Source organism: Bacteroides sp. AM44-19 (assembly GCF_003603395.1).
GTDB classification, from domain to species: domain Bacteria; phylum Bacteroidota; class Bacteroidia; order Bacteroidales; family Bacteroidaceae; genus Bacteroides; species Bacteroides uniformis.
This window is the reverse complement of record NZ_QTNB01000002.1, coordinates 288,358-346,028: the sequence shown is the minus strand read 5'-3', so window position 1 is coordinate 346,028 and position 57,671 is coordinate 288,358. Positions and strand designations below refer to the sequence as shown.

42 protein-coding genes (2 of these 42 only partly in view) are annotated in these 57,671 nt (G+C 46.4%); 19 read left to right on the top strand and 23 right to left on the bottom strand.

Annotation, left to right across the window (positions count from 1 at the left end; translation table 11 throughout):
- A protein-coding gene (locus tag DW947_RS05885) for an SLC13 family permease (protein ID WP_005826934.1) crosses the window boundary here: on the bottom strand, nt 1–1,052 show its 5' portion. 808 nt of this gene lie to the left of the window's left edge; 1,052 of the gene's 1,860 nt are visible here — the first part of the coding sequence; it begins with the start codon at nt 1,050–1,052; its stop codon lies beyond the left edge, outside the window.
- 163 nt (nt 1,053–1,215) lie between these two features.
- Between DW947_RS05885 and DW947_RS05880 the strand changes: the two genes are divergently transcribed.
- Complete coding sequence (locus DW947_RS05880) at nt 1,216–1,509, top strand: YtxH domain-containing protein (protein ID WP_005826938.1); 294 nt, start codon at nt 1,216–1,218, stop codon at nt 1,507–1,509.
- Nucleotides 1,510–1,678: 169 nt separating this feature from the next.
- Here the strand turns inward: DW947_RS05880 and DW947_RS05875 are convergent, their stop codons facing one another.
- Nucleotides 1,679–2,029, bottom strand: coding sequence for a winged helix-turn-helix transcriptional regulator (locus DW947_RS05875; protein ID WP_009038044.1), 351 nt, complete (start codon nt 2,027–2,029; stop codon nt 1,679–1,681).
- A gap of 213 nt (nt 2,030–2,242) precedes the next feature.
- Here DW947_RS05875 and ung point away from each other — a divergent pair, with 213 nt between their 5' ends.
- Entirely contained in the window at nt 2,243–2,905 is a 663-nt protein-coding gene (gene ung / locus DW947_RS05870; RefSeq protein ID WP_016272948.1) for a uracil-DNA glycosylase, read from the top strand.
- 4 nt (nt 2,906–2,909) lie between these two features.
- Here ung and DW947_RS05865 read toward each other — a convergent pair whose 3' ends face one another.
- Nucleotides 2,910–3,617 (bottom strand): TIGR02757 family protein, encoded by a 708-nt coding sequence (locus DW947_RS05865; protein WP_016272949.1) that lies wholly within the window; start codon nt 3,615–3,617, stop codon nt 2,910–2,912.
- A gap of 193 nt (nt 3,618–3,810) precedes the next feature.
- Here DW947_RS05865 and DW947_RS05855 point away from each other — a divergent pair, with 193 nt between their 5' ends.
- Together DW947_RS05855 and DW947_RS05850 are read left to right on the top strand one after the other, a co-directional pair.
- Nucleotides 3,811–4,668, top strand: coding sequence for a GyrI-like domain-containing protein (locus DW947_RS05855; protein ID WP_016272950.1), 858 nt, complete (start codon nt 3,811–3,813; stop codon nt 4,666–4,668).
- 342 nt (nt 4,669–5,010) lie between these two features.
- Nucleotides 5,011–5,907, top strand: a complete 897-nt coding sequence (locus tag DW947_RS05850; protein ID WP_016272951.1) for a DMT family transporter — start codon at nt 5,011–5,013, stop codon at nt 5,905–5,907.
- A gap of 6 nt (nt 5,908–5,913) precedes the next feature.
- On the opposite strand, the gene DW947_RS05845 is transcribed toward DW947_RS05850, so the two are convergent.
- Nucleotides 5,914–6,930, bottom strand: coding sequence for an N-acetylmuramoyl-L-alanine amidase (locus DW947_RS05845; protein WP_008665171.1), 1,017 nt, complete (start codon nt 6,928–6,930; stop codon nt 5,914–5,916).
- Between the two features lie 137 nt (nt 6,931–7,067).
- Between DW947_RS05845 and DW947_RS05840 the strand changes: the two genes are divergently transcribed.
- Nucleotides 7,068–8,348: an O-acetylhomoserine aminocarboxypropyltransferase/cysteine synthase family protein gene (locus tag DW947_RS05840; protein WP_005826957.1), complete on the top strand. Its 1,281-nt coding sequence runs from the start codon at nt 7,068–7,070 to the stop codon at nt 8,346–8,348.
- Between the two features lie 111 nt (nt 8,349–8,459).
- Here the strand turns inward: DW947_RS05840 and DW947_RS05835 are convergent, their stop codons facing one another.
- On the bottom strand, nt 8,460–10,964 hold the full coding sequence (locus DW947_RS05835) for a family 20 glycosylhydrolase (protein ID WP_119958470.1): 2,505 nt from the start codon (nt 10,962–10,964) through the stop codon (nt 8,460–8,462).
- Between the two features lie 175 nt (nt 10,965–11,139).
- Here DW947_RS05835 and DW947_RS05830 point away from each other — a divergent pair, with 175 nt between their 5' ends.
- The 3 genes from DW947_RS05830 to DW947_RS05810 all read left to right on the top strand — a co-directional run bounded on the left by DW947_RS05830 (nt 11,140) and on the right by DW947_RS05810 (nt 16,530).
- A complete protein-coding gene (locus tag DW947_RS05830; RefSeq protein WP_098031953.1) occupies nt 11,140–13,428 on the top strand; it encodes an NADP-dependent malic enzyme in 2,289 nt (762 codons plus the stop codon).
- 363 nt (nt 13,429–13,791) lie between these two features.
- Complete coding sequence (locus tag DW947_RS05815; RefSeq protein ID WP_005826963.1) at nt 13,792–15,129, top strand: NADP-specific glutamate dehydrogenase; 1,338 nt, start codon at nt 13,792–13,794, stop codon at nt 15,127–15,129.
- 186 nt (nt 15,130–15,315) lie between these two features.
- A complete protein-coding gene (locus tag DW947_RS05810) occupies nt 15,316–16,530 on the top strand; it encodes a GTP-binding protein (protein WP_005833014.1) in 1,215 nt (404 codons plus the stop codon).
- Nucleotides 16,531–16,625: 95 nt separating this feature from the next.
- Here the strand turns inward: DW947_RS05810 and DW947_RS05805 are convergent, their stop codons facing one another.
- From DW947_RS05805 to DW947_RS05785, 5 genes are all read right to left on the bottom strand, one after another.
- Complete coding sequence (locus DW947_RS05805; protein WP_119958468.1) at nt 16,626–18,830, bottom strand: beta-N-acetylglucosaminidase; 2,205 nt, start codon at nt 18,828–18,830, stop codon at nt 16,626–16,628.
- A 120-nt stretch (nt 18,831–18,950) separates the two neighbouring features.
- Entirely contained in the window at nt 18,951–19,529 is a 579-nt protein-coding gene (gene nadD / locus DW947_RS05800; protein ID WP_005826971.1) for a nicotinate (nicotinamide) nucleotide adenylyltransferase, read from the bottom strand.
- Between the two features lie 22 nt (nt 19,530–19,551).
- On the bottom strand, nt 19,552–19,788 hold the full coding sequence (locus DW947_RS05795; protein WP_005826972.1) for a hypothetical protein: 237 nt from the start codon (nt 19,786–19,788) through the stop codon (nt 19,552–19,554).
- Nucleotides 19,785–20,348 carry a guanylate kinase gene (gene gmk / locus DW947_RS05790; protein WP_016272958.1) on the bottom strand — a complete coding sequence of 188 codons (564 nt, stop codon included), beginning with the start codon at nt 20,346–20,348 and terminating at the stop codon, nt 19,785–19,787. Before gmk ends, DW947_RS05795 begins: the two co-directional genes overlap by 4 nt.
- Nucleotides 20,349–20,384: 36 nt before the next feature.
- Nucleotides 20,385–21,269 carry a YicC/YloC family endoribonuclease gene (locus tag DW947_RS05785; protein WP_005826974.1) on the bottom strand — a complete coding sequence of 295 codons (885 nt, stop codon included), beginning with the start codon at nt 21,267–21,269 and terminating at the stop codon, nt 20,385–20,387.
- Between the two features lie 91 nt (nt 21,270–21,360).
- Between DW947_RS05785 and tsaB the strand changes: the two genes are divergently transcribed.
- From tsaB to rseP, 7 genes are all read left to right on the top strand, one after another.
- Nucleotides 21,361–22,053 carry a tRNA (adenosine(37)-N6)-threonylcarbamoyltransferase complex dimerization subunit type 1 TsaB gene (gene tsaB, locus DW947_RS05780; RefSeq protein WP_005833019.1) on the top strand — a complete coding sequence of 231 codons (693 nt, stop codon included), beginning with the start codon at nt 21,361–21,363 and terminating at the stop codon, nt 22,051–22,053.
- Nucleotides 22,054–22,174: 121 nt separating this feature from the next.
- Nucleotides 22,175–22,795: a DUF4290 domain-containing protein gene (locus tag DW947_RS05775; protein WP_119958467.1), complete on the top strand. Its 621-nt coding sequence runs from the start codon at nt 22,175–22,177 to the stop codon at nt 22,793–22,795.
- A gap of 91 nt (nt 22,796–22,886) precedes the next feature.
- Complete coding sequence (murA, locus tag DW947_RS05770) at nt 22,887–24,194, top strand: UDP-N-acetylglucosamine 1-carboxyvinyltransferase (RefSeq protein ID WP_005833020.1); 1,308 nt, start codon at nt 22,887–22,889, stop codon at nt 24,192–24,194.
- 1 nt (nt 24,195) lies between these two features.
- The gene (gene rimM / locus DW947_RS05765; protein WP_005826980.1) at nt 24,196–24,732 is read left to right on the top strand and encodes a ribosome maturation factor RimM; all 537 of its coding nucleotides are present in this window, start codon (nt 24,196–24,198) and stop codon (nt 24,730–24,732) included.
- A complete protein-coding gene (locus DW947_RS05760; protein ID WP_005826982.1) occupies nt 24,729–25,586 on the top strand; it encodes a M23 family metallopeptidase in 858 nt (285 codons plus the stop codon). Before rimM ends, DW947_RS05760 begins: the two co-directional genes overlap by 4 nt.
- A 36-nt stretch (nt 25,587–25,622) precedes the next feature.
- Nucleotides 25,623–26,768 (top strand): 1-deoxy-D-xylulose-5-phosphate reductoisomerase, encoded by a 1,146-nt coding sequence (locus tag DW947_RS05755; protein WP_005826984.1) that lies wholly within the window; start codon nt 25,623–25,625, stop codon nt 26,766–26,768.
- Nucleotides 26,769–26,880: 112 nt separating this feature from the next.
- Nucleotides 26,881–28,212, top strand: a complete 1,332-nt coding sequence (gene rseP, locus DW947_RS05750) for an RIP metalloprotease RseP (RefSeq protein WP_117652718.1) — start codon at nt 26,881–26,883, stop codon at nt 28,210–28,212.
- A 132-nt stretch (nt 28,213–28,344) separates the two neighbouring features.
- Here rseP and DW947_RS05745 read toward each other — a convergent pair whose 3' ends face one another.
- A complete protein-coding gene (locus tag DW947_RS05745) occupies nt 28,345–29,244 on the bottom strand; it encodes a diaminopimelate dehydrogenase (RefSeq protein ID WP_117962707.1) in 900 nt (299 codons plus the stop codon).
- Nucleotides 29,245–29,440: 196 nt separating this feature from the next.
- Between DW947_RS05745 and ruvA the strand changes: the two genes are divergently transcribed.
- The gene (gene ruvA, locus DW947_RS05735; RefSeq protein ID WP_008665161.1) at nt 29,441–30,043 is read left to right on the top strand and encodes a Holliday junction branch migration protein RuvA; all 603 of its coding nucleotides are present in this window, start codon (nt 29,441–29,443) and stop codon (nt 30,041–30,043) included.
- Between the two features lie 19 nt (nt 30,044–30,062).
- Nucleotides 30,063–31,055 (top strand): DUF3843 family protein, encoded by a 993-nt coding sequence (locus DW947_RS05730; RefSeq protein WP_008665160.1) that lies wholly within the window; start codon nt 30,063–30,065, stop codon nt 31,053–31,055.
- Between the two features lie 195 nt (nt 31,056–31,250).
- Here the strand turns inward: DW947_RS05730 and DW947_RS05725 are convergent, their stop codons facing one another.
- The 8 genes from DW947_RS05725 to DW947_RS05690 all read right to left on the bottom strand — a co-directional run bounded on the left by DW947_RS05725 (nt 31,251) and on the right by DW947_RS05690 (nt 45,925).
- Nucleotides 31,251–32,414, bottom strand: coding sequence for a M24 family metallopeptidase (locus tag DW947_RS05725; protein WP_034532962.1), 1,164 nt, complete (start codon nt 32,412–32,414; stop codon nt 31,251–31,253).
- Nucleotides 32,415–32,552: 138 nt separating this feature from the next.
- Complete coding sequence (gdhA, locus tag DW947_RS05720) at nt 32,553–33,890, bottom strand: NADP-specific glutamate dehydrogenase (RefSeq protein WP_117962705.1); 1,338 nt, start codon at nt 33,888–33,890, stop codon at nt 32,553–32,555.
- A gap of 377 nt (nt 33,891–34,267) precedes the next feature.
- Entirely contained in the window at nt 34,268–36,415 is a 2,148-nt protein-coding gene (locus DW947_RS05715) for a glycoside hydrolase family 97 protein (protein ID WP_016272962.1), read from the bottom strand.
- 3 nt (nt 36,416–36,418) lie between these two features.
- Complete coding sequence (locus DW947_RS05710) at nt 36,419–37,756, bottom strand: alpha-amylase family glycosyl hydrolase (protein WP_044468601.1); 1,338 nt, start codon at nt 37,754–37,756, stop codon at nt 36,419–36,421.
- A gap of 310 nt (nt 37,757–38,066) precedes the next feature.
- Complete coding sequence (locus DW947_RS05705) at nt 38,067–39,245, bottom strand: hypothetical protein (protein WP_005833032.1); 1,179 nt, start codon at nt 39,243–39,245, stop codon at nt 38,067–38,069.
- 22 nt (nt 39,246–39,267) lie between these two features.
- A complete protein-coding gene (locus tag DW947_RS05700) occupies nt 39,268–41,061 on the bottom strand; it encodes a RagB/SusD family nutrient uptake outer membrane protein (protein WP_005833034.1) in 1,794 nt (597 codons plus the stop codon).
- A 32-nt stretch (nt 41,062–41,093) separates the two neighbouring features.
- Nucleotides 41,094–44,054, bottom strand: a complete 2,961-nt coding sequence (locus tag DW947_RS05695; protein ID WP_005827017.1) for a SusC/RagA family TonB-linked outer membrane protein — start codon at nt 44,052–44,054, stop codon at nt 41,094–41,096.
- 206 nt (nt 44,055–44,260) lie between these two features.
- The gene (locus DW947_RS05690; RefSeq protein ID WP_005827019.1) at nt 44,261–45,925 is read right to left on the bottom strand and encodes a DUF6377 domain-containing protein; all 1,665 of its coding nucleotides are present in this window, start codon (nt 45,923–45,925) and stop codon (nt 44,261–44,263) included.
- A 231-nt stretch (nt 45,926–46,156) separates the two neighbouring features.
- Here DW947_RS05690 and DW947_RS05685 point away from each other — a divergent pair, with 231 nt between their 5' ends.
- Together DW947_RS05685 and DW947_RS05680 are read left to right on the top strand one after the other, a co-directional pair.
- Nucleotides 46,157–48,622: a glycoside hydrolase family 9 protein gene (locus DW947_RS05685; protein ID WP_098031946.1), complete on the top strand. Its 2,466-nt coding sequence runs from the start codon at nt 46,157–46,159 to the stop codon at nt 48,620–48,622.
- A gap of 42 nt (nt 48,623–48,664) precedes the next feature.
- On the top strand, nt 48,665–49,468 hold the full coding sequence (locus DW947_RS05680; protein ID WP_022401156.1) for a ThuA domain-containing protein: 804 nt from the start codon (nt 48,665–48,667) through the stop codon (nt 49,466–49,468).
- Between the two features lie 639 nt (nt 49,469–50,107).
- On the opposite strand, the gene DW947_RS05665 is transcribed toward DW947_RS05680, so the two are convergent.
- The 4 genes in view from DW947_RS05665 to DW947_RS05650 are tightly spaced (at most 35 nt apart) and all read right to left on the bottom strand, a layout consistent with a single transcriptional unit that may run on beyond the window.
- Complete coding sequence (locus tag DW947_RS05665) at nt 50,108–51,463, bottom strand: IPT/TIG domain-containing protein (protein ID WP_229077978.1); 1,356 nt, start codon at nt 51,461–51,463, stop codon at nt 50,108–50,110.
- Between the two features lie 35 nt (nt 51,464–51,498).
- The gene (locus DW947_RS05660; protein WP_117588436.1) at nt 51,499–53,193 is read right to left on the bottom strand and encodes a RagB/SusD family nutrient uptake outer membrane protein; all 1,695 of its coding nucleotides are present in this window, start codon (nt 53,191–53,193) and stop codon (nt 51,499–51,501) included.
- Nucleotides 53,194–53,207: 14 nt separating this feature from the next.
- Nucleotides 53,208–55,985: a SusC/RagA family TonB-linked outer membrane protein gene (locus DW947_RS05655; RefSeq protein ID WP_117588435.1), complete on the bottom strand. Its 2,778-nt coding sequence runs from the start codon at nt 55,983–55,985 to the stop codon at nt 53,208–53,210.
- Nucleotides 55,986–56,019: 34 nt separating this feature from the next.
- Nucleotides 56,020–57,671 carry the 3' portion of a RagB/SusD family nutrient uptake outer membrane protein gene (locus DW947_RS05650; RefSeq protein WP_117588434.1) on the bottom strand. 322 nt of this gene lie beyond the right edge of the window, so only the last 1,652 of its 1,974 coding nucleotides appear in the window; its start codon lies off the right edge, out of view — the gene reads right to left on this strand; it ends in the stop codon at nt 56,020–56,022.

Here is a 57,671-nt window from a genome sequence, read left to right as displayed (position 1 = left end):
GCTTCCTTCACCGTCCGGTTCACAATATTGGAAGAGGGCATCAACACGATTTCGGCGATTCCGATGTCATAAAAGTCAAGGGACTTGTCGGCTTTGGAGGCTTCTTCAGTGGTATGCCCGTCGAGCATTTCCATTAAAAAGTCTTCAGCAAAACGATTTACGTTCGACACCTCTCCCGTAATGTAAAGCACGTCGCCCACCCAAATGGTCGTATCGGGCGATGCCAATTTCTGGGTAATGGTTTTCAGGAATCTATGTTGGGAAGAGTCTACACGCCGTACTTCAATGATATTCAGACCATACTTGCGGCGTACATCCAGGTCTATGATGGTTTTTCCTATCAGACGGGAGTCATTGACAGCCCTCAAACGGAACAGATTGCTGGAAAGTCCGTACTCCTGTACCAGTTGGTCCAATGATTTGCCCGACAATGTTCCGTCATTCTTTTTACCTTTCTTGGAGAGAAACCATTTGGTCAGAGGCATTAAAACCAAAGTTCCCACTATCACGCACACAATGCCCACCGGCAAAAAGGAGAAGAAAGACAGCGGTTCAAAGCCCGCTCCCGTCAATGTATTCTGAATGACCAAGTTAGGAGGCGTACCGATAAGTGTCATCATACCGCCCATGCTGCTGGCAAAAGCCAAAGGCATCAATAGACGGCTAGGATTCATTCCGGCACTCAGTGCCAAGCTCACCACGATAGGCAGCATCAAAGCCACCGTTCCCGTATTGCTCACAAAAGCACCAATGGCAGAGGTAACCAGCATCACCAGCAAGAAGAGTTTCAGTTCGCTCTTGCCCGCCAGCTTTAAAATGCGCGAACTTATCATTTTAGCCAGCCCGGTCTGAAAAATGGCGCCGCCCACAACGAACAAGCCCACCATCATAATCACCACCGAGTTGGAGAAGCCGGAAAGGGCCTCTTCAGGAGTAAGAATCTGAAATATCAATAAACCAATCAGCGCACAAAGCGCCACAATGTCCGAACGGACTTTGCCTGCTACAAAAAAGGCAGCGGAGAGAACAAGGATAATAAGGGTAATCAGCATAAATATGTATATTAAGAATGCACAAATTTAAGCAGAATAAATCTCTCCACCAACAAAAGTAAATTGTTATTAATTCCTTTCCCGCCGGATGAACCAATCTTTGGCTAGTATGTTGTCTCATCAGAATTGATTCTAACTTTAACTATTAAAAACTGACTTGATTATGAAATGTAAAGATTCTAATTTCTGGATCGGACTGGGAATAGGTTCGGTTGCCGGTGCATTGGCCTACCACTTCTCCCGTACGGAGAAAGCTAAAAAGCTGGAAGATGCCATATGCCGTGCCATCCACAAAGCAAATGGCGAAGCCAAGGAGTTCATCAACACTGCTGAAGAAGAAGCATTGCACGTTGGCACCAAAGTAGCAGACAAGATGGCCCATGAGGCCCATGAGGCCGCAGAGAAAGCTGACAATCTGAAAAACAAGGTTCACAATTTTGCCGATGCTAAGAAATAAAACAAGCACTTGGAAACTTCTGAAGGGGTGTGTCAAAATTCACCACAGATTACACGGATTAACACAGAATGAGCTTAATCTACTGATAATCAAAGATGCTTATCTGTGCAAATCTGTGTAATCTGTGGTGAATACCAGTTTCGACACACCCTCTTTGCATATCGACCCATCAGTTCTGCAGACTGCGCCGATTCAAAATATCATTCATATGCTCCAATGCCCATCCTACCAAAGATTCAATATGCGGCATCAGGCTACATCCGGTTTCTGTAAGGTTATACTCCACACGGGGAGGAACTTCCGCATAGACTTTCCTGACAATCAGCCCGTCCGTCTCCAATGAGCGCAATGTAACCGTCAGCATCCGCTGGGAAATATCCCCTATGGTTTTCTGTATATCGCAAAAGCGCATCGTTCCATTCGCTTTCAGTGTGACCAGCACAAGCATTGTCCATTTGTCTCCCAACCTGCTCAGTACATCCCGTACCGGACAAGCATCCATACGATGAAAATTTTCCATTCCTTTATTTTACCAATCAGTTCAACCTCAGCAATGGCGACTCTATGCTTAGTGTCCGGCATTGCACCACAAAAGTAATAAACTTACTCAAAATAACTATCGTTTCATACGATAATTAAAACATTCTTTATACTCGTAAATGCATCCGCCTCATCCGGATTATTTGTATTTTTGCAACATCGTTTCCTATTCATATGTAACTGCAAGACTCTTATGAACGTAAAAATAGAAGAAAGCTGGAGAAAACACCTGCAAGAGGAGTTTGACAAACCTTATTTTGAGAAGCTGGTAGCATTTGTAAAAAGTGAATACGGGCATGCCAACGTGCTGCCTCCCGGCCATCAGATTTTCCACGTCTTCAACTCTTGCCCGTTCGAGAAAGTGAAAGTCGTCATACTCGGACAAGACCCTTATCCTAATCCCGGTCAGTATTATGGAGTCTGCTTTTCCGTACCGAAAGGAATAGCCATTCCCGGTTCTCTGGCAAACATATTCAAGGAAATACATCAGGACTTGGGAAAGCCCATTCCGACTTCCGGAAATCTGGACCGTTGGGTAGCGCAAGGCGTGTTTCCTATGAATTCCGTCCTCACAGTACGTGCCCACGAAACCGGCTCGCACCGGAACATGGGATGGGAAACCTTCACAGACGCTGTTATCAAGAAACTGAGTGATGAACGGGAGAATCTTGTATTCATGCTTTGGGGGGCGTACGCCAAAGAGAAAGCCGCTTTAATCAATAGCAGCAGACACTTGATTCTGACTACCGTCCATCCGTCCCCACGTTCTGCCGAATACGGATTCTTCGGTTGCAGGCACTTCAGTAAAGCCAACGATTTCTTACGGAGCAGAGGGATACAAGAAATTGACTGGTAACACGCTACAATACTCCGCTGACTCCGCTTCCAAACAAAGCAAAGTCCCCCAGGCACGGGTCGTCCGGAAAGGCCTCTGCCAGAGCTTCAGTAATCCGGCGGGCATTCTTCAAAGAAAATGTTTCTGTCTCGGTGAGTCCCAAAGCATAGGCCACACGGCAGACATGCGTGTCCAAAGGCACAATCAAGTCCCTGCAATCAAATCTCTCCCAAATACCAAAATCCACTTCCGGACCTTTCCTTATCATCCAGCGCAAAAACATGTTCAGTTTCTTTTGGGGACTCTTCGCCGAGACTTCCAAAAATGCACATAACCTTTCCATCGGATTACCGGTATACGTACATAAGGCATCCTCCAGACTGTCAAAAGCAGAATAAGCTGCATGCAAACGTCTGAAATAGGAATGAAAGTCAGCATAAGAAAGCATCCGGTAAAAACTGCTTCTGTCCGCAGCAGGAAAGTCATTCTTCCATCGGCAGGACAACACGTATTGATGAGGTGATACCCCCATCAACCTATGCAACTCTTCAGCCTTTTTCAATATCTGTTTACGGTTGCCGAAACTCATGATGGCAGTCAGCAGCCCACTGATTTCAATATCCTGCTTCCGTTCATAGCGATGTGGAAACTGTACGGGGTCGTTCTGAATGAAGCCGGCGCAATGATAGGCCGCCGCCCACTCCCAAAGTTGTCTTTTAATCTCCTCGGTCATCTGCAAGCATTTGTTTTTTCATCTGAAATGCAAAGATATTGCAAATCGAATGCAAAACTTTCATGCTTGCACGAAAAAGTTGTGCCGGGATATAGCTTATCTTATTTAAAGATATTGCATTTATAGCAACATCGGACAAGTAACCTATTTCTTTTCCTCCTATTTTTGCAACATGAAAAAGCCCAATAGAGCCATGCAGCAGAAAAAGACAACCCAGGAGGAATACCAAAAGTGTGTGAACGCAGTAGTGGATTATATAAATCTGCACCTCGGAGAAGAAATTGACCTGAAATCTTTGGCCAGGATTTCCCATTTCTCTCCCTTCTACTTCCACCGCATCATGAAAGCTTTTCTGGGTGAACCCGTCGGTACGTTCATTGTCCGGACGCGTACCGAAGCCGCTGCCCGGTTGCTTCGTTACTCGGACATGCCGATAGCGGACATAGCCTACCGTATAGGCTACTCTTCGCCCTCGTCACTGTCAAAAGTATTCAAGCAGTTATACGGCATTTCACCATTAGAGTATCGTAACAATAAAAACTTTGTAATTATGAAACCAGCTATTATTCGTCCGGAACTGGAACTGAAACACGAAATCAAAGAAGTTCCTGCCCGCAATGTGATTTACATCCGCCTCTTTGGCGACTATAAACTGAACGACTATTGCAGCGCATGGACGCGCCTTTGCCAGTTCATCCAGGAAGAAAAACTGCCTATGGGAGAAGTGATGCCCTACTGCATCTATCACGATGACCCCAAAGTGACACCCCCTGAAAAGCTGCGTACCGATGTATGTATGGTCCTACCCTCATTTGCAACGGCCAAAGGAGACATAGGATTTAAACAGCTCGCTGCAGGCCGCTATGCCATATTCCTATACAAAGGTCCATACGAACATCTGCAGGCCGTATACGATACCATCTACGGGAAGTATATCCCCGAAATGGAATGTAGCTTACGGGATGAGTCCAGTGCGGAACGTTACCTGAATAACCCCGCAGATACGGCACCGGAGGAACTGTTGACAGAAATTTATATTCCGGTAGAGTAGGCAAACTGTTCTGCCGGAGCCATCAGACTTTCTCCCCGGAAGAGTTTAGGAGCCGGACAGCGAACAAGTATTCGTTCCTCCATGGAGTAAAAATCGTTCCACCATGGTGGAACGATTTTTACTCCGCGGTGGAATGATTTTTACCTCATGATGGAACGAATAAATATCAGGCAAGCCGGTCGATACTATATTAGATACCCATATCTATACTGTATTGTAAAAAAGGGACACTCCCTTGTCTGTATGCTTGTTTTTATTCATTAATTTTGCACGACGCAATGCGAATCAAGCAATTGACGCAAACAGATAATTTTAAAATCTCCATTAAAATCAAGATAAAAGATGCAAAATGTTTCCATAAAAGGGTTTATATATGCGGCTCTCTCCTCTGCCACCTTCGGGCTAGCTCCTTTCTTCACCATTTCATTACTCCTTGCGGGCTTCTCCTCTTTCGAAGTATTGGCCTACCGATGGGGAATAGCTTCACTTACCTTGGTCGTTTTCGGCATTATGCTGGGCGAGACATTCCGCATCAGCAGGAAAGACTGGGGAACGGTGTTCATCCTCAGCCTGCTCCGGGCAGCTACCTCCTTCAGTCTGGTCATCGCCTATCAGAACATAGCCAGCGGAGTGGCATCCACCATTCATTTCATGTATCCGCTGGCCGTGGCACTGGCCATGATGGGCTTTTTCGGAGAAAAGAGGTCATTCGCCATTCTGTTTGCCGTGTTGGTGTCACTAAGCGGAGCTGGACTTTTGTCATCCGGCAAAATAGACTTTGAAGGAGGAAACACGACCATCGGGCTGATTGCTGCCGGTCTGTCCGTATTCTTTTATGGAGGATATATCGTAGGAGTAAGGAAGAGCCGTGCCGTGCAGATTCCCTCCACTGCATTGACATGCTACGTAATGGGGCTGGGAGCCTTGTTCTTTATTATAGGAGGATATCTGACCGGAGGCATCCGGCTGGCCAATGATACCTACACATGGCTGAATATTCTCGGACTGGCGCTGCCGGCAACAGCTATATCCAACATCACCCTGGTAAAAGCCATTAAATACATAGGGCCTACACTGACTTCCATTTTCGGGGCCTTGGAACCTCTGACAGCCGTAGTTATCGGTTGCCTGATATTCAATGAAAGCTTCACACCGGCCAGCGCCATCGGCATGGCGCTGATAATAACGGCCGTTACAGTCGTGGTGGTACACGAAAAGAAAAAGGAGAGTGAGAGTTGATTGTCCTTATTTCGCCTTTTTATAATCCGTGATGAAACCCTCCATCATCCACTTGGCCAAGGCCTGGCGGTTCGAACTGATTACAAAACGGCGCTGGTCAAAAGTGTTCTGGATATTTCCCAATTCCACGAATACGGAAGCGGGAGAAGTATTGGCTAACACATAAAGATTGCGTGCGCTGACAGTTCCGGTAAACCCACGGTTGGGCTGGTGCTTGTCATATTTCGATTCGAAAGTTTTCTTCATGGTCTTAGCCAGACGCTTGCTGTCGGGCTTGCTTTTAGAGTGGTAAAAGAACACATCGGTCTGATGGCTCTTACTGCGACTGTCCACATGAAGAAAAATGGCACGGCAATATTTATAGTTCTTGCGGTCCTTCTTGTAAAACTCATTGATTTTGGCGCAACGTTGCCGGAGACGTGCCACTTGGTTCAAGGGTATGGGAGCTCCCATGCACGTCTCACGTTTGCTGTTGGAAAGGTACTTGTCATCACGGATTCCGTCTTTAGCATCCTGGATAATGATACGGACTTCCGCCCCCTCTTGCATCAAGTTACGGGCAAGGCGCAAAGCCACATCATACGCATACTCATCTTCATGCAGTTCTATTTTGCCGATTCTGCCGATAGCTCCGGGGTCGGGGCCTCCATGCCCGCTCACTACATAAAAACAAGCGCCCTGCAAACGGTTGGATGTCACTTTTACACTGGCAAGCGCTTTCCCGAACAAAGGTTCATTGATTGTCTTCTTCCCATTGCCAACCGGCTTTGATAATGGGGGCAGTACATACTTCACTCCCAGCCGCAATTCCTCCTTCCCTTTAAGAAGTTTCTTGTTCAGCTCCAAAAACTCCTTATAATAGGCTCTCCCCGGGCGCTTGTTACGTTCCAGGAAAACAGAGATTCCTTCTCCACGTCTCGGACTATCCCGCTCTTCCTGAGCCGAAGCATTAAAAGCAAACAAAGTACAAAAGAGGATGGTCAGTAAACAAAATATGCGTTTCATATTCCAATTATTCATCATTTATTCGGTTCGCTACAAATTTCCAGCCGCTAATTTATAGCATTTTACCATACTTAAGCACAAAATTATAATTTTTTCCCTACTTTTGCGACAACTTACGCGATAATAGATAAGAAACTTTTAAAACAGATAACATTATGGCAAAGCAATTCAAGCCGGAGACGCTGTGCGTACAAGCCGGATGGACTCCTAAAAAGGGCGAGCCCCGTGTACTCCCCATCTATCAAAGTACAACTTTCAAATATGATACCAGCGAACAGATGGCACGCTTGTTCGACCTTGAAGACAGCGGCTATTTCTATACCCGCCTGCAGAACCCTACGAACGATGCTGTAGCCGCCAAGATTGCCGCCCTCGAAGGTGGTGTGGCCGCTATGCTGACATCCAGCGGACAAGCAGCCAACTTCTATGCCATTTTCAATATCTGCCAGGCAGGAGACCATTTTGTTTGCTCCTCTACCATCTATGGCGGAACATTCAACCTCTTCGGAGTAACTTTGAAGAAATTGGGCATCGACGTCACTTTCGTCAACCCGGATGCCAGCGAGGAAGAAATTTCCGCTGCTTTCCGCCCCAATACCAAGGCCCTATTCGGCGAAACCATCTCCAACCCTACGCTCGAAGTGCTCGATATAGAGAAGTTTGCCCGCATTGCCCACAGCCACGGCGTGCCCTTGATTGTGGACAACACCTTCCCTACCCCTATCAACTGCCGCCCGTTTGAGTGGGGTGCCGACATCGTAGTACACTCTACCACCAAATACATGGACGGACATGCCACCAGCGTAGGTGGAGCCATTGTAGACAGCGGTAACTTCGATTGGGATGCACACGCCGACAAATTCCCCGGACTGTGCACACCGGACGAGTCTTACCACGGACTGACTTATACGAAAGCCTTCGGCAAAATGGCTTACATCACCAAGGCTACAGCCCAACTGATGCGCGACCTGGGCAGCATCCAGTCTCCACAAAACGCATTCCTACTGAACCTGGGTCTGGAAACACTGCACCTGCGTATGCCCCAACATTGCAAGAATGCACAAGCGGTAGCCGAGTATCTTGCCCAGAACGACAAAGTGGCTTGGGTGAATTATTGTGGTCTGCCGGGCGACAAATACTACGAGCAGGCACAGAAGTACATGCCGAACGGCTCTTGCGGCGTTGTCACCTTCGGCTTGAAGGGCGGACGGGAAGAGTCTATCAAGTTTATGGATTCACTGAAACTGGCAGCCATCGTGACTCATGTGGCCGATGCACGTACTTGCGTGCTGCACCCAGCCAGCCATACACACCGCCAGTTGACAGACGAGCAACTGATGGAGGCAGGTGTACGCCCCGACCTGATTCGCTTCTCGGTAGGTATAGAGAATGCAGAGGATATTATTGCGGATATAGAACAAGCGCTGAACGCTTGATAAGGATAGAAATTTTAAAACTTTCTTGATATTTTTTTAGGTGCGAATTACGCGGATTTCACGGATTTAGTCCATTACATCCACGTAATTCGCGCCTAAATATTACAACAATTATTTTACCTGCCACGTTATCGGCAAACTTTCCTTTCCTTGATAGAATGTCTTTACCTTCAATACCGAAGCATCGCATTTCACCGGCTCCTGCCACAAAGCAGACTGGGCAGTAGGTTCCGACCCATCAGTCGTATAACGTATCTCAGCCCCATCAATGGCCACATTAGCAAACAGATTTCCCTCTTCTATCCATAAACCCGGCTGAGGCAAGCGGAAGTTAATCCCATGCTTTGCCCAATAAGGCATTTCACTCTTGCTGATTTTCTCATAATAAAGTGCCAAAGCCTGATTGAAAGCCTGCTCCTCCCGTATACCGGATAAATTTTCCCATGCCGGATGGGCATTCCAGCCACGTTCTGCCAGCCCTAATATTTTTGGGAAAAGAAGATATTCCACGCCATCAAAACTACGGATAGTTTCGGCAAACAATTGCCCTTGTACACCCATAATATGCTTCTTGCCTATCTCTGTCAAAGCAGTCTTCCCCTTTTCCGCATTATTCAAATCAATGGGATTGCCTGCCATATCCACACGCAGCGAACGATAAATGCTGAAAGGAAGCATAGAGAAAGAGACAGACTCATCCACATAACCTCCCCAATCGAGTCCACGCTCGTCCGGATGACCATTGTAAGCCATATCCATATAGAAATTGCCCACGTTGCAAAGGATGACCGGGTAACCGTTATTGGCTGTCTGATAAACCACTTCATCAGAGCCCGGTACAGTATTCCAGCAATACACACCGGCAGCCTGGCCCCTCAACTGTTGATGAGCCTCTTCGGTATGCCCCAAAGCAACTTCCTGCCAACCACTGAATTTCAGTCCGTTCTTCTGCATCACATCCGCCATTTGCGTAATGAAATACTCTGACAAATCATGAGCTTTCGTCATGCCTTTTTCCTTCATCAGTTCCTGGCATTTCGGAGAGCCCATCCACACGCCGCGAGGCACTTCGTCACCACCCAAATGCACTGTGTACAGTGAAAGACCGGCTTCCTGATACATCGCATTAAGTTCCTGAATCACCTTCTCCATAAAACGGTAAGTAGAAGGCAAGGCGACATTCATCACATTGTCCGTATAATATTGTACAGAAACATAACGTGAAGTATCTTCCGGTTCACTCAACATATATTCTGTAGCTTTCCCCGGATCAGTTTCAAAATATTTGTTATAGCGTGCCTTCATGGAGACAATGGCAGCGCGGGCATGCCCCGGAGATTCTATTTCCGGAACAATGCGGACATGTCTTTCGGCAGCATACTTCAGCAAATCAATAAATTCCTCGCGGCTATAATATCCATTGCCTACAGTCTTTGCATCAGGGTCATAGCCACCGTCATAACATGGGTAGAGGCACTGGCTTTCGTCAGTGGTATGCCCGCGACGGCTACCCACAGCAGTCAGTTCCTCCAAACCGGGAATCTCCAAACGCCAGGCTTCATCATCACAAAAATGGAAATGCAGGACATTCAATTTATAAGATGCAAAAATATCCACCAGTTTCTTCAAGTTCTCCGGAGCGGTGAAATTACGGGCAATATCTATCATTTGTCCACGATATGCCAAGTCCGGATAATCCCGGATGGAGACTGCCTCCAGCAAATAAGGTGTCTGCTTGCCCTTCAACATTGACAAAAGTGTCTGTGTACCATTAAAAATGCCATGAGGAGTGGCAGCACTGATTTTTATCAGGTTGTCACCTATATTGATAGTATAATATTCATCATTTACGGCCTCCTTCCTATCAAGCAGTTCTTCCAGCACAATCTTCACGGAAGCATTTCCGACAACTTCCAAACCATACAAACCAGTCAGTTTCTCTTTCAGCAACTTGGCTTCACCGGCAAAGTTCTCCGGAAATGCCAAAGCTACCTTACCTTCCAATACGACATTATCGCCTTCAATGGCTACCGCTTTCTTTACAGACGGAAGAATGTCTGACTGCACCAAAGCAGGAGCACCAGCCAAGCGAAGATTGGATTCATAAATCTTAGTCGCATCCGGATAGCCGCTCATTGACTCGGGAGAAGGAAGCGGCAGCGCCTTCAAAGCCACGGGCAACGGACTGCCCTCTTTACCATCCACAGTCTCCACCCAATAAGTTCCTTCCGGTACATGGGAGTTCCGGTCCAGCTTGTAAGTGCAAAGGAAAGTAATCCGCATGGAATCACCGGGAGCCAGCGAAGCAAATTCGTCTGTCGGATACATTTTGAAAAAATTACCGTTCACTACCTCTACCTTCACTTCAGAGGCTCCTTCCTGCTTCACCCCTCGGGGAAGCTGTGAATAGTAAATCGTCCAGTTCTTTTTTAGAGGTTTTTGAGAGATATTCTTGAGAATAAAGGTATTCTCATAATATCCGGGTTCGATGTCACTTGCACCCATTTCCCAGGTCAGAGCAACCGGTGCCTTAGGTTCATTACTCGTTTTACATCCAGCAAATAGTGCCATTACACAAAATAATAATCCTGCCAGAGGAAGTTTCAAAATTCTCATGCAACTCATGTGTTAAGTTAATAAATGGGGGTAATTTCTAAAATCTGATGCCAAAAATAAGCATTTTAAGCTAATTAACTGATAAAAGTAATAGATTTTATTGACAGCGAGCTACAATTTAGAACTTTTATACCTACATTTGCAGCCAAATTATAACCAATTTAACTATTCTACCATGGCTAAAATAACCAAAGAAGCAGCCTTGCTCTACCATTCGCAAGGCAAACCGGGTAAGATTGAAGTAGTACCCACCAAGCCTTACAGTACACAAACCGATCTTTCTCTCGCCTACTCTCCGGGCGTTGCAGAACCGTGCCTCGAAATTGAGAAAAACCCGCAAGATGCATATAAATATACAGCAAAAGGCAATCTGGTAGCTGTCATCTCCAACGGAACCGCCGTGCTCGGCCTGGGCGATATCGGTGCCCTCAGCGGCAAACCCGTCATGGAGGGTAAAGGTCTGTTGTTCAAAATTTATGCCGGTATCGACGTATTCGACATCGAAGTAAATGAAAAAGACCCCGACAAGTTCATCGAAGCTGTCAAGGCTATTGCCCCAACATTCGGAGGTATCAACTTGGAAGACATCAAAGCACCCGAATGTTTCGAAATAGAACGCCGCCTGAAAGAAGAATTGGACATCCCCGTGATGCACGACGACCAGCACGGCACCGCCATCATCTCCAGCGCAGGATTGCTGAACGCCCTGGAAGTGGCAGGCAAGAAGATAGAGGAAGTGAAAATCGTCGTAAACGGTGCCGGGGCTTCCGCCACCTCATGTACCAAACTGTATGAAGCGCTCGGTGCACGCCGTGAGAATATCCTGATGCTGGACAGTAAGGGAGTCATTACCAGCGATCGCGAGAATCTGACCGAGCAAAAACGTTACTTTGCCACCGACCGTCGCGATGTACATACTCTGGCAGAAGCCATCAAAGGCGCCGATGTATTCCTCGGACTGTCAAAAGGTAATGTGTTGACCCAGGACATGGTTCGCAGCATGGCAGACCATCCCATCGTGTTTGCCCTTGCCAACCCTACTCCGGAAATCTCTTACGAAGACGCCATGGCGGCACGTCCGGACGTACTGATGTCTACCGGTCGTTCCGACTATCCTAACCAGATTAATAATGTAATCGGTTTCCCCTACATCTTCCGCGGCGCCCTCGACACGCAGGCAAAAGCCATCAACGAAGCCATGAAAATTGCTGCCGTGCACGCCATTGCCAACCTTGCCAAGCAGCCCGTGCCCGATGTGGTGAACGAGGCATACCACGTAAACAACTTCACCTTCGGTCCCGAATACTTCATCCCGAAACCGGTTGACCCGCGCCTCATCACCGAAGTGTCCTGCGCTGTGGCCAAAGCCGCCATGGAAAGCGGTGTAGCCCGCAAAGACATCGAAGACTGGGATGCCTACCGCCTGCAACTGCGCGAGCTGATGGGTTACGAAAGCAAACTGACCCGCCAACTCTACGACACCGCCCGCCGCAACCCGCAACGTGTGGTATTTGCCGAAGGTATCCACCCCAATATGCTGAAAGCTGCTGTGGAAGCCAAGGCTGAAGGTATCTGTCATCCTATTATATTGGGCAACGACGAAGCTATCGAGAAGCTGGCAAAAGAACTAGACCTTAGCCTTGAAGGTATTGAGATAGTAAATCTGCGTCATCCGGATGAAGCGCCGCGCCGTGAACGCTATGCCCGCATTCTATCCGAAAAACGTGCCCGCGAAGGCGTCACTTACGAAGAAGCCAATGACAAAATGTTCGAACGTAACTACTTTGGTATGATGATGGTGGAAACGGGTGAAGCAGACGCTTTCATCACAGGTCTTTACACCAAATACAGCAATACCATCAAGGTTGCCAAGGAAGTCATCGGTATCCGTCCGGAATACAAGCATTTCGGCACCATGCATATCCTGAACTCCAAAAAAGGTACATACTTCCTGGCCGATACGCTGATTAACCGTCATCCCAATGCCGAAACGCTAATCGATATTGCCAAGCTGTCGGAATATACCGTCCGCTTCTTCAATCATACACCGGTAATGGCCATGTTGAGTTACTCCAACTTCGGTGCGGATAAGGAAGGTAGCCCGGTAAGTGTACACGAAGCAGTGGATTATATGCAACAAAACTATCCTGACCTTGCCATTGACGGAGAAATGCAGGTGAATTTCGCCATGAACCGCGAAATGCGTGATGCCAAGTACCCGTTTACACGCCTGAAAGGAAAAGACGTAAACACACTGATTTTCCCGAACTTGAGTTCTGCAAACTCTGCTTACAAACTGTTGCAGGCCATGGATACAGATGCCGAACTGATTGGTCCTATCCAAATGGGATTGAACAAGCCTATCCACTTTACCGATTTTGAAAGCTCTGTGCGCGATATCGTTAACATCACTGCAGTAGCAGTTATCGATGCTATCGTAGACAAAAAGAAGGCAGTCAAATGAGACGACCGTTATCAAAATTCCAAATAGTTTGCATTGTGCTGCTTTGGGCAGCACTTTGCTACATTGTTTTGATATCTGTCGAACGAATTGACGGTCCAATCATCCTAACGCTTGCCATTTCGGCGGCTTTAGTATTTATTCCCGTCATAAAGTCTCTAAAAAGAGGATAAATAATATCTTTTTATTCCATTTTGCGGTATAAAACAATAAAATTGTTGTTTTATACCGCATTTTCTTTATAAAATGTTTGCTCGTTTCATTTTTATGTGTACTTTTGCAACCGCAATGAGAGGAAAAGGAAACAAACCGAAAATCGAATTGTTTTAGGTAATATATAGTAGCAACCAATAAAAGAAATAGATTATGAATGCAGCTAAGGTATTAGAAGACCTGAAAAGACGGTTCCCCAACGAACCGGAGTATCATCAAGCAGTAGAAGAAGTTCTTTCTACGATTGAAGAAGAGTATAACAAGCATCCGGAGTTTGACAAAGCCAATCTGATTGAACGTCTTTGCATCCCCGATCGCGTTTACCAATTCCGTGTTACTTGGGTAGACGATAAAGGTAACGTACAAACCAACATGGGCTATCGTGTGCAGCACAACAACGCTATCGGCCCTTATAAAGGCGGTGTTCGTTTCCACGCTTCTGTAAACCTGAGCATCCTGAAATTCCTTGCTTTCGAGCAGACATTTAAAAACTCATTGACAACTCTGCCTATGGGTGGCGGTAAAGGCGGTTCGGACTTCTCTCCGCGCGGCAAGTCAAATGCTGAGGTCATGCGTTTTGTTCAGGCTTTCATGCTGGAGTTATGGCGTCATATCGGCCCTGAAACAGACGTACCTGCTGGTGATATCGGTGTAGGTGGTCGCGAAGTAGGTTTCATGTTCGGTATGTATAAGAAGCTGGCTCATGAATTTACGGGTACTTTCACCGGTAAGGGCCGTGAGTTCGGCGGTTCGCTGATTCGTCCGGAAGCTACCGGCTACGGTAACATCTACTTCCTGATGGAAATGTTAAAGACTAAGGGTACTGACTTGAAAGGCAAAACTTGTCTGATTTCCGGTTCCGGTAATGTGGCTCAATATACGGCCGAGAAAGTATTGGAATTGGGCGGTAAGGTATTGACCATGTCTGATTCTGACGGTTATGTATACGATCCGGACGGCATTGACCGCGAAAAGTTGGATTACATCATGGAACTGAAAAACCTCTATCGTGGACGTATCCGCGAATATGCTGAACAATATCCGGGTGTCAAGTACGTAGAAGGTGCACGTCCTTGGGGTGAAAAGGCAGACATCGCCCTGCCTTCTGCAACTCAGAATGAAATAAATGGAGATGATGCCAAAAAACTAATTGCTAATGGTGTCATGGCTGTGTCCGAAGGTGCAAACATGCCTTCTACCCCTGAAGCAATCCGCGTATTCCAAGATGCAAAGATTCTGTATGCTCCGGGTAAGGCAGCCAATGCCGGCGGTGTATCAGTATCCGGTCTCGAAATGACTCAGAACTCCATCAAGTTGAGCTGGAGTGCAGAGGAAGTGGACGAGAAATTGAAGAGCATCATGAAGAACATTCACGAAGCTTGCGTGCAATATGGTACGGAAGCCGACGGTTATGTAAATTACGTGAAGGGTGCCAATGTGGCCGGATTTATGAAGGTGGCAAAGGCGATGATGGCGCAAGGGATTCTGTAAGAACTAAAGCCATAGTACAACTACAACAGAAGAAAGGTGAGGGGCTCAAAGCTTTTCACCTTTTTTCTGTTTAATAATATAGAAGAAACAAAATTTTGTTTTTTTCAATCCATTATCACATAAATCAGATAACTTTGCGGAAGTTAATAAGAGAAGACCATTATCATTGAAGCAAACCAAACGATTATGAATACAATAGAAATCCCCGTACTGCTGTTGACCGGTTATCTAGGCAGTGGCAAAACGACGTTGGTAAATCACATTCTTTCTAATAAACGTGGCATTAAGTTTGCCGTTATCGTCAATGACATAGGCGAAGTGAACATTGATGCAGACCTTATACAGAAAGGTGGCGTGGTGGGAAAGAAAGACGACAGCCTGGTAGCTCTGCAGAATGGCTGTATCTGCTGTACGCTGAAGACAGACTTGATAGAGCAGATGTTCGAAATCATGAAGATGCAACGCTTCGACTACATCGTGATTGAAGCGAGTGGCATCTGTGAACCGGAGCCTATTGCCCAAACACTCTGCTCCATTCCTCATATGGGAGGAGCGTATACTAAATACGGTATTTGCCGCTTAGACTGCATTACCACCGTGGTGGACGCCTTACGTCTGCAAAGTGAATTTTCTTGCGGAGATGATTTGACACGCAAAGGCATTGATGAGGAAGATATAGAAAACCTCATCATTCAGCAGATTGAGTTCTGCAATATTATCCTGCTGAACAAAGCAGCAGAAGTACAGCCCGAGGAATTAAAACGTATCAGGCAGATTATCCACACCTTGCAACCCGGTGCCCAAATTATAGAGTGCAACTATGCAGATGTAGACCTGGATAAGATTATCCATACCCACCTCTTTAACTTTGAACGTGCCGCAACTTCCGCCGGATGGATTCGTGGCATAGAGCAACAAGTAAGCGAAGAGGAGGAAAAAGAGGCGCATTACCATCACGAAGATGAACATCATCATGAAAGCGAACATCATCACGAGAAATGTCATCACCACCATCACGAAGGAGGTGAAGTAGAAGAATACGGTATTGGCACATTTGTCTACTACCGCCGTCCTGCATTCGACATTCATAAGTTCGACCACTATGTCGCTACCAAATGGCCCCGCAGCGTTATCCGCGCCAAGGGTGTCTGCTACTTCAGCCACAACCGCGACATGTCCTTCCTCTTTGAACAAGCAGGTATACAGAAGAAAATAACTGAAGCCGGACAATGGTATGCCACCGCTCCCGAAGAAGACATGATAGAACTGATGCGCCAAGAACCGGGATTGCTAAGAGACTGGGACGAACAATACGGCGACCGCATGCTGAAGATAGTATTCATCGGACAAAATATGGATAAAGAGCAAATCATCCGCGACTTGGACAAATGCCTTGAATAACTTCCTAAAAAAGTGCTCCCCGTCATTCCGATCTTAAGAACAACGGGGAGCATCGTCCCAGACGCGTAACTCTATTTTAAGAATCAGGAACCATATCAATTCTCCGTAAAACGGAACATTTTGAAATACACCTTCTGCTCTGTGTCGGATACATTCACCAGCCTCATCTTCGCAACGCTCAAATCCTTGAGAGATGCCTTCACCTGCGTTCTGTATCCCGGTTTCAAATCCACCGCCTGCCAGTTTGTACCATCCGAAGTTACTTCCAGTTTAAACTTAGAATTAGCCACCTCCGCATCTCCCAAATCAATAAGCACCGAACTCAACTGGCGGGCATAATCCATCGAAATGGTCAGCACACCGCCTGCCTGCCAGTTGATGACTTCATTGGACGGAATAATTGTATTCACCTTTCCCTTCTGCTGAATAGGAAGCGAAGCCAACTGATTCACGTCGCTCTTCAACGTGTAGGGAGAATAAACAGCCTTTGTATCAAGCCCGGCATGGAACACTGCATTATAGCCCGTTGTCGCCGCTTCGAACAAAGCATTGAAAGTAGGCATCAGATGCAGGCTGCCGCTCTTTATGCCCGCTTTATATTGGGCATCCGTCTCACCCATCAGCACCAGCAGGGCGCGGGCGTGTTCGTAGCTATCTATAAATGCATCCTTCTGCTGGCGCAGGCGTATCATGTTCAGCACCTCCGCACCATACTCTCCCACTTGTTTGAACTGAATGAGCCAAGGCCTTATTTCAGTTATCAACGGACGATTCTCATTTCCCGACGCAAGCAATCCATCAGCGGCAACGATTATCTTCCGGCATTCCTCAGCTACCTGCCGATAGGCATCTTCATCTATCTCGTTTTTCTCTTGATAGGCTTTCAACAAGGCAGAGAGAGCAGGCTGAATGGCAACGGACTCTTCACGACGGAAGCGATGTCCATTCTGTCCCGGGTCGGAATTATGAGCAGCGAAGATTTCCAAATATTCGGCATGAAGTGGCATAAGGTCTCTGACTGCATGTTTCCAAGAAGTTTCACTATCATAATTCTCCATATTCCAAGTATAATCAGCTACACTGTACAGAGAGATTTTGGAAGCCTCGGCATGTTCCATCGGATTGGAAACAAAAGCAGACATATCATCTTTTATATCAAGCCCGTTTCCATAAACCGGCCCTAGCAGCAAATGGTCTTGTACATAATCCGAAACGGGGAAATTCCACCAAATGTACGCCTTACGTTTCAGCAGCGGATTGACGAAGTCCAGCGTAGACTTATCTATAGTAGCAACTACCATATCACCGGTCCACATCACCTTGATACCCTCGTTCAACTTATCACCAAGCGTAGTGAGATAGCCTCCCTCCACATCGGTCCATGACTTGTTGTACTCTGTGGGACACAATATCAATGGTGCAACATCCCGCTTGACTTTTACAAAATGGTCGTCAATATAGTTCAACAGTTCAGCCTGCTTGTCCGCCTTTGTCCCCTCACCCGAAATATCATCAAAGAAAACGGCAAAACCACGCACACCCAACTGGTACATGCTTTCGAACTTCTGCAACAATAACGAGCGGTCTTCTTCATTCCAGCGAATATCCTGACCCGGATGAATGGCCCAATAGAAAATAACATTGTTCTCCTTCGCCCTATTCACCAATACTTTCAACTCTTCTCCTTCTCGAGCAGGATAAGGCTTGCGCCAGTTGGGAGTCCGGTGATAAGGATCGTCTTTCGGTCCATAGATATAGACATTCATTTTGTTCCGACCATAAAAATCAAGCTGGCGTATACGCGCCTCCTGACTCCAGGGAGCACCGTAAAAACCTTCTACCACACCCCGATAGGGAACATCAGGATAGTCCGTCACTTCAGCCAAAGGCAGCTTGTCTAAAGCAAGCAACTGCGCAAGAGTCTGTACACCATAGTACGCTCCCCGTTCGTCAGCACCGGCTATGACGATGCAGTCTTTTTCTATTTTCAGGAAATAACCTTCGGATTTGCGTGGAATCCGATGTTGGTATTTCTTAATAATCTTATCTCCTTTCACTCCTATATATACACGGAAAGAAGCGCCAAGCACCTCTTCCGGCATCAATGAACGGAGTAAAGGCAACGCAGGTCCGTCCTGCACGGAATTGTCGGAAAGGATCTGGTATTGTCGGGGAATATCAACAGAATCTTTTTGCGTAATATATTCTTGGGGAGTAGGTTGCAAATGAAACTCTTGCGCACAAAGCGTCGCTGTCGTCAGCATACCGAATGCTCCCAGTAACAGTAGTTCTTTTCTCATAAGCGGATTATTAAATTAAGGAATATCTATGTATTAAGAAAACTCTTCCATGCATTCAAGGTTGATACGTTCAAAAATAAGAAATAAATATGAAAACACGTACAAATACAGACATTTATTTCAGTTTAAAGATTCATTCTGCATCCGTTTGAGTTCATCGCACACAGCCGGATGCAGGAAGTAGCGTACGTCTTTTCCCTCCTCTATGGCCCGACGGATAAAAGTGGAGCTGATTTCGAATACCGGAGAAGAAACTGTCCGCACATTCTGCGGTAAAAAGGTGGCCTCTACCGGATAGCCGGGACGGGGATAAACCAGAAGATGATTTTCGGCAATAATGCGTTCCGACTCGTACCAACGGTGGAACAGCCTCCAGTTGTCCGAACCAATGACAAGATGGAAAGTGTGTTGGGGATAAGTCCGTTTCAGTGCGTCCAACGTATGAACAGTATAAGAAGGCCGAGGCAGATGGAATTCAAAATCGGAAGCGCGAAACTTGGGATAACCCTCAGTGGCTAGCTGCACCAGCTTCAAACGTAACTTGTCATCCATCAGTTCGTTTTCTTCCTTCAGCGGATTGTGGGGGGTGACCATAAACCACACTTCGTCCAGGTCCCCGTATTCGCAAAGATAGTTGGCGAGGGCCAAATGTCCGATGTGTATCGGGTTGAACGAGCCGCTGAAGATTCCTATATTCATTTATTCTTATTCATATACAACCTTACAAAGGACGTCTTTGCAACGCACGCCAGGCAGCCCAAGCATTGAAAATCGTCACTACAGAGATAAGAAACATTGAAATACTGGAACGAGGCTCGCCATGATGTATATACAATACACCCACAACAAGGGAGCAGACGAACAGAACGCTATTAATAATTAGCAATGCCTTGTTCAGCTTCGGGCTATTCTTCCTCCTCGGTGCCAACTGGTTGTACACTCCTCCACGTTGTTTCATTCGTTCAAGAATTGAGAGATTACTTTCAATGCTTCCGCTTTGGCTGTCTCCAGGTCATCGTTCACAATCACGGTATCGAACTTCGGTGCAAAGCCCAGTTCGTATTCGGCTTTCGCCACGCGGTTCTCTATCACTTCGGGAGCATCTGTTCCGCGCCCCACCAAGCGTTTGCGCAATTCCTCCACTGAAGGTGGCTGAATGAAAACAGACAAAGCACGCTCACCATAGAATTTCTTGATATTGCAACCACCCACTACATCCACATCGAACACTACATTCTGTCCGGCAGCCAATTGCTTTTCCACCTGCTCCTTCAGTGTTCCGTAAAAACGGTCCTGATATACCTCTTCATACTCCAGGAATTCATCATTGGCTATGCGACGACGGAACTCGTCAGGAGTCAGAAAGAAGTACTCCACTCCATCTTTCTCCGTTCCGCGGGGCGGACGGCTGGTCGCTGAGATGGAGAATGCCAAGTTCAGATTTTGAGTCAGCAGATAGTTGATAATCGTTGACTTGCCGGAGCCCGAAGGGGCTGAAAATATGATAAGTTTTGCCATCAAATTATTTACGATTTGACGATTTACTATTTGATACTACATGACGTTCAATACTTGTTCCTTGATTTGCTCCAATTCATCTTTCATCTGAACGACAATCTTCTGCATCTCCGCATGATTGGACTTACTGCCCAAGGTATTGATTTCGCGTCCCATCTCCTGGGCGATGAACCCTAACTTCTTGCCTTGTCCGGTTCCGGTTTCCAGCGTATTGATAAAATATTTCAGATGATTGCCAAGACGCTGTTTCTCTTCGTTCACATCCAGTTTTTCGATGTAGTAGATGAGTTCCTGCTCCAGACGGTTCTTGTCATAATCCACGCTCAAGGTCTTTTCCAGTGCATCGGTAATACGCTCCTTCACTTTGGCCACACGCTCTTTCTCGTAGGGAGCGATAGTCTCCAACAAATGGGAGATATTGGCGATCTTCTCACGGAACTTCTTTTCAAGAGCAGCTCCTTCCTGCTTACGGAAGTCCACCAGCGCACCGACAGCCTTTTCCACAGCCGAATAGACCACAGCCCATTCCTCCTCACTCAGTTCCTGCGTATCATTCTTCGTCATCACATCCGGCATACGGAGTAACGTGGCAAACCAGTCCGTCGCATCCGGCACAGGTATTCCTAGATTTTCTGATATAGCACAAATCTGCTTGTAATATCCCTCAACCAATGTCTGGTTGATGGGAGTGGCGCTTTCCGCACTCTCTTTCTTTTCTATCCAAAGGCTGAAATCCACCTTTCCGCGCTCCAGTTTCCGTGATATTTCATTACGGATTTCCATCTCCTTCTCACGATAAAGCGGAGCAATGCGGGCAGATAGGTCCATTGCCTTACTATTGAGCGACTTTATTTCAACGTTGATTTTCTTATCAGGCAGTTCGACGGTTGCTTTGCCGTAGCCTGTCATAGATTGTATCATAATGTTATAGTTTTGCGCAAAATTACACGATTATTTTAATTAGTGAAAATAATCACGTAAATTTGCCACAATAAAATCAAGAATAAAAGTTATGTCATGTATCTTGCATATTGAAACGTCCACTTCTGCCTGCTCCGTAGCCGTGAGCGAGGATGGACAGAACGTTTTCAAGAAAGAGGACCTGAATGGCCCTTCACACGCCGTTTCATTGGGAATCTTTGTGGACGAGGCGCTATCCTTTGCCGATAGCCATGCCATGCCGTTGGATGCAGTCGCCGTGAGCTGCGGCCCTGGTTCGTATACCGGGTTGCGTATCGGCGTGTCGATGGCAAAAGGTGTCTGCTATGGACGTAACCTGCCACTTATCGGGCTGGAAACCCTGAAAGTCCAGTGTGTACCGGTATTGCTCTACCACGATGAGTTACCCGACGACGCATTACTCTGCCCGATGATTGACGCCCGCCGTATGGAAGTCTATGCTGCCATCTACGACCGTGCCTTGAAATCGGTGCGCGACATTGCAGCCGATATTGTGGACGAAAACTCCTACCTGGAATTTTTAGAGCAACATCCCGTCTATTTCTTCGGTGACGGTGCAGCCAAATGCAAAGAGAAAATCACGCATCCCAATGCACACTTCATCGACGGCATCCGCCCGCTTGCCGGCATGATGTTCCCGTTGGCAGAAAAGGCAATAGCCGAACAAGATTTCAAGGATGTGGCCTATTTCGAACCCTTCTATTTGAAGGAATTCGTAGCCGGCACGCCAAAGAAACTTATTTAGGGTTTAGCGATTAGGGATTAGGGATGAATACCATGCGGTATCACTACGTAGCCCATTAATCACTAACCACTAATCGCTAAACCCTAATCACTAATCGTTGAACATTAATCACTAATTAAAGATGCAATATAACACTCAACAAAAACGGATGCCCCTACCCGAATATGGTCGCAGCATCCAGAATATGGTAGACTACGCGCTGACAATCGAAGACCGTGCAGAACGCCAGCGTTGCGCAAACACAATCATCAACATCATGGGAAACATGTTTCCCCATCTGCGCGATGTGCCCGACTTCAAACATAAGCTATGGGACCACCTTGCCATCATGGCCAACTTCCAATTGGATATAGATTATCCGTACGAAATTATCCGCAAGGACAATCTGAATACCAAGCCGGAGAGCATCCCCTACCCCAGTACCAAAATCCGCTACCGCCACTATGGCCGTACACTGGAAGTACTGATAAAGAAAGCCATCGAATTTCCGGAAGGAGAAGAGAAGCAGAACTTGATAGCGCTCATTTGTAACCACATGAAGAAAGACTACATGGCATGGAACAAAGATACCGTCGATGACCGTAAGATTTCAGATGACCTCACCGAACTCTCTGACGGAAAACTGCAAATGACAGACAGTATCGTCCGTCTCATGGCCGAACGTATTGACCAGAACTACCGTCCGAAAGTGAACAACCAGAATAACCGGAACAACAACCGGAACAATAAACGGAAATACTAAAATTGAATGATTAGTGGTTAGTGATTAATGCCATGCGGCATCACCATGCAGACCACTAATCACTAATCACCAACCCCTAATCACTAATTTCATGGCATCATTTGTAATCGAAGGAGGACACAGACTTTCCGGTGACATTTACCCCCAAGGAGCAAAAAACGAGGTGTTGCAAATTATCTGCGCCACATTGCTCACTGCCGAAGAGGTGACTGTGCACAATATCCCGGACATACTGGACGTCAACAACCTTATCCAATTGATGCGGGATATGGGAGTCAGCGTATCTAAAAAAGGCATTGACACTTACAGCTTTCAAGCTGCCAACATTGATTTCGCCTATCTGGAAAGTGACGCGTTCCTGAAAAAATGTTCCAGCCTGCGCGGTTCCGTCATGCTGGTGGGGCCGATGGTGGCACGTTTCGGCAAGGCCATGATTTCCAAGCCGGGCGGAGACAAGATAGGACGCCGCCGTCTGGATACACACTTTATCGGTATCCAGAATTTAGGAGCCGACTTTGTCTATAATGAGGAGCGTGGCATCTACGAAATCTCAGCCAAACAACTGCATGGCAGTTATATGCTACTCGACGAGGCATCTGTTACGGGAACTGCCAATATCGTAATGGCAGCCGTCCTTGCCAAAGGCAAGACCACCATCTACAACGCCGCCTGCGAACCCTACGTGCAGCAACTTTGCAGAATGTTGAACCGGATGGGAGCTAAGATAGAAGGCATCGCCTCCAACCTCCTGACTATCGAAGGAGTAGACGAGCTGCACGGAACCGAGCATACCATCCTCCCCGACATGATTGAAGTGGGCAGTTTCATTGGCATGGCAGCCATGACCCGTAGCGAACTGACCATCAAGAATGTCTCCTACGAGAACTTGGGAATTATCCCCGACAGTTTCCGTCGACTCGGCATCAAGATGGAGCAGTGGGAAGACGACATTTACGTGCCCGCACAAGAGACGTACCAGATAGAGTCCTTTATCGACGGCTCCATCATGACCATTGCCGACGCACCCTGGCCCGGACTGACACCAGACTTGCTCAGTGTGCTGCTGGTGGTTGCCACCCAGGCAAAAGGCAGTGTACTCATTCATCAGAAAATGTTCGAAAGCCGTTTGTTCTTTGTGGACAAGCTGATAGATATGGGAGCGCAAATTATCCTCTGCGACCCGCACCGCGCCGTTGTCATCGGTCACGACCACGGCTTTAAACTACGTGGCGGCAACATGACCTCGCCCGATATCCGTGCGGGCATCGCCCTGCTGATAGCTGCCATGAGTGCGGACGGCATCAGCCGCATCCACAACATAGAGCAGATAGACCGTGGGTATCAGAACATCGAAGGGCGACTGAATGCGCTCGGAGCAAGAATAACAAGAATAGAATAAGATGATAAAGAGAGAAGAAGTATATAAGATAGGTATATTCAACAAGCCCCACGGCATTCACGGAGAATTGTCGTTCACTTTTACGGATGACATCTTCGACCGGGTGGAAGCCGAATACCTAATCTGCCTGCTGGATGGTATACTGGTGCCTTTCTTCTTGGAAGAATACCGTTTCCGCTCCGACACCACCGCCCTTGTCAAACTGGAAGGCGTGGACACGGCAGAACGCGCCCGCATGTTCACTAATATTGAGGTCTACTTCCCCGTAAAGCATGCAGAAGAGGCAGGACCAGGTGAACTGAGTTGGGACTTCTTCGTCGGTTTTCGTATGGAGGAAGTACATCACGGCACGCTGGGAGAAGTGACGGACGTGGACACATCGACCATCAACACACTGTTTGTGGTAGATTATCAGGGAGAAGAACTGCTGGTGCCGGCACAAGAAGAGTTTATCATAGACATTGACCAGAAGCACAAGGTCATCACCGTAGACCTGCCGGAAGGTTTGATAGCTTTGGACGAAACAGAAGAGGTATGAAAAAGAAACGAAGAAAAGCATTTTGGAGTAACATCAAGTTCAAGTACAGACTGACGATTACGAACGAGAATACCCTTGAGGATATCATCACGTTGCGCGTATCCAAGCTGAACGGGCTGTCCGTATTGCTCTCCGTGCTGTTCGTATTGTTTCTCATCGCCTCCCTGATCGTAGCCTTTACCCCACTGCGCAACTACCTGCCGGGATATATGAACAGTGAAATCCGTGCCCAGGTAGTGGAGAATGCCTTGCGCGTAGATTCCCTCCAGCAACTGGTGAACAGACAGAACCTCTATATCATGAATATCCAGGACATCTTCCAGGGCAAGATAAAGGCAGATACCATACATTCCATCGACTCGTTGACCCACCTGCGCGAAGATTCGCTCATGGAACGTACACAACGGGAAGCCGAATTCCGCAAACAGTACGAGGAGACAGAAAAGTACAACCTGACGAGCATCACCGCTCGCCCCGAAATAGACGGACTGATTTTCTACCGCCCCACACGCGGCATGATTTCATCTCCCTTCAATGCCGAAACAAAACACTTCGGCACGGACATTGCCGCCAATCCGGGCGAAAGCGTATTGGCCACCTTAGACGGTACCGTCATACTGAGTACCTACACTGCCGAGACGGGTTATCTGATAGAAATACAGCACAACCAGGACTTCGTGTCAGTCTACAAGCATTGCGGCTCTCTGCTGAAACGGGAAGGAGATGCGGTGAAAGGGGGTGAAGCCATCGCACTGGTAGGAAACACCGGCGAGCTGTCCACCGGTCCCCACCTTCACTTCGAGCTGTGGCATAAGGGCAGGGCCGTAAATCCCGAGCTTTACATCGTATTTTAGTCTCCAAATAGTAAATTGTAAATAGCATAATAGTAAATGAAACAGATTGCCATACTCGGTTCTACCGGTTCCATCGGTACACAAGCGTTGCAGGTCATCGAAGAACATCCCGACCAGTACGAAGCATACGTATTGACCGCCAATAACCGCGTAGAGGAACTCATAGCCCAGGCACGCAGATTCAAGCCTGAGGCAGTGGTAATAGCCAACGAATCGAAATACACGCAACTGAAAGAAGCGCTTGCCGACCTACCTATCAAGGTATATGCCGGCGCAGATGCCCTCTGCCAGATTGTGACCGAAAATCCCATTGATATGGTATTGACCGCCATGGTGGGATATGCAGGACTGAAGCCCACCATGAATGCCATCCGAGCCCGTAAGCCGATAGCCCTTGCCAACAAAGAGACGCTGGTGGTGGCGGGAGAGCTCATCAATGACCTGGCACGCTTCAGCGGTGTCCCCATCCTACCCGTCGACTCCGAGCACTCCGCCGTTTTCCAGTGCCTGGCCGGTGAGATAGGCAACCAAATAGAAAAAGTGATACTGACTGCCTCCGGAGGTCCGTTCCGCACCTGCACTATGGAGCAACTAACAACCGTCACCAAAGCGCAAGCACTGAAACACCCCAACTGGGACATGGGCGCCAAAATCACGATAGACTCTGCTTCCATGATGAACAAAGGGTTCGAGGTAATCGAAGCCAAATGGCTGTTCGGTGTACGTCCCGACCAGATAGAAGTCGTGGTACACCCGCAATCCGTCATCCACTCCATGGTACAGTTTGAGGACGGTGCCGTGAAAGCACAACTGGGAATGCCGGACATGCGCCTGCCCATCCAATATGCCTTCTCCTATCCCGACCGGTTGAAAGCCTCTTTCCCGCGCCTGGACTTCAAGCTGTGCACGGAACTGACGTTCGAGCAACCGGACACCACCCGTTTCCGTAACCTCGCCCTGGCCTACGAAGCGCTACATCGTGCAGGCAATATGCCTTGCATTGTCAATGCCGCCAATGAAGTGGTGGTAGCTGCCTTCCTGCAGGACAAAATTTCGTTCCTTGGCATGAGTGAAGTAATAGAAAAGACCATGTCGCGCGTATCCTACTTACAGAAGCCCACCTATGAAGACTATGTGGCTACGGATGCCGAAGCCCGACGGATAGCAGAAGAGCTGATTTGATAGATACACCGGAATGAAAAGAATTATAAAAAACATCTACTCATTTGATACGTTAAATAAGAAAACGTACCTTTGCGAAAATTATAAAAATCGTAAAATAGCAAATAATTAGATGGAAACATTCTTGATTCGTGCCCTGCAACTCATTATGAGCCTCTCGTTGCTCGTTATTGTTCATGAGGGGGGGCACTTCCTTTTTGCGCGTCTGTTCAAGACGCGGGTAGAAAAGTTCTGCTTATTCTTTGACCCTTGGTTCACATTATTCAAGTTCAAGCCCAAACACAGTGACACGGAATACGGTATCGGATGGCTACCCTTAGGTGGCTATGTAAAAATAGCAGGTATGATAGACGAATCTATGGATACCGAACAGATGAAGCAACCCATGCAGCCATGGGAGTTCCGTGCCAAGCCGGCATGGCAGCGCCTGCTGATTATGGTAGGCGGTGTATTGTTCAACTTCCTGCTCGCATTGTTCATCTATTCCATGATACTTTTTACTTGGGGCGACGAATATATACCAGTACAAAAAGCCCCATTGGGTATGGATTTTAACGAAACAGCCAAAGCCATAGGCTTCCGCGACGGCGATATCCTAATATCTGCCGACGGGGTACCGTTCGAACGCTATGACGGCGACCTGCTGACCAGTATTGTCGATGCCCGCCAGGTAAGCGTATTGCGTGACGGGGAAGCTGCTTCAGTCTACATCCCCGAAGACATGATGAACCGCTTGCTGGCAGACAGTGTGCGTTTCGCCAGTTTCCGTTTCCCTTATGTAGTCGACAGCCTGATTGTAGGATACCCTGCCGCTTCCGCCGGTCTGCAAGTGGGCGACAGCATCACCCACTTGGATGGAAAGTCAATAAGCTACTACGACTTCAAAGAAGAGATGCTGAAGCGCAAGAAAGCCAATGCATCCCATGAGGTAACCTTAACATACGTCCGTAACGGTGTGACAGACACCTTGAGCATGATGACCAATGCCGACTATGAAATAGGCGTAGCAGCACGTACGGCAACCGACAAACTGCTGCCCGTTGTCCGCAAGGAATACAGTTTCCTTTCCTCTTTCCCTGCCGGCGTATCTTTGGGGGTAAAGACTCTGAAAGGCTACGTAGGCCAGATGAAATATCTTTTCTCCAAGGAAGGAGCCAAGCAACTCGGAGGTTTCGGAACCATCGGCAGTATTTTCCCCGCCACGTGGGACTGGCACCAGTTCTGGTACATGACGGCATTCCTCTCCATCATCCTTGCCTTTATGAATATTCTGCCCATCCCCGCACTGGACGGCGGACATGTGTTATTCCTCATTTACGAAATCATTGCACGCCGCAAGCCCAGCGACAAGTTTATGGAACGTGCGCAGATGGTGGGCATGTTCCTCTTGTTCGGTTTGCTGATTTGGGCAAACTTCAACGATATACTGAGGTATTTCTTTTAAAGAACAAGACATAAAAAAACGCATCATCCATTCGCAGTAGAACGGATGATGCATTTACATCAAACAGATGATGTGTTCGGGGCAAGCAGACGATGCGTTTGAGCCAAACACATCATCTGTTTTTTCTGTGTCTTATACCAAATGGCCGATCCACTCTTCGCGGTCGCCCGGAAGCAGGTCTATTACCGGAACTTCAACCATTGTATAGCAACCAGGCTGCTGACGCATAGCGGCACGCGCCACACATACCAGCACTTGTGCCGTGAGGGCAGGATTGTTGATACGCATGTTGAACTCAAATAGCTGGTTCTGCGTCTTGCCAGACACACCTTTACGGGTCAGGTTTACCCCATGACCCATATCGAGCAGTGCATCCACACTCGGAACCAATTTTACATGTGTTTCGTCATTCACAAAGTACGGGTCGGCTTTGATGGCTGCAGTCACCTTGTCAAATTCGTAGCCATCCTTCAACTCGATGTACACCATACGACGGTGAATACCGGTTCCCGTGGGAATAGTCATGGAAAGGGCGGCTTTCACACCTTCGATGGCCTTTACAGCCACCGTATGTCCCATGCTCATGCCCGGACCAAAATTAGTATAGGTAATGCCCTTCGGAGCAATGGCTTCCAGCATGGTGCGGACAATGGAGTCACTACCCGGGTCCCAGCCGGCAGAAATGATGGATACCGTATTATGCTTTTTAGCCTCTGCATCCAGTGTGCGGCGCAAGGCAGTGATACCCGTATGGATATCGAAACTGTCCACAGTATGAATGCCTAAAGCAAGGATCTCCTTTGCATACTCTTCCACTTTGCGGGTAGGCGTACAAAGGATAGCAACATCCACGTCTTTCAGTTCCTTGATATTCTTCACAACGGGATATGCACCCAGTTCCGCAGGACAGTTTTCAGCTCCGGCACGGCGCACTACACCGGCAATTTCGAAATCGGGAGCTACTTGCAGGGCTTCGAACACATAGTGCCCGATATTGCCATAGCCAACAATGGCTGCTCTTACTTTTTTCATTCTTTTTATGAGTTTATTTATCAGTTTTCTACTTTATCGGCGCAAAAGTAAGCATTTTAATTTATTATACCGGCAGAACTCACTGCTGTTTTACACAGTTTTTTCTTTTTTTAGTGAGTGAAAGTCCAATAATAATTCATACATTCGCAGATGATATGTGCGCAAGGTGCATTTTGGGCCAACAAGTAAAAGAATTATGATAGAATACATCAGAGGCGGAATTGCCGAACTAAGTCCGGCAACCGCAGTAATAGACTGTAACGGACTGGGATACGGTGTCAATATTTCATTGAACACGTATGCTGCCATCCAGGGTAAAAAAGAATGCAAATTATATGTATACGAAGCTATCCGTGAAGACGCCTATGTCCTCTACGGATTCGCCGACAAGCAGGAACGCGAACTATTCCTGCTGCTCATCTCCGTGTCAGGCATCGGCGGAAATACAGCCCGCATGATTCTCTCGGCACTCTCGCCATCCGAACTGATAAATGTCATCAGCACGGAAAACGCCACTCTACTGAAAACAGTCAAGGGTATCGGGCTAAAAACAGCACAACGGGTGATTGTGGATTTGAAAGACAAAATCAAGACCGGCAGCGTTGCCACCGGCAACGCAGGGACCATAGGTACACTGGTATCGGCAGCCAACGTACAAGTACAAGAAGAAGCCGTAGCCGCCCTTACCATGCTGGGCTTTGCACAAGCCCCCTCACAAAAAGTAGTGCTTGCCATTTTGAAGGAAGAACCAAGCGCACCGGTGGAACAAGTCATCAAATTGGCATTAAAAAGACTATAATATTTATCTAAAACAAATCATGACAACAATCAACATGCAATATTGGTTGGGGGCCAATGAACGCACCCACGTACTGCCAACGGACAAATGGTACCTCGACTTTGCCACAAGCATCCTGCCCCTCGTCAAGACCTCTCCCTTGTTCAACAAGGAAGACCTGCGTACCCAAATTGACGCAGCCATCTCCCTCGGCATGTACTTTCAAGACGCCATTGCCCAAAGCGGAGGCTGGAAACTTTTCTCCGAAGCCTTTCAGGGAGTATACGGAACTTACCTACCGTTCTATCCACTGGGTGACGATTATACGCCCGATGAAATAAATCAGGAAGACATTGCATTCGTACTGTGGACATTGAAATCACAATTCAGTATTTTTGACAAGGAATACACCTTGTTCAGTCCTTATGACAAAGACCTGCTTGCATTAAGCCAAAGCGCCTATGAACTGATGGATGCACGTTTCGAAGAAGCTCCCATCAGCGAGGAAGAATCTTCCTTCCTTTGGGTAATGGGACTTGATTTACTGGATATGCCCATTACTCCGCTGCCGGAAGTCACTCCGGAAACCAAACTGAGCAAAGATGCCGCCCGCTGTCTGGAATACAGCCAGGGGAAACCGCTGCTATACTTCACCGATTACAAGGAGCTTTGCACTTTCTTTGTCGATGTCTTGGGATGGGAAAACAAACGGTCCGCATTATTGCCCGACCTGGAATACCAAAAAGAGTTCGTGATTTATGCCAACGCCAAAGGTATGCTCGTAGCCCACAACGTGGCCGCCTATTTCTGTGAAGAACATAACCCGATGTACGATGCCAAACGCGCTGCTGCAGAGGGTTACAAGATGTTCTGCCAACCCGGAGAGTGTCCGTTCGACCTGCTGAAATACGGAATGACCAAAGGAATTCTACCCGATGTGGAACTTCCCTTCTTGAAAGGAAAAGAAACACTGCATCAATATTGGGACTTTATAGCCCGCTACTACTTATGTGAATATTATGAAGGCGAGTAACCATTCCGGCATAAAGCCCAAACGGAGCAACAAGGCCAAGTCAACCGGAAAACGGATTGGTAAATCCAAACCTTCGAAAGCGAATAATCAGCTTAACAGAAGGGTAAAATAATTGAAAATGGATAATGGAAAAATAAACAGTGCAGCGTATTTATTGAAACCGCATGGCAATTTTCCATTATCCATTATCAATTTTCAAAGTTCCACAATCTCTTCCTTACACAACGTCAGTTTCTCCACTCCTTCCGCTGTTACAACCCAAGAGTTTTCGATACCGACGGGACCAATACCTAGCAAAACAATCTTCGGTTCCAAAGCAAAGACCATGCCCGGTTCCAGCTCCTGCTTCATGCGTGGAGCCAGCACCGGCATTTCATTGATTTCCAGTCCGATGCCATGACCGATAAACTTGGCTTTTTGAGTGGCTCCCATAAAGTTGTCGGCAAAGCCCGCTTTGGTGACAATATCGATAGCGAGATTGTAAAGGTCCTCACAAACAGCACCCGGTTTCGCTTTTTCTACAACAGCCTCTTGTATGTCCAGGCAAACCTGATGGGCAACATATGCCTTTTCCGGCAACTTTCCGATAGAGAATACACGGCTCATGTCTCCCATATAGCCATAGAAGTTACCCCCCATATCAACCATAAAGCTCTGGCCGGGTTGCAACAGTGCACCGTTCACACTGATAGGCAGTGACGGGTCAAGTCCTTCGCCTCCCAGAGCAAAATCATAGGGGGCAGGCGCAGTGGCATTGTCTCCTGCCAGCAGACTTCCCATAAAAATCTCCATACTTTGTCCGAAGGTACGGAAAATACCCAGACAACCTTCCAGACGCATCAGGCGCTCTATTTCGATGGATAATTGGCGGTCTGTCATTCCTGGTCTATAAACCGAGGGTATTTGTTCGTAAGCTTTAGCATGTGCAATGCCGGAACGACGGAACATCTCAATCTCTATTTCAGTCTTGACACTTCGGGCCTTCCGGATAAGTGCCGTACCACAAGGAAGCACCTCCGTTTCAGGGAAACACGCTGCCAAACGGTTATATTCCGTAAAAGACAACTCATCCCCCTCCAGCATCAACCTCGCAGGTATGGGCAAACCACATTCCTTTAGTAAGTCAGGCAGTTGTTCCGGTTTACGGATAGGATGAATATGTTCCCCTTCAATATTGTTAGGACGTTTGATGAATAAACGGGCGGGAGCATTCAACGGCAGATACAAGTAACCGCTGACGACACGTCCGTACGTATAGATTAAGTTTACATTGCAAGCGATAAGAGCGGCATCAATCTCTTGTTGAGCCATGAGAGAGCGTATTTTATCACGTCTCAGTTTCAATTCAGGTAGTAACATCTCTTTGTAATTTATGGTTTCTCGGATACAAAGATACAACTTTTTTAATTGAGAATAAAAAAAGTACTGCCCCATACCTTCACAGGCGTAGGGCAGCACAAACCACAAATACAAATACAACTAAACAAAGTTTCTCTCTTAGATAATTCCCTGACCCATCATGGCATGAGCCACCTTCATGAAGCCGGCGATATTCGCTCCCTTCACGTAGTTGATGTAGCCATCAGGTTCTGTCCCATATTTTACGCATTGAGCATGAATTCCGTGCATGATGGCGTGGAGTTTTTCATCCACTTCGGCTGCACTCCAGCTGAGGTGCATGGCATTCTGCGACATTTCCAGTCCGCTGGTAGCCACACCACCTGCATTGACAGCCTTGCCCGGTGCATACATAATCTTATTTTCAATGAAAAGATCGATAGCTTCGGGCGTACATCCCATATTGGAGATTTCGCCTACACATGTCACCTTGTTATCAATGAGGTGTTGTGCATCTTCGCCGTTCAACTCGTTCTGGGTAGCGCAAGGCAGAGCGATGTCCGCTTTCACTTCCCACGGGCGTTTGCCTGCCACGAAAGTAGAGCCGGGGAATTCGTCGGCATACGGTGCCACAATATCGTTGCCCGATGACCGGAGTTCCAGCATATAATCTATCTTTTCGCCACTGATACCATTCGGATCGTAGATGTAACCGTCTGGACCGGAGATGGTAACAACCTTGGCACCCAATTCGGTAGCCTTGGTAGCAGCACCCCAAGCCACATTTCCGAAACCGGAGATGGCAACGGTCTTGCCCTTGATATCAATACCTTTAGTTTCTAACATCTGGTTCACGAAGTACAAGCCGCCGAATCCTGTTGCTTCAGGACGAATCAGCGAACCGCCAAATTCCAAGCCTTTACCGGTAAATGTGCCCGTAAATTCGCGAGTCAACTTCTTATACATACCGAACATATAGCCCACTTCGCGACCGCCTACACCGATATCGCCGGCAGGAACATCCATATCCGGACCGAGGTGACGCCACAACTCCAGCATGAAGGCCTGACAGAAACGCATGATTTCAGCATCGCTCTTTCCGCGCGGAGAGAAGTCGGAACCACCCTTACCGCCACCCATAGGCAATGTAGTCAAGGCATTCTTGAAAGTCTGCTCAAATCCCAGGAATTTGAGGATAGAAAGATTTACGGAAGCATGGAAACGAATACCGCCTTTGTACGGGCCAATGGCATTGTTGAACTGCACACGATAACCAAGGTTCGTCTGAACTTCACCTTTATCATCCACCCACGTTACGCGGAAAGTAAAGATACGGTCAGGTTCAACCAGACGTTCTATAATTTTCGCTTTCTCGAACTCGGGATGTTGATTATAGATATCTTCGATGGAAAGAAGAACTTCCTTTACGGCTTGAAGATACTCAGACTCGCCGGGGTGCTTTGCCTCTAAAGAGGTCATGATACGTTCGATATTCATAATATTACGTTTTAAAGGTTATTACCTTGTTGACTTTACGCTATTCAAACAAAATGTCAATGAATAACACCGCAAATATAAGAAAACTTTTCAAAACAGCTAAATTTTACGGTTATATTTTGATTAAAGAATGATAAAATGTCAAATCCCCGGCATTCTCTATTCATACCTAAATGGTCTATTCTTTTCCTATTCTGTCAACAATTCGCCATAACGGCATAAATATAGAAAAATTATAATAAAGAAAATAAGAAATGACGAATAATTTACGAAAAAAGACACAATCCTCACGGACTATGCCTTTCCAATTGCTAACTTTAATTCTTAAATGCTTGTATTAAATCCGCAACATAATAATTACTATGTACGGACAAGCTTCATAATTTCTTCAATCCTTTTACCTCTTCTTTTGTTGCTTCTCGAACACTGATAGCCACCCCTCCACTACTTGCCAAAGGTTGACGCAGCACACTCTTTGACGTTACTATGCCACGACGGATGTCATAGCTCTGCGGATTATCTTTCCAGTCTGCATCCCGACCATCTGCATAAACGGTAACAATATATTTCCTTCCTTCGGGTAAGAAAGAGAAAGGAATAGTTGCCGTACGAGGATGTTCGTCGGTAATAGCACCTACATACCACTCTTGTTTTCCTTTGGCTTGACGAGCCACTGTGATATAATCACCCGGTTCGGCTTCCAAATACCAAGAATTGCTCCAATCCACCGCTACATCCTTAATAAATTGAAACGCATCGGGAAAACGGCGATAATTATCCGGCAGGTCTGCTGCCATCTGTAACGGAGAGGGCATCGTTACATATAGAGCCAATTGTTTTACCAATGTAGTACCCGCCTGACCTTTAGGTTTCGAACTATTATAATACGAAAGTTTTGTCTGGAAAATACCAGGAGTGTAATCCATCGGACCACCCTTCAACCGAGTAAACGGCAAGATACAAGTATGATCCGGATCATTGCCCCCCATAGATTCAAACTCACCACCACGGGCAGATTCTTGCGCTACCCAGTTGGGCCAGGTCCGACACAAGCCGGTGGGACGAACAGCCTCGTGACTATCTACCATAATCTTATAATCAGCAGCACGCTTCACCACATGTATATAATGATTGTTCATCCATTGTGAGGAATGATATTCACTACGGGGAATGATTGAGCCCACATATCCTGTCTTTACAGAATTATAGCCATTATCTACCATAAATTGAAAGGCTACATCCAGCTGCCGCTCATAATCGGCAGCATTAGCAGCCGTCTCATGATGCATGATAATCTTTACCCCCTTTGATTTGGCATAGGCATGTAGTACCGCAACATCAAAGTCCGGATAAGGTTTGTCAAAAAGGAACTGACGATCCTTACGATAGGATGCCCAATCTTCCCAACCTTCATTCCAACCCTCAACCAATACCGCATCAATACCATTCTCCGCCGCAAAGTCTATGTACTCTTTCACATGTTCAGTATTGGCCGGATGATGTCCATTAGGAGTTAACTTTGAATAGTCGGTTATGCCGGGTTTAGCCTTATAATAGTCGCTATATGCCCATGTACCTCCTCCACCAGTAAACATCTCCCACCAGACACCGATAAATTTCTGTGGCTTAATCCAAGAAGTATCTTCCAGCTTACAAGGTTCATTCAGATTAAGAATCAACTGAGAAGCAAGGATGCTACGTGCATCGTCACTAACCATAATTGTACGCCACGGGGTATGCAACGGTAATTGCAGATATCCTTTCTTTCCTAATTTATCGGGAGTAAGATGAGCAGAAAAGTTAAACTCTTTATCATCCACATTCAGCAACATGGCAGAATAATCTACCAAGGCAGCTTCATGAATATTGATATAAAGTCCTTCGGTAGTCTTTATCATAAGGGGTGTTTGTACTGTGAATGAAGTCGCTTTAGCTTCATATCCTTTTTTACGTAGATTACGTTCCATAGCTTCGCGCACTTCGGAAATGGCCGCAGTAGTATAGGCAAACTCATTCGTATCATAATCACCGGGAATGCAATAGAGTGTATGATTACCGGTCAGATTGAATTCCGTCAGTTCGTCTTTTACCGTCAGATAATTCATGGTTTTCTGCTCCGGCAACTCATAACGGAATCCGAGTCCATCGTCAAACAATCGAAAACGTACAATCATCGTACGGTCGTGCTTTGCCGGTTGTGAGAAAGTGACAGTAAGTTCATTGTAATGGTTACGGACTTTTTCATACTCTCCCCATACAGGCATCCAAGTTTCATCAAAAGTAGAATTTGTTGCATCAAGAATCCGGAAGCCATTTGACAAATCCGCTTCTTCCATAAGTATTCCCAAGGCAGAAGGTTCTACAACCGGCTCTCCTTTGTAATATAAGCTATAGACCGGCCCCCCCTCGGAATCAAGCACAACATTGAGTTTCAGATTCCCATTGGGAGATAACAATTCGTGTGCCATCGCCACACAAGCAATTCCCAGAAATACAACTGTTAATAATACATGTTTCATATACATCCGTTATTGTTGATATATAAAATATTGATAAGGTTCCATCGTCATTACTGTAGGCAACTCCACATCCACACCGGCAATCACATCGGTCATGGTCTTGCCAGCATGCTCCATAGGTACTTTCACTTGTACAGACTCATTGGCGGTATTCACCATGACCAACATGCCATGACTGCCTGCTGCCCGATAAAATGAAGCGGCATCTCCGGTAGTATAAACTTCCAGTTCACCACCACGTACACTGCTCGTAGCTTTATAGGCTCTGATGATTTCTGCCATCTCTTGCGCAAAGACTTCATTGGACTTCAAGTCTATAACTCCGTAATTGAAAAAGTTAAGTGACCGCGGATAGGCTACTTCCTGCGAACTATAAATAAGAGGTATCCCCTCGAGCATAGTCGTCAATACAAAAGCAGACATGGCACCACGCTCACCGCCATAACATTCTATCGGTGAAGCCTCACTTGCCTGGTCATGATTAGTAGAATAGCGTAACCGTAACGTACCCTTCGGCATTCCCTCCAATTCGGAAGTATTCATAGCATAAAGGTCAGTAAGTGAGCATTTACCGGCATAATAGTCTTTCAGTTTACTATGGAAGTTCCAGCCGTAGAGCAGATTGAAACCATTGTTCATTAAAGACGTTTTTCCGCCTTCGGCAAGCATCAGCAAATTATTGTCAAGTGTACGGAGCTCGGCGATTGCTTTCTTCCAGAAAGCATCTGGTACCCCCTCGGCATAATCACAACGGTATCCATCAATACCAATTTCTGTTACCCAATACTTCATGGCATCAATCATGGCTTGCTGCATGATTTCGTTGTCAAAATTCAAGTCAGCAACATCCGCCCAAGGCTGTTCTTGAGGTTGTACCACATTGCCATTTGCATCCTGTGTATACCAATCCGGATGCTCAGTCACCCAAGCATTGTCCCACGAAGTATGGTTGGCAACCCAGTCAAGAATCACTTTCATTCCTTTGGCATGGGCAGCATCTACCAGTTCTTTCAAGTCTTTTTTTGTTCCGTAACGTGTATTCAGCTTTTTATAATCCTTTATACAATAAGGTGAATTCACACTTTTCAGTACTCCCGGCTCATTTACAGGCATCAGCCAAAGCACGGTAGTCCCCAGGCTTTGAATACGGTCAAGCTCTGCTTTGATGGCAGAGAACGCATTTTCTTCGGCAAAAATGCGGGGATTTGCCTCATAAATCACCATATCCGAAGCCATGTATTCTTCCTGTGGGACGGGAATCGGTTCCATGTCACTCTGACTATCACTACACCCCATACAAGAATGTAGCATCGTAAAGAGCAGTGTCGCAATTATTACTTTTTTCATATTTCTACTTTTTATCTATACTTATACTCATTGGCGGAACTGATATCTGCAAAAGGAGCATCCAAACTCTCCAGTAATGGGCATTGGCAGAAAAGATACTAAGCCTTAATACTAAAAATCCCGGAAGCCAATACTAAAAAACAAAAGAGCTAAGAGATAACTTCTTCCCAAGGCTTGGTTTTTCTATCCCAAGACTTGGGATAGAAAAACCAAGCCTTGGGACATATATCCGCAAGATTGAAAAGAGATATCCTATCCCCAATCTCATTCCACCAATAGGTCATTTAACATCTTCATTACTATACAAAACTCATTTCAAGAAATTATTCTGATTAGAAACAAAAGCCGCTTCAGATTCCGGTTCAGAGTCTCCGTCCGGATTGTTAGGGTCAATCTCCTCACCAGCTATGTCCGTAATACGGAAATAATAATCTCGATCAAGCGTCACTGCTGCGAGGTCAAATTGTGAGCCTCCATTGTTATTATTCATTATCAGATTGTAAGTCAATCCCTTATTTGCTTCACCTGTATCGTAATAATTATACGTGACACCTTTTATCTCAACACTACCGGTTGGTAATATTCCTGGCCAACTGCCAAAGAGTTCCGGTATATCATTTCCCCACGCATATATGGTTGTTTCTGCCCATCCGGACTGGTCTTCAATAAAAATGGTATAACCATCATGGATGACCACTGCATCCGGATCTATTTCCGTCCAACCGCTTTCTGTGATTTCCAAATATATGTCACGGTCAAGAGTAAAGTTCTGTGGTCCATCAAATTGTGAACCTACTCCATTATCGTTAAATATCAAATTGTAAACCAATCCCTTATTTGCTTCACCTGTATCAAAGTATTTATAGGTAATTCCTTTTATCTCAACGCTACCAGTAGGTGAAATACCGGGCCAACCTCCAAAAAGTTCCGGCAAATCATTTCCCCACGCATAAAGTGTCAGTGCATCCCAACCTGTATTGTCCATCACGAACACAGCATAACCGTCGTGGGTCACTTCACTTGGGTCTTCCGGCTCCTCAAAATAAGCATTCCAGCGGGTTACCGTTATATCAGTGCGAGTACCTACCTTAGCCGAAATTTGATGTAAAGCATCCCCATTCTGCAAAGTACGCTCTATACCTTGTGTCTTAGAAACGAAATAAAAGCCATCGGCAAGTGTCTTTCCATTAACAAAATCTTCCGGATAGAGGTATATGCCCCATTTAACATCATTGTTTGCAGCTTTCTCCATCTGCCACTTAAGGTCTCCGGAAGCAGCATCCTGACCTCCATTGAAATCGCCTGCAATATAAATTATTTCATCGGCACCAGTTCCTTGGGGCATAATCACCTCCAGCAAGATAGCATCGCTACGAAGTTCAAATTGCGGCAACTCATGGTCAAACACAATTTCCTCCTTGTCACAACTACTGATGAAAGCTACAAAAAGCAACAAAAGCCATAGCGGATTACATATATATTTTTTCATTGTTACTATTATTATAGGATGATTAATAATTAGGATTCTGTACCAGTCCCGGATTTACCATAAGGGCAGACTGGGGCAAGGGATACCACTCGTATTTGCGGTCACGTTTAGCCGGATAGCTTAAACCGTCGTCCGTGGCACGGCCAAAGAACCACCATTGCCCTTGCGTAAACTTATCGAAACGACGCAAGTCTGTACGACGACGACGCCCCTCTCCCAAGAATTCAAGTCCCCATTCACTCAACATCCAATCCATATCAAAGGATGTAAAACCAGGACCGGGCTGTTCGAGAGCCGATTTATCTGTAAAATAGCGTGTTTTAACTCTATATACCAGTTCTTTAGCACCTTCCGTATCACCTGCACGCATTTTACATTCAGCAAGAGTATAGACCACTTCACTCAAACGGAATTCCACCTCATCGATGTTTTGGAAATCAATGCCTGCACTCTCCGGATAAACCGGATATCTTACCAAACGGACACCTGAATTCGTTTCACCCCAGCGAGGTGACATGACAGTCTCCAGATTACGTCCTAAATTAAGGAATGTACCCACCTGATCCACATAAACCAAATCCTGACCGTCACGGTCGGCATCTGCTTTCAAAGCCGCACCCTTACCATAGTTGGCTTTAATAGCCCCTTTCAAAAAAATGCCTTGATAGTTTCCTGTTGTTTCATTATACACATAGTTCTGCTTACGGATATCTTTATCGTGGAAACGTTCATAAACTGCTCCTAACTTATCACCGTAGTCGGTAAGAAAGCTCTTAGGATTGTCAGTACCACCATACGGCTGTACATTTCCAGAATTATCCCATGAAGGTGCCAAGCATACACAATTCCATCCGCTCTGGCTGTATGTACCTCCAAAGTAATCCCAACAATTGTAAGGCATGAAAGGCATGTTACGCATCCAACCGGTATTGACCTGACCGACTTCCATCGCCAATGCCATTACAACTTCCGGACATTCTACATTGTTTATCGAATAAATATCGCGATAGTCATCGGTAATGCTGTAAGTACCATAATCGCCATTCAGAATTTTTTGGCAAAGAGTGGCACACTCATTATAACTGTTTTGTTTGATAAACACCTCAGAATTCAGCAACAAGCGCATCTTAATCATACGATTGGCAGCTTGGTTCATGCGGTTGCGAGTCTTTCCAGAACCATCTTCTTTCATAAGATCTGTAACTGACTCATCTAATTCCTGACTGATAAAATCGTAGATAATCTTGCACCCCTTATCAAAATCAGTATCTGCAGAACCAGGGATTTCCGCACCCGAAGAAATGTTCAAGGGAAGTGCTCCACCCCAAATCTCAAAGATATTGTAGTATGCCCAAGCACGCAGGGTACGTACTTCGGCAATATAACTATTCAAAGCATCCTCAGTCATGCGTATAGATGCGGGGCTGATTGCCTGCAAATCTGTAATAAGCGTATTGCAAAGCCCAATAGTGGTCCACGCATTCTCCCAAGTTTGGCGAATAATGGTTGATTCTGACGTCCAGGTATGTGAAGACAAAGCAAACTTCAATGCCTCATCCCATCCCCAAAGTCCACCGTTCCAACTGCGCCATGCCACCTGGTCGGCAGAAAACTCCTGCAAATACCAGAAGTATTCCAAATAACTATATGCAGCTTTCGAATAGATGGCTGCCACTGCCCCCTGAACACTCGTCTCATCTTGATAATAAATTCCGGCATCCACACGATCGAACACTTCCTCGTCCAAATTAGTACAAGAGAAAAGTGAACATGACATAATCATCGCCAATAACCAACGACATTTTATATATTTCATATCTTTCATATTTTTAATAATTTGTTTCTCATTTATTTGAAGCGAAGAGTCACACCTAAACTCAATTGAGTTGCTGTAGGATAAGCACTATTACTATCTACTCCCGGCTGGATACCATTCACGTCTATAATTGAAGGGTCATTACCAGAATATCCGGTCAAGGTAAACAGATTCTTGGCAGACAGATATATGCGCATATTATCCAGTAACTTACGGTTCTTAGGAGTAAAATTATATCCCAAGGTTACATTTTCCAGTTTTATGAAGCTACCATCCTCCAGGAAATAGGAAGATATTACTCCACCACCGGTACGGATATTCTTATCTTCCAGATACGCAGAGCGAAGAACATTATCTGTACCACATCCCTGAAGCCCCATACCATATTTACGCATATTGAATACATCAAAACCGAATGTACCGCGGAAGAATACACTCAAATCAAAATTTCTCCAAGTCAGGTTGTTACTCCAAGACAAGAAGTGCTTGGGAGCACCATTGCCAATATAACGTTTATACTTGGCATCAGCCTGAGAAATCGGTATTTGCTCATCTTTATCATTCAAAATAAGCATATTGCCATTTTCGTCAACACCTGCATATTCATAACCGTAGAACTGCCCTATCTCTCCCCCTTCCTGCACACGGAAGAAATATTCGCTGGAGCCAGTACCCGGTTTTAAGTAAAGGTCGAGATAAGATGCCTTGTAAATATCGTTAGAAAGTTTGGTCAACTTAGTCTTCCCATAAGAATAATTGATTCCGCTCGTCCACTTCACTGCTGTTTTAGTAAGGATGTCACCATCCAAAGATACTTCTATACCGGTATTTTTCGTTGTTCCAACGTTAACCAAAATAGTGGAATAGACAAAAGGCGGTTGAGGTGCCGTGTACGTATAAAGCAAGTCTTTAGAACTACGGTCAAAATACTCCACTGAACCACGTAAACGATTCCATAGAACAAAATCAACACCCAGATTAATCGCAACGCTCTTTTCCCAAGCCAAATCCGGATTAGCATTACTAGAGGGAGCATAGCCCGTTACCCAACGCCCGTCAAAGAGATAACTACCATTGGTATTGTAAGTAGAAAGTGATTTATAAGCATCAAAATCCGAACGACCGGTAATTCCGAAAGAAACACGCGGTTTCAAACTGGTCAACACTTTCCGGGTATTCTTCATAAAGCCCATCTCCATCATTTCCCAAGCCAAAGAAGCTGCTGGGAAGTACCCCCACTTTTGGTTAGCACCAAATTTGGAAGAGCCTTCATAGCGCAACGAAGCCGATGCAAAAAGCATATCCTTCCAATTATAGTTCAACCGACCAAAGAAGCCAATAAGTGTCGATTCAGAGCGACCGCTATATAAACTTGCCAAACCATCCTTCAGATAAGAGCCACTGCCCAAATCCCAATATTTCGTATTATCAAAAGAGAAGTCGTTGTTACTACCACCAATCTGTTCCCAGATAGACTTCTCATAAGTATAGCCCACTACAGCCTTAATATTGTGGTCGCCCAAGTTCAGTGCATAATTTCCCAACCACTCCAATCGATTGGTGTACCATTTCTGATACTTCATTTCCGCACGTCCTTTATAACCATTCCAATAGGACTCCGAACCGGCAGACGAAGCATAATATTGTTGCTTCATGTCATTGTAATGCAATGAGTAACTTAATGTTGTATTCAACAAATGCTTTTCTGTCTGCAAAATATTCAGTTTAGCCTCAGCCGTACCCAACAAATACATACGCTGGCCGTTGTTATCTCTCAAAGCAAGCTCCGCAACCGGATTGGTTGCACCCGTAGGAGAAGTAGGCTGATAATACGAACCGTCTGCATTATATACCGGCATTGTAGGATTCATTGTGAGTGCCCTATCGAAGAAACCATCATTTCCCCAGGTTTCATTTACACGACGTGCACTCAACGAACCGTTGAATTGTAAGCGATTCTCCAGTACACGCTGTTCCATAGAAAAACGACCTCCAAATTCTTCACGACCACTCACGATGTCAAGTCCATTGGCACTTTTGTAATTGAAGGAAGCACCATAGAAACCATTCTTTGTGCTACCATCAATAGATATATATTGGTTTGTGTCGTATGCTACATCACGAGTAATCAGTCCATACCAGTCAGTGTCGGCTCCATAGTCTGTACCTCGTCTCGAACGACGGAATTCATCAGCCGACAGAATATCCGGAGAGGGCTTAGCTACATTAAAAGCGATGTAACTGTCATATGTGACTACCGTTTTTCCAGCTTCACCCGAGCCACGTTTCGTTGTAACTAAAATCACACCATTAGCACCTCGCGTTCCGTAAATAGCAGCTGAACCCGCATCTTTCAATACCGTAATAGATTCAATATCCTGTGCAGCGATGTTACGGATATCGCCACCTGCCACACCATCTATGACAATCAAAGGACTATTACTTGCAGAAACAGATGTTGCACCACGTACTTGTAATGAAGAACTGGAGTTAGGATTGGCAGCTGCCTGCGTATTGACATTCAAGCCCGCGACTTTTCCCGATACCATTTCCATCGGGTTATTCATAGCCCCCAAATTAAAATTTTTCTTATCCACTTGTACAATGGAACTGGAAACTTCTTTTTTACTCAATGAACCGTAACCCACTACTACAACTTCTTCCAACACCTGCTGGTCATCATGCAAGACAACATCAATTTTGTTTCTACCGGATACGTTCAGTTCCTGCGTTTGGTAACCTACATAAGAAAAAATAAGTATTGCATCAGGATTGACATTCAATAACACATAGTTACCGTCAATGTCAGTTATCACCCCCGAAGTTGTACCCTTTACCAATACACTTGCACCGATAAGACCTTCACCCGTTGCATCGGTCACCTTTCCTTGTACCTGAAGTTGTTGCGCAACAGCAACACCAGTCATCATAAGAAAACCCAGTAAAAGGATCATGCGCTTTTTAAGGCATCTCTTTAGACTTTTCTTTTTCATCTTATTAGAAATTAGTTAAACAATAAATAGATTGATGCAAATGTATTATCAAAACAAACGCACGATTTGGGCTGAGATAAAAATCTAAAGTCCTGCAACAGGCAATCAACTATAATACAACGCATTACAAAAATGCTATTGCTACTAATTTCTAAATCATTTCTAAACTTTTTAAGGCAGAAGAAAGCCTCAAAAGGAGGATAAAATCAAAAAGAAGTTATTTTCATCACTCGTTCTTCAAAGTCCTCTTTACAAAGAGACTTGTTTTTTAGCTTGGAACGATAAGTATAGATGGTAGTTATGGAATAACGCAAAAATTCTGCAATACGCGCACTGTCTGTAATACCTAAACGAATCAGTGCAAATATGCGCAGTTCGGTAACAAGCAATTCTTCATTTTTAGGATGCAATTGTTCTTCAACTGGCAACAAACGATTAAATTCTTCTACAAAGTTAGGGAATATCTTAAGAAAAGATACATCGAAATTGTGATAGAACTCTTTCAACTCTTGATTTATGAAACGGTCGGACTTCAATGTACGATATAACTCCTCAAGTTTACCGGCAGCAGCCTGCTTGTTCAATATGCGGCGATATTCTTCCATCTTACTTATATAAGAGGAACTTAAACTGAGGAAACGTCCCAAATACTCTTCCTTAATATGATTGGCTTCCGTAAGAGTCTGATTAGTATGCAATAATCGTTCATTAGCCTCATGTTGAGACTTGTTCAGCTTCTTCAATTCACTATTCAATATACTCAATTGGGAATTGGCAGCAACAACTTTTTTACGGGCATAAGACAATTTTTTCATTTGCCATAGCACACACAGTACTGTCAATAGAAGGAAAACAGAAAGGATACATATGCCTGTAATAAACATTCTCTGCCGCTGTTGCTGTATTTCCTTTTCTTGCTGATAAGCACGATCTATGAGCGGAAGCATCTTGGAATTCTGCGAACTACGCAACCGAGTAGTATAATAATTAGCATCTTCCATACTAATCTTGATATAGTGATTAGCACGTTCCAAATCGCCCATTCCATAAAGTAATTCCGCTAATGCGCACAAAGAATAATTTTCTTTCACCACTGCCCTAATGTCAGCAATGGCACTGCTAATACGTGCTTCCATTTCTTTCTGCTTGTTCCCCACGACATGATAAGCAAAAGCCAGAATTGAAGTAGCTACTGCATACTCACGCGTATTGGATTTCAACCGAGGTAAAAAATTCTTCAATAAACATATAGCCTCCTGACTTTTTCCCTGGTCAATGAGCTGAGGTGCATGCACGACTACATATCTATAAGTATCTTCCGGTACTAGGCTGATTATAGAATCCCTATACAAATTTGCTATCCGAAGATAATTGTTCACGTAGTTCCGATCAGTGGCGTACTCTGCCTGATAGAGATATAGGTTTTCAAAACATACATAATAGTCCACTATATTTTCACCCTCCAACGTGTTACGAGGAAGCGATTTCAGCAATTCCATTGCTTCAACAAAAAGGCCCGAAGTATTTAGAATATGTACTTTATTTAATATAGAACTATTTATCCATTGCCTATTATTTAGCCGTGTGGCAATAAGAATATTTTCATTTATATAATGTAATGCAGAATCACTAATATAAGAATTATATTCGGCAAAAAGACGATTTTGTATCAGATAACGCTCCATGTCAGTAAGCCTCCCTTGCTTCAACTCATCCTTTATCAAAGAAATATACCGTTCTTTTTCTTCCTCGTATTGTCTACGCATCACGATAGTCTTATCCAGAACAGACAAAAGGCTATCTATTGCAGATGCATACATACCAAGCGAACATGGCAACAGCATTATTATTAAAATCAAGATACGCATCATAGGTTAACATTGTGACATAACTTCGCAAAGTTACAATTTTCTTCTGTTATGAAAATACGATTTTAGTATTTTCTTTGGCATTATAAGTCGTACATCATAGGGATTATACATCTACCGAAATTCATATTTCCTCTACTTCGGATAGCTTTTAAAGCTTTTATGGCAGTTTTCAAACCTCCTTCTGCCTAATAATGGCTAACATTGCAACCGAAACCAAAGGTTGACATCAACATGAGAAAGACATTATTATTTTTATACCTTTTATCTCTCGGCAGTATTGCCGCATACGGTCAGACACGTCTGACCCAAGACCCCAAACTGGAACGACAACTCCACGAAAGCGGACTGATACATCAACCCCTCCCCCTGGATATTGAAAACTCTTTCGAAACCAACGGATGGAAAAAGGAGGTCTTGCAAAGCGCTCCTCTCACCCGCTCGGCAGGTACAGAGGGATGGAGTCATTCCGGCGCAGGAAGCATGTCCTTCAGTACGGAAAAGACCGTTTCCGGCAAAGGCAGCATCAAACTGCAATTCCCCACATTCACCGGGAAAAGGGCGACCGGCTCTCCTTCCGACCCAGACTATGCCACCTACGGAAACAGCAGTGTTACCTATCATCTAGACGGCGCCAATCTGGAGAAGTACAACCGCATCGTATTCTCCATCTATCCCGATTGCGACGGCGCGCGCATCGTCAACATGAACCTCACGTTTCGCAATGCAGATACTCCTGCCAAGAAAGGATATAATCAGCCTTCGGGTTCACACCTCATTAACCTTATTAATAAGGAGTGGAACCAATGCTTCCTCGAAATAGACGAGTATCAGCGCGACAAGGTGATATCCATCACCTTCAGCACAGCCCTCAAAGGCAAAGACCGGACTACAGGAGATTCAGCTATCTACTACCTGGACAATCTACAACTGCAAACGGTGAAAGCCCCTGAGAAAGTCAGCGGATGGATACCTGCCGATGGAAAAATCTCCTACTCGACAACCGGCTATGCCGTCAACCACCCCAAAACCGCCCTCATCAACACAAACCTCACCATAGACGCCGGAAAGCGCTTCCAACTGCTTACCCCAACCGGAGAAATAGCTTACGAAGGAGACATCCGAAAAGAGAAAACCACTCTCGGAGAATTTGGCCTTATTGATTTCACCTCCTTCAATAATCCCGGAGAGTATCAGCTGAAGGTCGGAACATCGCTAACTCCCACCTTCCGGATTGGAGAAAGACTTTGGGAAGATTCACAATGGAAAGTGCTGAACTTCATCTTCTGCCAGCGCTGTGGACATCCGGTTCCCGGCAAGCATTCCACCTGCCACGTAGACCTCATGTCCCGACATGACGGACGCAGCATCTCCTACTCCGGCGGATGGCACGATGCAGGAGACTTGTCTCAGCAAACCTTGCAGACGGGAGACGTGACCTTTGCTCTGCTCGAAGCCTATAATAAACAAAGAAATATCAACCCAGCCCTCGCCGCCCGCCTGCGTGAAGAGGCGGAATGGGGAGTAGAGTTCATCCTAAAGAACCGCTACGGCGATGGTTACCGCGCCAGCAGCATGGGATTGCTTATCTGGCAAGACGGTGTGTTCAATACATTGGACGACATATCTTCCGTACGTGTACAGAACATGGCATTTGACAACTTTCTCTATGCCGGATACGAAGCTTACGCCTCCATGACGCTGGACAACGACCCGATGCTGCAGGAATACCTATTGCGCGTGGCCGAAGAAGATTTCGCTTTTGCTATGGAGAAGTTCAAAAAAGATGGCTTCGACCAGTTCGTCCAGCCTTACGAACACAGTTACAACACTTCGAAAAGTCAGTATATGGCTACCATCTCCTGGTCGGCAAGCCAATTATACAAGCTGACCGGAAAACCTTCTTATGCGGACATCGCCGCCGAATACATCCGCTACACCCTCGACTGCCAGCGCACGGAACCGCTGAAAGACAAAGACGGGACACGCGGATTCTTCTACCGGGACAAATCCCGCAAATCCATCGTACATTACATACACCAGTCGCGCGAGCAGGTCTATATGCAGGCCATGGTGATGCTTTGCGAAACCCAGAAGGAGCACCCCGATTATCCTAAATGGGTGAATTCCATACAACTATATGGAGAGTATCTGAAAGGAATGATGAAGTATACCCATCCCTACGGTATGATTCCAAGCGGTGTTTACCATGCAGAGGAATATAAGGATACCACCAACTTCTACGCCCTCCATCTGTTTCCCCCTGCCAATGCCAAGGAACTGTACACGGAACAGATTAAACGAGGAGTACAACTGGACAAAGAGCACTACATGAAACGTTTCCCCGTGTGGTTCAACATTTTCAACGGCAATACCGCCATCCATCTTTCCAACGGAAAGTCCGCCGCCATCTGCGGAAACTTCCTGAAGGACAAGGAACTGCTCAACATCGGTCTGGAACAGTTGTACTGGACCGTAGGCAAGAATCCTTTCGGACAATCCTTGATTTATGGAGAAGGACACAACTATCCGCAACTGAATACCTTCTCTTCGGGAGAAATGACAGGAGAGATGCCCGTTGGTATCCGTACCCTGGGTAACGACGATGTCCCCTATTGGCCGCAAACCAACAATGCCTGTTATAAAGAGGTATGGATTACCTCGGCAGGCAAATGGCTGTCTCTGATTGCGGAATATTAGATAATGGAGAATTAATAACTTATAAATTATAAATTACAAATTATGAAACATCTGTTTATTTTATTGTTTACGGCTTGCACCCTGCTGACGTACGCACAAGTCCCCGAAGGTTATCCGGCAAACTATGCCAAAGCTCCTCGCTTCAAGGCCTTGATTTATTACACGCAACATGCGGAAGAAGCACACGTACAATTTGCAGAACAAGCAACCACTTTCTTCAAGAAGCTCAATTACGGTGACGGCTTTGTTCTGGATATTACTACCGATTTTTCAAAATACCCATACGAGAAACTGAAAGAATACAATGTCATTATCATGCTTAACACATCCCCCAACACCAAGGCCGAACGCGATGCTTTTGAGCAATACATGGAAAACGGAGGCGGTTGGGTAGGTTTCCACGCAGCTGCCTACAACGACAAAAACACGCATTGGCCCTGGTTCGTTAAGTTTCTTGGTGGTGGGGTGTTCTATTGCAACAACTGGCCTCCCCAGCCGGTATTGGTCGAAGTCGACAACGAAGAACATCCCGTTACCAAGAATCTGCCTGCATCATTCGTGGCTCCCGCCAGCGAATGGTACCAATGGACTCCCAGCCCCCGCCAGAACAAGGACGTAGAAGTACTCTTGTCCCTATCTCCCAAGAACTATCCACTGGGTATCAAGGATGTAGTGAATTTTGGCGACTTCCCCATCGTATGGTCCAACAAGAATTACAGAATGATTTACCTGAATATGGGGCATGGTGACGAAGAGTTTATCGACGGTACACAGAACCTGCTATTGGTTAATGCTTTCCGCTGGGTAGTGAGCAAAGACAAGAACGGTGACCCGTTCCTCAAATGAGATGTTCCCTATATAACAGCAATCAGAAAAAGGAAATAGGGTATCACTCCTCAAATCTGCTCCAGAATACAGCACCTTTATGCCGAAACAGACACTTTTCGTACGAAAAGTGTCTGTTTCGGCCGTTTTATGCAGATACCCTTGCTGACACCCGACAAGCTGGAATGATAGTTTTTCACTGTATAAACCAAGAGTTTCAAGCCTTGAAACTAATAGTTTTACTTGCAAAAACTGTCCGTATTTGGCTTCAAAACCAAAAGTTTCATACCGAAAACTAAGACTATAGCTATTTTCATAGCCCACAAAACAAATATGCAACGCAATATTTTATAAAAGTGGGAAAGTGTGGCGGATGGTTGTAATGCTTTCTATCTATCACGGGTATCTGTCACGCTTTAATCGGCTTATGGTCAAAAGGATACCCCCCTTTGTGTGACAGCATGACAGATGTTTGCAGAAATAAACTTTATAGAAGAGAGCGCAACCGAAACACGACAACCTCGGATGGGTTATACTAAACCACATAAAAAGAGGAAATGCGGCAAGCATAAGTTACCAAAAAGTCTGCCGAAGAACTTTAGCTCTCCGGCAGACTTAAAATGTTTACAGATATCAGGCTCTGACTCCTTTGTATAGAGTTTAATCTGTCTTAATCTGAATCTTGGTAATTGTTATGTCACCGCCAATGATGAGAGCGGTTTCGGATTCGCCATTCATCGTTGCCGCCATACCTTCCGAGATTTCAAATTCCAGAAAGTCCTCACCAGCGGCAAGAACAATGTTGTTACCGCTTTCGCCGCCATCGCGGATGAAAGGAGCACCCCACCAACCATCACACAGACAGAAAGTCTGAGGAGCATCATGGTGAGTGAACGTGAACTTAATAGTTTGGCCGGCTTCTGGCGTTATTGCCGAGAGGTCAAGCTCAGATGCCGGGAGATACCACCACCAGCCAGTAGTGTATTCGCCCTCCCAAAGTGTAGGATACTCGCGGAACAACTCAATCTTCTTCAGTGTGTAGTTACCACCACCGACAATGATGCCACCACCAGCTTTCAGAGTTTCTGCCATACCCTGCGATATGGGAAATTCGAGTTCGGTAGTACCTGCAGCAACCCACACGGTGTTATTGCCTTCGCCGTCAACATCGGGTGCCCCCCAATTGCCATCACATACGCATACGCTGGCACCATCGGGATTATCAAAGGTAAGACGAATCATAAGACCTTCCTGAATCTGAAAACCTTCAAGACTCAGCTGGTCTGATGTCAGATACTGCCAGTTGGCCCAATCGTAGATATAGACATCGCCTTTCCAGATTGGAGTGTATCCTTCACCTCCGGTTTCTTCGCTGCCACCTACAATCTCGTCAGACAACGTAACCTCTGGCAAAGTATATTTTTTGCCGCTGCAGTCTTCGAGGACAACTTGGGCAAGTCCGGCTTTTATACCCATTGGCGAATAGATGTAGAGAGAACCGGTAGCTTTACGCTTAAAGTTGCTTGCATCTACAACAATGTCCTTGCCTTCTTCACCGGGGAAGTAAGCCTTGGTGATAAATTCGAGGTCGTTGCCGTACACCTCCACACATTCGTTGATTTTTATTTCCTTGTCAAGAGGAGCCACACGCAAAGGCTCGGGCTTGCCAATAGTCAGCGTCATGACCGACTCTGCCGATTCACCGTCGGCTTCTATTGTTACTGTTCCCCCCTCTGCAGAAACGCCGGCAGGAGTTATTACAGAGATATAGCCGTTGCCTACTTTGGTAATGTTGTTCACAGAGACATTGCCAGGGAACACAACGGAAGTGGCCTTCTCAAGACCCGTACCAGTGATGGTGACAACCTGTCCTTCCATAACTTTTGTAGGCAGGACGGACTTCACCACAAGCACATCGTTGGCATCCTCCACATCATCATCACTGCACGAGGTCAGTGCCATGTTCGACAGCAATGCGAATCCTGAGACCAGAAGATATATAATATGTTTTTTCATAAATCTTATTCGTTTGAAATTTCGTTGAATCTGTTTTACCAATTGGGGTTCTGCTTCAGATTGCCATTCTTCTGAATTTCAGACTGCGGAATCGGATAGAGGTTGTACTTCTCGTCCCACTGGCGAGTCTTAGTCACCCGATTGAGAATCAAGTTGCCGTTTCCATCCAGTTTGAAGTCTGCCACATCCACATTCTTGAAGAACTCGGCACCCTTCTTCCAGCGACGTACATCCCAGAAGCGCTGCCCTTCGAAAGCAAGCTCTACCATACGCTCACGCATGTAGCGCTCTTCAAAGCCATTGTTTCCTTGGAATTCAGGCATCATGATGTCCGGACGGTTACGAAGCACATTGACAGCCTCGTTGGCCGACATGCCAAAATCGCCCGGTTCGTCAGCATTGCCGTAGTAGTTGTACATGGCCTCCGCATAGTTGAGGTAAACCTCGGCCAGACGCATCACAATCCAGTTGTGGCGTGTTGTAGTCTGGTTGTTGGCTGTGGTGATACAATTGCCGTCCACAAACTTCTTCAAATAGTAGCCCGTGGGAGTTGCGCCGTACTTAGGAGCACCGTTGAAGCCGTTCTGATACGTCTCGATGGCAATCTGCTGAGCGGTGTTGGACGGCCAGAGGTCGCCGTTCTTCACTACAGTGAGTGCGAAACGCGGGTCGAGGCCATCGTATGGATTCTCGGCGGTCACATCGACATCTCCAGGATGTTTCTCCTTGAATGTCTTGCCATCGAACTGATATTCGTATGCGTCCACCAGTGCTTGTGTAGGGCAGTTACCGGAGTTACCGTTCTCCACACCCACAGGATAATTGTACTGTTCGAAGGTGTTGCTTGCCTGAGTGCCAAGAACAAAGATAAATTCAGGATTGGTGAATGTATCGTGCCCCCACAGGTTGGCATACTCGCTGAGCTTGTAGCCCCAGCGCTGTGCATTATCGATGATTACCTTGCTGGCAGCAGCGGCCTCTTTCCAAAGCTCCTTGCTATTGTCTGTATTGAACAAAGGTGAAGCCTGATAAAGTAGCACGCGTGCCTTCAGCGCAAGGGCAGCACCACGGGTGGCACGACCGATTTCCTGACCGGGAATGTCATTATACGACACGGGCAGGTATTCAGCCACGGCATCCAATTCATTGATGATGAACCTGAACACATCCTTGGCCGGAGTGCGTTCCACGCTGTTGGCCTGCTCATTGGTGAGGGTTGTGGTCACCAAAGGCACATCACCGTAGGCACGTACCAACTCGAAGTAAAAATAGGCACGAAGGAAACGCAACTCGTAAGGAAATATCTCAAACTGTTGTACCATGGTCTGATAGTCGGGATCATATTCATAATCCGACAGGTCTATCTTGTGGATGCGCTCAAGGTACATGTGTACCTGAGTGATGGCACGGTATGACCTATCCCATGTAATTGAAAAAGGGTTCGAAGGAGTCCAACCACCGTTGAAATACTTGTGAATGGGCGAGAAGGAAAGTGCAAACTCAGACTCGTCTGTGGCACTGGCTATCATGGCGCCATTACCGTAGGAATTATCCTTGAATTCGCTCGGCATTTGTGCGTAGACATCGTAGACAAGAGCCTTGACACCATTGAGGGGACTGTTGTAGGTCCAGTCCTCGTCACGATTCGAAGCTTCGTTGTAATCCAGATCGGCGCAGCCTGCAAAGGCTACTGCAACTATACCTAAAAAAGCATATTTTATCTTGTTCATAAATGTATTTTTAATTAGAAAGTTAATGTGACACCGATGTTGACACCCTTGAACATGGGATATGCCGTCGAAAGTACCTCGGCATCCATAGCGTCGACGTTGTCGAAGGAAAGAAGGTTCTCGCCCTGAACAAACACCTTGGCTGCGCTAAGAGAGAGCTTCGAGAGCACCGTTGCAGGAACTTTATAGTAAACCTCGATGTTACGCATCTTCAAGAAGTGGACAGGTTTGTACCATACGTTGCTTGCCTGGCTGTTGTTGCTGTTGTTCTGAGTTGTCAGACGTGGGTAGAGAGCGTTGTCGCCAGCCACATCCCAGCAGTTGTTGTAGTAGTCCACTGAAAGGTTGCCGTTGTCGGCCATACCACCCCATATGGCTGACGGCAGATACTTCATGTAGTTGCCAGTGCCCTGGAACCATGCGTTCAGACCGAAACCTTTATACTCAACACCGACATTGAAGGCATAGTTGAGTTCAGGGATGCCAGTAGCACCATCGAGACTGGTCACATCGAACTCGTTGATTACCTGGTCACCGTTGAGGTCTTGGTATTTGATGTCACCAGGGCTTACGGTAGAGTATTCCTGACGATAGCTGGCATCGATGTCGGCCTGATTCTTGAAAAAGCCTGCCGACTTGAGTCCCCATGCCTCGTTTACACGGTGGCCTACAGGGTTGCTCAGCGGATAAGTAGGTGTGCCGATATACTTGCTCACCTCATTGCGTGCCCACGACAAGTTGGCGCCCAAGTTGAGATTGAGGTCGGAAGTGATCTTCTTCGCATACTTGGCGCTTAACTCAAGACCGTAACTCTTGACTTCGCCAACATCGTTGTATGACGACTGTATACCCACCACCGATGAATTCTCATAGTTTGCAGAGAGCATGATGTGGCTGCGAAGCTGGTAGAAAGCATCCACAGAGATGTCAAGAGCATTTGCCAGACGAAGGTCGGTGCCCAAGTTGAAGCTCGTAGATGTCTCCTGCGAGAAATCGGTGGTCGGGAAGGAGCCAAGCGATGCGCCCCATGTAGCGCCATAGTTGTTGCCGATAACCACATAACCGTGCGTAACATCCCATGTAGGAAGCCACATGCCATAGGTAGGCATATAATCGGTATGCTGGATGCCGGCCGATGCGCGCAACTTACCGTAGTTGAGCAGACCCTCGTTGTTGTCAGCGTAAATCCAGCCGAGCGACAATGTGGGTGAGAATGCCCACTTGGAGGGATAGGTACGGCTGGAGCCGTTACCCGCAAGCACAAGGTCGGCAACGTAGCGGTTCTGAAAATCGTAGTGGAAGACTCCCATGATGTTCTGACGATAGTAGGTGTTTCCACGTCCGTCAGTGCTCGAACCACTGTTATCATAAAGAACGGCAGCATTGAAGTGGTCGTTGTCGAAGAACGAACGTTTGTAGTTGAAACCCAGGGTAGCTTTTGCTTTCCACCACTGGCCGGCATTCCAGTTACTGAAGGTGAGGTTGGTCTCCTTGTTGCCGAATGTGTTCAGGGCTACGTTGTTCTTGTCACCAATGGCACCGGTGTAACGCTCATAGCCATACTGGTGTGACTTGTGCGAATTCTCCGCGTAAATCGACGAATTGGCATAACCGGCACTGACAAATACGCTCAGGCCATCGAGCAGGAAGTCGAGCTTTTGCGACAGCTTGGCATCCACCCACAGCTGGCGCTGATGGGTCTTGTAGAAGCCGGACTCCTGAATCTTGGCAATGGGGTTGGCATCACCGTACGCCTCGTTACCACCCCAGATACCTGTTGAGGTCTTGTAGGGGAAAGCACTTGCCGGCAGGTCGTAGACAGCAGCTGTAGCATCGTCAGCATTGAGGTCTGAGGGCCGCTTGCTCTCCTGGAACATACCGAAGAGGTTCACCGACATGAGAGTCGTGTTGGTGAGGCTGAAGTCGAGGTTGGTACGGATATTGGCCTTCGACTGGCGCAGCTGCGCATTGTAGTCTGCCTGCTTGGTATCCTTGAGAGCACCGCGCACATCGGTATAATCGATATGGGTGTAGTATTTCACCTTGTTCGTACCTCCGTACACCGAAACGTATGCATGGTCTTCCTCGGCAGTGTTCTTGAAAGTAAGGTCGCGCCAGTTCACGTTAGGATAGAAGTACGGATCGGAACCGTCCTTGAAGAGGTTAAGCTCCTGCTCGGTGTATGCGGCAGAGAGTCCGTCATTGCGACGGGCACGATTGAAAGCGCTGGCATATCCGTAACCGTCCACCATGTCTGCGAATTCAGGGTCGAACTGGAACTTATGGCTGTAGCCCACCTTGACACGTGTCTTGCCTTCAGCGCCACGCTTTGTCTTCACAAGTATAGCGCCATTGATACCCTCATGGCCAAGAAGTGCCGTGGCGGCAGCATCCTTGAGGACGGTAACGCTCTCCACCTCCTCTACACTGAGGCGGTCGATGGGACGCTCATAGCCATCGACGAGGATGAGAATGCCGGTATCGTTAAGCGTGTGAAAGCCACGAATATTAAACGTGGCACCCTTATTTTCATCGCCTGAGAAGCCGCCTTGCGATAGAGCCGTGAGGCCCGGCAGACGTCCATAGAGGGCCTGGGCAAGGTTAGTTGCCGAAGTCTGCTGCAATTCTTCGCCTGTGATTGTGGTAGCGGAAGCGGTGCTGAGGAAATTGCTTATTTCCACACCGTAACCCAAATCATAGGCATTTGCATTCTTGTCGTTGAGTTTTACCTGCGCATTTGCCGTGAGAGAGGCAACGGCAGTCGCAAGCATCAACATTCTATTTATATTCATATTCTATAAGTCTTATTGATGTTTAAAATCTGGATTACCAACCCGGGTTCTGGTTCAGGCCATAGCCCTTGTTGATTTCATCACGTGAAATAGGCGTGAGATACCATTTGTCAGTCCACTTGCTCGTCTGGTCGTCAGTATCCCACCATACGCGGATATTGTTGGTACAAGGTATCTTCTCATAGATACAGTTCGGCCAAGGTTCACCGGGTTCAAGGCTCGTGTTGCCATTGTAGTCGGCAGGATTCATCTTGTTGCCGTTGGCATCCTTGCGCCATACACGTAGCTGGTGTACCTGTTTCTTGAATATGTCAGACCTCTTGTAGCGGATGAGGTCATACCAGCGGGAGTCTTCATAACCGAACTCGCAAGCACGTTCCTTAAGGAGCTGCTCGATGAAGTTGTCCTTATTGGCAGTTAGGTTGAGCTCCGGATTCATGGCCTCTACCTTGCCAAGACCTACGCGTGCGCGCACCTTATTCATTTCGTCGCAGGCTTTCTGCAGATTGCCTGTCTGTGCGAGTGCTTCAGCGTAGCAAAGGTGAATGTCAGCCATACGCAGATAAGCAAAATTGGTCGGATAGTATGCTGCATAGCCGTTGTCGCGGAGATACTTGAACAGTTTCATGCGGGTAGACCATGGATTGTCGGTAACAGCAGGATTGAAGGTCTGGTCGACATTACCGCCTTGCCACATCTCGGTGCTCGAAAGCCCCTGATATTGCTCGACAAGATTGTTGCGATTCACTACCATTGTCTCGTAGAGACGCGGGTCGCGATTGACAAAGATATCTACGTTGTTGGGGTTATCAGTATTGAACACGTCATCGTAAGGGAAGTTACGACCGTCTGCCATACCAAACATTTCCATATATTCGAGGGTGAAGAGAGCCATACCGAACTCATCCATACCTTCTACATTCCAGTCACCATTCCAAGCGTTTGTGCCCAAACCGGCATGCACTTCAATCACCTTCTCGCTGTTACCACGAAACCAATAGGCGGCACGGAAAGCGTTGCAATAGTCTTGTTCACTGTCACCAGTGGGCTGTACAAGGGCGAAATAGTTGCCGTTGGTACTATTGGCCTGGAAGAAATCCTCACAAGCCTTCAGTGCTTTCTGCCAAAGTTCGGACTTGTAACCGCCGGTCCATACCTGGTTGAGGTCCTGATTCTCCTCGTTGCGGGTGAATTCTAGATAAGGTTTGTCACTGTTAAACAGAGGCGAAGCCACGAAGTTCCACAGTCTTACACGCAGACCATAGGCCGAGCCTTTGGTCAGACGTCCGGAATTGGTGGCCTGATCCTGCACAAAGAAAGGAAGACCCGGCTCGTCGATGGCGGCCTGGATAAGCTCATCAATGAACTCTGCTGTCTGGATTACGCTCATGCGCCTACCGTCTACAACATCAGCAGCCAAGTATGAGCGGTCAACTTTCGGAAGGCCTCCGAAGTTGCGGAAAGCATCGAGATAGCGCGATGCCATGATGACATACACCTCGCCACGGAGCTGGCTCTTCTCAGATTCGCTCAGGTCAGGAACACGATCGATGTTCTCGATAAAAATCCAACCCTCACGGATGGTACGCCAGATACCTGCACGGTTATTGCCGTCGCCGTTGGCGATGAAAGGGAACTTGGCGAAACCACCGTTATCCTGGTCGGTCTCGGTGAGGTCACCACCGT

Coding starts and splice junctions, on each gene's coding strand:
- tsaB (WP_005833019.1), top strand. CDS start 21,361: ATGTCATGTATCTTGCATATTGAAACGTCCACTTCTGCCTGCTCCGTA.
- DW947_RS05745 (WP_117962707.1), bottom strand. CDS start 29,244: ATGAAAAAAGTAAGAGCAGCCATTGTTGGCTATGGCAATATCGGGCAC.
- ruvA (WP_008665161.1), top strand. CDS start 29,441: ATGATAGAATACATCAGAGGCGGAATTGCCGAACTAAGTCCGGCAACC.
- DW947_RS05755 (WP_005826984.1), top strand. CDS start 25,623: ATGAAACAGATTGCCATACTCGGTTCTACCGGTTCCATCGGTACACAA.
- DW947_RS05660 (WP_117588436.1), bottom strand. CDS start 53,193: ATGAACAAGATAAAATATGCTTTTTTAGGTATAGTTGCAGTAGCCTTT.
- murA (WP_005833020.1), top strand. CDS start 22,887: ATGGCATCATTTGTAATCGAAGGAGGACACAGACTTTCCGGTGACATT.
- DW947_RS05810 (WP_005833014.1), top strand. CDS start 15,316: ATGAATACAATAGAAATCCCCGTACTGCTGTTGACCGGTTATCTAGGC.
- gmk (WP_016272958.1), bottom strand. CDS start 20,348: ATGGCAAAACTTATCATATTTTCAGCCCCTTCGGGCTCCGGCAAGTCA.
- DW947_RS05865 (WP_016272949.1), bottom strand. CDS start 3,617: ATGACCGAGGAGATTAAAAGACAACTTTGGGAGTGGGCGGCGGCCTAT.
- DW947_RS05830 (WP_098031953.1), top strand. CDS start 11,140: ATGGCTAAAATAACCAAAGAAGCAGCCTTGCTCTACCATTCGCAAGGC.
- DW947_RS05705 (WP_005833032.1), bottom strand. CDS start 39,245: ATGAAAAAATATATATGTAATCCGCTATGGCTTTTGTTGCTTTTTGTA.
- DW947_RS05700 (WP_005833034.1), bottom strand. CDS start 41,061: ATGAAATATATAAAATGTCGTTGGTTATTGGCGATGATTATGTCATGT.
- DW947_RS05880 (WP_005826938.1), top strand. CDS start 1,216: ATGAAATGTAAAGATTCTAATTTCTGGATCGGACTGGGAATAGGTTCG.
- DW947_RS05805 (WP_119958468.1), bottom strand. CDS start 18,830: ATGAGAAAAGAACTACTGTTACTGGGAGCATTCGGTATGCTGACGACA.
- DW947_RS05840 (WP_005826957.1), top strand. CDS start 7,068: ATGGCAAAGCAATTCAAGCCGGAGACGCTGTGCGTACAAGCCGGATGG.
- DW947_RS05690 (WP_005827019.1), bottom strand. CDS start 45,925: ATGATGCGTATCTTGATTTTAATAATAATGCTGTTGCCATGTTCGCTT.
- gdhA (WP_117962705.1), bottom strand. CDS start 33,890: ATGAATATCGAACGTATCATGACCTCTTTAGAGGCAAAGCACCCCGGC.
- DW947_RS05760 (WP_005826982.1), top strand. CDS start 24,729: ATGAAAAAGAAACGAAGAAAAGCATTTTGGAGTAACATCAAGTTCAAG.
- DW947_RS05725 (WP_034532962.1), bottom strand. CDS start 32,414: ATGTTACTACCTGAATTGAAACTGAGACGTGATAAAATACGCTCTCTC.
- rseP (WP_117652718.1), top strand. CDS start 26,881: ATGGAAACATTCTTGATTCGTGCCCTGCAACTCATTATGAGCCTCTCG.
- DW947_RS05835 (WP_119958470.1), bottom strand. CDS start 10,964: ATGAGAATTTTGAAACTTCCTCTGGCAGGATTATTATTTTGTGTAATG.
- DW947_RS05815 (WP_005826963.1), top strand. CDS start 13,792: ATGAATGCAGCTAAGGTATTAGAAGACCTGAAAAGACGGTTCCCCAAC.
- DW947_RS05710 (WP_044468601.1), bottom strand. CDS start 37,756: ATGAAAAAAGTAATAATTGCGACACTGCTCTTTACGATGCTACATTCT.
- DW947_RS05685 (WP_098031946.1), top strand. CDS start 46,157: ATGAGAAAGACATTATTATTTTTATACCTTTTATCTCTCGGCAGTATT.
- DW947_RS05845 (WP_008665171.1), bottom strand. CDS start 6,930: ATGATGAATAATTGGAATATGAAACGCATATTTTGTTTACTGACCATC.
- DW947_RS05775 (WP_119958467.1), top strand. CDS start 22,175: ATGCAATATAACACTCAACAAAAACGGATGCCCCTACCCGAATATGGT.
- ung (WP_016272948.1), top strand. CDS start 2,243: ATGAACGTAAAAATAGAAGAAAGCTGGAGAAAACACCTGCAAGAGGAG.
- DW947_RS05730 (WP_008665160.1), top strand. CDS start 30,063: ATGACAACAATCAACATGCAATATTGGTTGGGGGCCAATGAACGCACC.
- DW947_RS05665 (WP_229077978.1), bottom strand. CDS start 51,463: ATGAAAAAACATATTATATATCTTCTGGTCTCAGGATTCGCATTGCTG.
- DW947_RS05795 (WP_005826972.1), bottom strand. CDS start 19,788: ATGAAACAACGTGGAGGAGTGTACAACCAGTTGGCACCGAGGAGGAAG.
- rimM (WP_005826980.1), top strand. CDS start 24,196: ATGATAAAGAGAGAAGAAGTATATAAGATAGGTATATTCAACAAGCCC.
- DW947_RS05855 (WP_016272950.1), top strand. CDS start 3,811: ATGCAGCAGAAAAAGACAACCCAGGAGGAATACCAAAAGTGTGTGAAC.
- DW947_RS05850 (WP_016272951.1), top strand. CDS start 5,011: ATGCAAAATGTTTCCATAAAAGGGTTTATATATGCGGCTCTCTCCTCT.
- DW947_RS05655 (WP_117588435.1), bottom strand. CDS start 55,985: ATGAATATAAATAGAATGTTGATGCTTGCGACTGCCGTTGCCTCTCTC.
- nadD (WP_005826971.1), bottom strand. CDS start 19,529: ATGAATATAGGAATCTTCAGCGGCTCGTTCAACCCGATACACATCGGA.
- DW947_RS05715 (WP_016272962.1), bottom strand. CDS start 36,415: ATGTATATGAAACATGTATTATTAACAGTTGTATTTCTGGGAATTGCT.
- DW947_RS05695 (WP_005827017.1), bottom strand. CDS start 44,054: ATGAAAAAGAAAAGTCTAAAGAGATGCCTTAAAAAGCGCATGATCCTT.
- DW947_RS05680 (WP_022401156.1), top strand. CDS start 48,665: ATGAAACATCTGTTTATTTTATTGTTTACGGCTTGCACCCTGCTGACG.
- DW947_RS05785 (WP_005826974.1), bottom strand. CDS start 21,269: ATGATACAATCTATGACAGGCTACGGCAAAGCAACCGTCGAACTGCCT.
- DW947_RS05875 (WP_009038044.1), bottom strand. CDS start 2,029: ATGGAAAATTTTCATCGTATGGATGCTTGTCCGGTACGGGATGTACTG.